The sequence below is a fragment of the Pigmentiphaga litoralis genome (genome assembly GCF_013408655.1).
GTDB classification, from domain to species: Bacteria; Pseudomonadota; Gammaproteobacteria; order Burkholderiales; family Burkholderiaceae_B; genus Pigmentiphaga; species Pigmentiphaga litoralis_A.
The window spans coordinates 461,374-519,044 of the sequence record NZ_JACCBP010000001.1 but is presented as its reverse complement, the minus strand read 5'-3'; the positions used below and the strand labels follow the sequence as shown (position 1 = coordinate 519,044).

50 protein-coding genes and 1 pseudogene (2 of these 51 only partly in view) are annotated in these 57,671 nt (G+C 64.2%); 21 read left to right on the top strand and 30 right to left on the bottom strand.

Annotation, left to right across the window (positions count from 1 at the left end; translation table 11 throughout):
* Positions 1-666 carry the 5' portion of a chromosome segregation protein SMC gene (smc, locus tag HD883_RS02170; RefSeq protein WP_179588039.1) on the bottom strand. It extends 2,862 nt beyond the left edge of the window, so only the first 666 of its 3,528 coding nucleotides appear in the window; the start codon lies at positions 664-666; the stop codon falls past the left edge of the window.
* A gap of 200 nt (positions 667-866) precedes the next feature.
* Here smc and queF point away from each other — a divergent pair, with 200 nt between their 5' ends.
* Together queF and lplT are read left to right on the top strand one after the other, a co-directional pair.
* Complete coding sequence (gene queF / locus HD883_RS02165) at positions 867-1,286, top strand: preQ(1) synthase (RefSeq protein WP_179588040.1); 420 nt, start codon at positions 867-869, stop codon at positions 1,284-1,286.
* 184 nt (positions 1,287-1,470) lie between these two features.
* Positions 1,471-2,796 carry a lysophospholipid transporter LplT gene (gene lplT, locus HD883_RS02160; protein WP_179588041.1) on the top strand — a complete coding sequence of 442 codons (1,326 nt, stop codon included), beginning with the start codon at positions 1,471-1,473 and terminating at the stop codon, positions 2,794-2,796.
* Positions 2,797-2,896: 100 nt separating this feature from the next.
* Here the strand turns inward: lplT and HD883_RS02155 are convergent, their stop codons facing one another.
* From HD883_RS02155 to HD883_RS02145, 4 genes are read right to left on the bottom strand one after another with little or no spacing between them, the layout of a single operon-like run.
* Positions 2,897-3,850, bottom strand: coding sequence for a uracil-DNA glycosylase (locus HD883_RS02155; RefSeq protein ID WP_257021956.1), 954 nt, complete (start codon positions 3,848-3,850; stop codon positions 2,897-2,899).
* 41 nt (positions 3,851-3,891) lie between these two features.
* On the bottom strand, positions 3,892-4,419 hold the full coding sequence (rimI, locus tag HD883_RS27525; RefSeq protein ID WP_257021955.1) for a ribosomal protein S18-alanine N-acetyltransferase: 528 nt from the start codon (positions 4,417-4,419) through the stop codon (positions 3,892-3,894).
* The gene (gene tsaB, locus HD883_RS27520; protein ID WP_257021954.1) at positions 4,416-5,207 is read right to left on the bottom strand and encodes a tRNA (adenosine(37)-N6)-threonylcarbamoyltransferase complex dimerization subunit type 1 TsaB; all 792 of its coding nucleotides are present in this window, start codon (positions 5,205-5,207) and stop codon (positions 4,416-4,418) included. The genes rimI and tsaB overlap by 4 nt, the downstream gene beginning before the upstream one ends.
* A gap of 31 nt (positions 5,208-5,238) precedes the next feature.
* Positions 5,239-5,673 (bottom strand): hypothetical protein, encoded by a 435-nt coding sequence (locus tag HD883_RS02145; RefSeq protein ID WP_179588043.1) that lies wholly within the window; start codon positions 5,671-5,673, stop codon positions 5,239-5,241.
* Positions 5,674-5,794: 121 nt separating this feature from the next.
* Here HD883_RS02145 and ompR point away from each other — a divergent pair, with 121 nt between their 5' ends.
* The 4 genes from ompR to HD883_RS02125 all read left to right on the top strand — a co-directional run bounded on the left by ompR (position 5,795) and on the right by HD883_RS02125 (position 9,123).
* A complete protein-coding gene (gene ompR / locus HD883_RS02140; RefSeq protein ID WP_179588044.1) occupies positions 5,795-6,523 on the top strand; it encodes an osmolarity response regulator transcription factor OmpR in 729 nt (242 codons plus the stop codon).
* A 16-nt stretch (positions 6,524-6,539) separates the two neighbouring features.
* Positions 6,540-7,901: a sensor histidine kinase gene (locus HD883_RS02135; protein WP_179588045.1), complete on the top strand. Its 1,362-nt coding sequence runs from the start codon at positions 6,540-6,542 to the stop codon at positions 7,899-7,901.
* A 25-nt stretch (positions 7,902-7,926) separates the two neighbouring features.
* Positions 7,927-8,475, top strand: coding sequence for a peroxiredoxin (locus HD883_RS02130; RefSeq protein ID WP_179588046.1), 549 nt, complete (start codon positions 7,927-7,929; stop codon positions 8,473-8,475).
* Positions 8,476-8,604: 129 nt separating this feature from the next.
* The gene (locus HD883_RS02125) at positions 8,605-9,123 is read left to right on the top strand and encodes a carboxymuconolactone decarboxylase family protein (protein WP_179588047.1); all 519 of its coding nucleotides are present in this window, start codon (positions 8,605-8,607) and stop codon (positions 9,121-9,123) included.
* A gap of 114 nt (positions 9,124-9,237) precedes the next feature.
* Here the strand turns inward: HD883_RS02125 and HD883_RS02120 are convergent.
* From HD883_RS02120 to HD883_RS02110, 3 genes and pseudogenes are all read right to left on the bottom strand, one after another.
* A pseudogene (locus HD883_RS02120) lies at positions 9,238-9,590 on the bottom strand (antibiotic biosynthesis monooxygenase family protein).
* A gap of 37 nt (positions 9,591-9,627) precedes the next feature.
* A complete protein-coding gene (ispF, locus tag HD883_RS02115; RefSeq protein WP_179588048.1) occupies positions 9,628-10,185 on the bottom strand; it encodes a 2-C-methyl-D-erythritol 2,4-cyclodiphosphate synthase in 558 nt (185 codons plus the stop codon).
* The gene (locus HD883_RS02110; protein ID WP_179588049.1) at positions 10,172-10,939 is read right to left on the bottom strand and encodes an IspD/TarI family cytidylyltransferase; all 768 of its coding nucleotides are present in this window, start codon (positions 10,937-10,939) and stop codon (positions 10,172-10,174) included. The genes ispF and HD883_RS02110 overlap by 14 nt, the downstream gene beginning before the upstream one ends.
* A gap of 71 nt (positions 10,940-11,010) precedes the next feature.
* Here HD883_RS02110 and mfd point away from each other — a divergent pair, with 71 nt between their 5' ends.
* Both mfd and serB read left to right on the top strand, forming a co-directional pair.
* A complete protein-coding gene (mfd, locus tag HD883_RS02105; RefSeq protein ID WP_179588050.1) occupies positions 11,011-14,502 on the top strand; it encodes a transcription-repair coupling factor in 3,492 nt (1,163 codons plus the stop codon).
* A 147-nt stretch (positions 14,503-14,649) separates the two neighbouring features.
* The gene (gene serB, locus HD883_RS02100) at positions 14,650-15,516 is read left to right on the top strand and encodes a phosphoserine phosphatase SerB (protein WP_179588051.1); all 867 of its coding nucleotides are present in this window, start codon (positions 14,650-14,652) and stop codon (positions 15,514-15,516) included.
* A gap of 144 nt (positions 15,517-15,660) precedes the next feature.
* Here the strand turns inward: serB and HD883_RS02095 are convergent, their stop codons facing one another.
* The 3 genes from HD883_RS02095 to HD883_RS27515 form a co-directional block, all read right to left on the bottom strand.
* Positions 15,661-16,485, bottom strand: coding sequence for a DUF4286 family protein (locus HD883_RS02095; protein ID WP_179588052.1), 825 nt, complete (start codon positions 16,483-16,485; stop codon positions 15,661-15,663).
* 3 nt (positions 16,486-16,488) lie between these two features.
* Complete coding sequence (locus tag HD883_RS02090; RefSeq protein ID WP_179588053.1) at positions 16,489-17,457, bottom strand: tripartite tricarboxylate transporter substrate binding protein; 969 nt, start codon at positions 17,455-17,457, stop codon at positions 16,489-16,491.
* A gap of 262 nt (positions 17,458-17,719) precedes the next feature.
* On the bottom strand, positions 17,720-18,847 hold the full coding sequence (locus HD883_RS27515; RefSeq protein WP_257021953.1) for an SMP-30/gluconolactonase/LRE family protein: 1,128 nt from the start codon (positions 18,845-18,847) through the stop codon (positions 17,720-17,722).
* A gap of 111 nt (positions 18,848-18,958) precedes the next feature.
* Between HD883_RS27515 and HD883_RS02080 the strand changes: the two genes are divergently transcribed.
* A complete protein-coding gene (locus HD883_RS02080; RefSeq protein WP_179588054.1) occupies positions 18,959-19,951 on the top strand; it encodes a LysR family transcriptional regulator in 993 nt (330 codons plus the stop codon).
* Positions 19,952-19,963: 12 nt separating this feature from the next.
* On the opposite strand, the gene rimO is transcribed toward HD883_RS02080, so the two are convergent.
* The 5 genes from rimO to phaC form a co-directional block, all read right to left on the bottom strand.
* Positions 19,964-21,298: a 30S ribosomal protein S12 methylthiotransferase RimO gene (gene rimO, locus HD883_RS02075; RefSeq protein WP_373563415.1), complete on the bottom strand. Its 1,335-nt coding sequence runs from the start codon at positions 21,296-21,298 to the stop codon at positions 19,964-19,966.
* Between the two features lie 410 nt (positions 21,299-21,708).
* Complete coding sequence (locus HD883_RS02070) at positions 21,709-22,695, bottom strand: tRNA dihydrouridine synthase (RefSeq protein ID WP_179588056.1); 987 nt, start codon at positions 22,693-22,695, stop codon at positions 21,709-21,711.
* A gap of 325 nt (positions 22,696-23,020) precedes the next feature.
* Entirely contained in the window at positions 23,021-23,593 is a 573-nt protein-coding gene (phaR, locus tag HD883_RS02065) for a polyhydroxyalkanoate synthesis repressor PhaR (RefSeq protein WP_179588057.1), read from the bottom strand.
* A gap of 111 nt (positions 23,594-23,704) precedes the next feature.
* A complete protein-coding gene (gene phbB / locus HD883_RS02060; protein WP_179588058.1) occupies positions 23,705-24,442 on the bottom strand; it encodes an acetoacetyl-CoA reductase in 738 nt (245 codons plus the stop codon).
* A gap of 63 nt (positions 24,443-24,505) precedes the next feature.
* Positions 24,506-26,251 carry a class I poly(R)-hydroxyalkanoic acid synthase gene (gene phaC / locus HD883_RS02055; protein WP_179588059.1) on the bottom strand — a complete coding sequence of 582 codons (1,746 nt, stop codon included), beginning with the start codon at positions 26,249-26,251 and terminating at the stop codon, positions 24,506-24,508.
* A gap of 197 nt (positions 26,252-26,448) precedes the next feature.
* Between phaC and HD883_RS02050 the strand changes: the two genes are divergently transcribed.
* A complete protein-coding gene (locus HD883_RS02050) occupies positions 26,449-26,709 on the top strand; it encodes a hypothetical protein (protein WP_179588060.1) in 261 nt (86 codons plus the stop codon).
* A gap of 86 nt (positions 26,710-26,795) precedes the next feature.
* Here the strand turns inward: HD883_RS02050 and pgeF are convergent, their stop codons facing one another.
* Both pgeF and HD883_RS02040 read right to left on the bottom strand, forming a co-directional pair.
* Positions 26,796-27,713 carry a peptidoglycan editing factor PgeF gene (pgeF, locus tag HD883_RS02045; RefSeq protein ID WP_179588061.1) on the bottom strand — a complete coding sequence of 306 codons (918 nt, stop codon included), beginning with the start codon at positions 27,711-27,713 and terminating at the stop codon, positions 26,796-26,798.
* A gap of 221 nt (positions 27,714-27,934) precedes the next feature.
* A complete protein-coding gene (locus tag HD883_RS02040; protein WP_179588062.1) occupies positions 27,935-28,981 on the bottom strand; it encodes an RluA family pseudouridine synthase in 1,047 nt (348 codons plus the stop codon).
* 140 nt (positions 28,982-29,121) lie between these two features.
* Here HD883_RS02040 and HD883_RS02035 point away from each other — a divergent pair, with 140 nt between their 5' ends.
* Positions 29,122-29,925 carry an outer membrane protein assembly factor BamD gene (locus HD883_RS02035; protein WP_373563414.1) on the top strand — a complete coding sequence of 268 codons (804 nt, stop codon included), beginning with the start codon at positions 29,122-29,124 and terminating at the stop codon, positions 29,923-29,925.
* 94 nt (positions 29,926-30,019) lie between these two features.
* Here HD883_RS02035 and HD883_RS02030 read toward each other — a convergent pair whose 3' ends face one another.
* From HD883_RS02030 to HD883_RS02020, 3 genes are read right to left on the bottom strand one after another with little or no spacing between them, the layout of a single operon-like run.
* Positions 30,020-32,158, bottom strand: coding sequence for an ATP-dependent DNA helicase (locus HD883_RS02030; RefSeq protein WP_179588063.1), 2,139 nt, complete (start codon positions 32,156-32,158; stop codon positions 30,020-30,022).
* Positions 32,155-32,358, bottom strand: coding sequence for a YdcH family protein (locus HD883_RS02025; RefSeq protein WP_179588064.1), 204 nt, complete (start codon positions 32,356-32,358; stop codon positions 32,155-32,157). Before HD883_RS02025 ends, HD883_RS02030 begins: the two co-directional genes overlap by 4 nt.
* Positions 32,355-33,191 (bottom strand): hypothetical protein, encoded by an 837-nt coding sequence (locus HD883_RS02020; RefSeq protein WP_179588065.1) that lies wholly within the window; start codon positions 33,189-33,191, stop codon positions 32,355-32,357. The genes HD883_RS02025 and HD883_RS02020 overlap by 4 nt, the downstream gene beginning before the upstream one ends.
* A gap of 236 nt (positions 33,192-33,427) precedes the next feature.
* Here HD883_RS02020 and HD883_RS02015 point away from each other — a divergent pair, with 236 nt between their 5' ends.
* From HD883_RS02015 to HD883_RS02005, 3 genes are all read left to right on the top strand, one after another.
* The gene (locus HD883_RS02015; protein WP_179588066.1) at positions 33,428-35,800 is read left to right on the top strand and encodes a Tex family protein; all 2,373 of its coding nucleotides are present in this window, start codon (positions 33,428-33,430) and stop codon (positions 35,798-35,800) included.
* Positions 35,801-36,046: 246 nt separating this feature from the next.
* Positions 36,047-37,048, top strand: coding sequence for a Bug family tripartite tricarboxylate transporter substrate binding protein (locus HD883_RS02010; protein WP_179588067.1), 1,002 nt, complete (start codon positions 36,047-36,049; stop codon positions 37,046-37,048).
* Positions 37,049-37,055: 7 nt separating this feature from the next.
* On the top strand, positions 37,056-37,733 hold the full coding sequence (locus tag HD883_RS02005) for a flavin reductase family protein (RefSeq protein ID WP_179588068.1): 678 nt from the start codon (positions 37,056-37,058) through the stop codon (positions 37,731-37,733).
* A gap of 11 nt (positions 37,734-37,744) precedes the next feature.
* Here HD883_RS02005 and HD883_RS02000 read toward each other — a convergent pair whose 3' ends face one another.
* From HD883_RS02000 to HD883_RS01960, 9 genes are all read right to left on the bottom strand, one after another.
* A complete protein-coding gene (locus HD883_RS02000) occupies positions 37,745-38,449 on the bottom strand; it encodes a DUF3053 family protein (protein ID WP_179588069.1) in 705 nt (234 codons plus the stop codon).
* 148 nt (positions 38,450-38,597) lie between these two features.
* A complete protein-coding gene (gene zapE / locus HD883_RS01995) occupies positions 38,598-39,689 on the bottom strand; it encodes a cell division protein ZapE (RefSeq protein ID WP_179588070.1) in 1,092 nt (363 codons plus the stop codon).
* Between the two features lie 352 nt (positions 39,690-40,041).
* The gene (locus HD883_RS01990; protein WP_179588071.1) at positions 40,042-41,061 is read right to left on the bottom strand and encodes an aromatic ring-hydroxylating dioxygenase subunit alpha; all 1,020 of its coding nucleotides are present in this window, start codon (positions 41,059-41,061) and stop codon (positions 40,042-40,044) included.
* A 443-nt stretch (positions 41,062-41,504) separates the two neighbouring features.
* The gene (locus tag HD883_RS01985; RefSeq protein WP_257021952.1) at positions 41,505-41,861 is read right to left on the bottom strand and encodes a copper-binding protein; all 357 of its coding nucleotides are present in this window, start codon (positions 41,859-41,861) and stop codon (positions 41,505-41,507) included.
* Between the two features lie 126 nt (positions 41,862-41,987).
* Positions 41,988-42,500, bottom strand: a complete 513-nt coding sequence (locus HD883_RS01980) for a cupredoxin domain-containing protein (RefSeq protein ID WP_257022377.1) — start codon at positions 42,498-42,500, stop codon at positions 41,988-41,990.
* A gap of 73 nt (positions 42,501-42,573) precedes the next feature.
* Positions 42,574-43,995 (bottom strand): multicopper oxidase family protein, encoded by a 1,422-nt coding sequence (locus HD883_RS01975; protein ID WP_179588073.1) that lies wholly within the window; start codon positions 43,993-43,995, stop codon positions 42,574-42,576.
* 122 nt (positions 43,996-44,117) lie between these two features.
* Entirely contained in the window at positions 44,118-45,611 is a 1,494-nt protein-coding gene (locus tag HD883_RS01970; RefSeq protein WP_179588074.1) for a TolC family protein, read from the bottom strand.
* A gap of 661 nt (positions 45,612-46,272) precedes the next feature.
* The gene (locus HD883_RS01965; protein ID WP_179588075.1) at positions 46,273-46,443 is read right to left on the bottom strand and encodes a hypothetical protein; all 171 of its coding nucleotides are present in this window, start codon (positions 46,441-46,443) and stop codon (positions 46,273-46,275) included.
* Between the two features lie 296 nt (positions 46,444-46,739).
* On the bottom strand, positions 46,740-49,049 hold the full coding sequence (locus HD883_RS01960) for a putative bifunctional diguanylate cyclase/phosphodiesterase (protein ID WP_179588076.1): 2,310 nt from the start codon (positions 49,047-49,049) through the stop codon (positions 46,740-46,742).
* Between the two features lie 395 nt (positions 49,050-49,444).
* Between HD883_RS01960 and HD883_RS01955 the strand changes: the two genes are divergently transcribed.
* The 7 genes from HD883_RS01955 to HD883_RS01925 form a co-directional block, all read left to right on the top strand.
* Entirely contained in the window at positions 49,445-50,050 is a 606-nt protein-coding gene (locus tag HD883_RS01955) for a fimbrial protein (protein WP_179588077.1), read from the top strand.
* A gap of 151 nt (positions 50,051-50,201) precedes the next feature.
* Positions 50,202-50,960 carry a fimbrial biogenesis chaperone gene (locus tag HD883_RS01950; RefSeq protein WP_179588078.1) on the top strand — a complete coding sequence of 253 codons (759 nt, stop codon included), beginning with the start codon at positions 50,202-50,204 and terminating at the stop codon, positions 50,958-50,960.
* Between the two features lie 61 nt (positions 50,961-51,021).
* Complete coding sequence (locus tag HD883_RS01945) at positions 51,022-53,559, top strand: fimbria/pilus outer membrane usher protein (protein ID WP_179588079.1); 2,538 nt, start codon at positions 51,022-51,024, stop codon at positions 53,557-53,559.
* A gap of 53 nt (positions 53,560-53,612) precedes the next feature.
* Positions 53,613-54,803, top strand: coding sequence for a hypothetical protein (locus HD883_RS01940; RefSeq protein WP_179588080.1), 1,191 nt, complete (start codon positions 53,613-53,615; stop codon positions 54,801-54,803).
* Between the two features lie 11 nt (positions 54,804-54,814).
* Positions 54,815-56,026 carry a hypothetical protein gene (locus HD883_RS01935; RefSeq protein ID WP_179588081.1) on the top strand — a complete coding sequence of 404 codons (1,212 nt, stop codon included), beginning with the start codon at positions 54,815-54,817 and terminating at the stop codon, positions 56,024-56,026.
* Positions 56,007-56,804, top strand: coding sequence for a response regulator (locus HD883_RS01930; RefSeq protein ID WP_179588082.1), 798 nt, complete (start codon positions 56,007-56,009; stop codon positions 56,802-56,804). Before HD883_RS01935 ends, HD883_RS01930 begins: the two co-directional genes overlap by 20 nt.
* Before the next feature lie 59 nt (positions 56,805-56,863).
* Positions 56,864-57,671, top strand: the 5' portion of a protein-coding gene (locus tag HD883_RS01925) for a hypothetical protein (RefSeq protein ID WP_179588083.1). The gene runs 392 nt beyond the window's last position; the window shows 808 of its 1,200 coding nt (coding positions 1-808); the start codon lies at positions 56,864-56,866; the stop codon falls past the right edge of the window.

Genomic DNA, 57,671 nt, shown 5'->3' with positions numbered 1-57,671 from the left:
CTGCATGGTCTGGTACTTTTGCGCAACCTCGGCCTGCGCTTCCAGCTTTTCCAGCTGCGTGGTCAGTTCGCGGACGATGTCTTCGACCCGCGTCATGTTCTCCCGCGTGTCGGACAGCCGGTTCTCGGTTTCGCGGCGGCGTTCCTTGTAGCGCGACACCCCGGCCGCTTCTTCCAGGAACACCCGCAGTTCTTCGGGGCGGGCCTCGATGATCCGCGAAATCATGCCCTGCCCGATGATGGCGTAGCCCCGCGCGCCCAGCCCGGTTCCCAGGAAGATGTCGTGGATGTCGCGCCGGCGGACCTGCTGGTTATTGACGTAGTAGCTGCTGGTGCCGTCGCGGGTCAGGACCCGCTTGACCGCGATTTCGCCATACTGGCTCCACTGCCCCGCCGCGCGGCCTTCGGAGTTGTCGAACACCAGTTCGACCGACGAGCGCGCCGACGGCTTGCGGTTGATGGAACCATTGAAGATGACGTCCTGCATGGACTCACCACGCAGTTCGGACGCCTTGGATTCGCCCAACACCCAACGCACCGCGTCGATGATGTTCGACTTGCCGCAGCCGTTCGGACCCACGACCCCGACCAGCTGGCTGGGGACGAGGATCGACGTCGGATCGACAAAGGACTTGAATCCTGCGAGTTTGATCTGGGTAAGTCTCACCGGAACCGCGCTTCCTGAAGGGGGATGGAACTACGAACCACGGACTGAGGGCAGGAGTGCGGCGCAACCGAAAACGCATACAGTACCCGGGCGCTCCGTATAATACCAAAGGGCCACACGCAGGGCCGCGAGTCGCGCCCTGCCTGCTGCACCGTGCAGCCGCCCATCGTAACCATTCCGTCAGGTCCCCATTCAGCATCATGCCTTCGCAACCCTCCAAGACCCTCGATACCTTCCCCAATCCCAGCCAGAAGCGGGATTTCCAGATCCATATCGAGGTGCCCGAATTCACCTGCCTGTGCCCGTTGACCGGCCAGCCGGATTTCGCGGTGCTGATTATCGACTACATCCCCGACCAACTTTGTGTCGAACTGAAAAGCCTGAAGCTCTATACCTGGAGCTTCCGCAACGACGGCGCCTTCCATGAAGCCGTCACCAATCAGATCGTCGACGACATCGTGGGCGCCATCTCGCCGCGCTTCCTGCGCCTGACCGCCAAGTGGTACGTGCGCGGTGGCATCTTTACCAACGTCGTGGTCGAGCATCGCCAGCCGGGTTGGGAACCTCTCCCGGCCGTGAACCTCCAACAGTTCGATACGGGCAGCAATACGCGCGGTTGAGCTTGCGGCAAAACGCGCTGACATTCCCTTGCTGCCTCACACAACTGAAAAGGCAAATATCGGTGCACGCGTGCTATAAATCGTCCGCCATGGTGCCCTGTTGGTGCCGTGGCGGAGTGCCGTCTCGATGACCGCGCTCGTTTCCTCCCATTCAACGCAGGCGCCCGAGTCAGACCGACAACCGATGAGACGTGGCTTTTACTTGATCATGGCGGCGCAGTTTTTTTCGTCGCTCGCCGACAATGCCTTGTTCATCGCAGCGATTGCGCTGATCCAGCAACTGGACGGTCCGGCGTGGATGACGCCGATGATCAAGTGGTCGTTCGCCCTGTCGTATGTGGTCCTGGCCGCCTTCGTCGGCGCGCTGGCGGACAGCTTCCCCAAGGGCCGCGTCATGTTCGCGACCAACACCATCAAGGTGTGCGGCTGTCTGCTCATGTTCATGTATGCCAACCTTGGCATGGCCGAGGGGCACCAGGTGTATGTGGTGGCGATGGCCTATGCACTGGTCGGCATCGGCGCCGCGGCCTACTCCCCTGCCAAGTACGGCATCATCACCGAACTCCTTCCGCCCGAGCAGCTCGTCAAGGGCAACAGCTGGATCGAAGGCCTGACGGTGGTGTCGATCATCCTTGGCGTCGTCGTGGGCGGCGCGCTGATCAGCCCCAAGATTTCCACGTGGTTGCTGGGGATCGACCCGATCCCGTCGATCACGCTGGGCGTCGACACGCCGGCCGAAGCGGCCATCCTGGTGATTGCCCTGGTCTATCTGGTGGCGGCATTCTTCAATCTGCTGATTCCGCGAACGGGTGTGGCCTACCCGCGCCAGCAGCGCAATCCGGTCCGGCTGGTGGTCGAGTTCGGCTGTTTCGTCCGCACCTTGTGGCGCGACAAGCTGGGCCAGATTTCGTTGGCCGTCACGACACTGTTCTGGGGCGCAGGCGCCACCTTGCAGCTGATCGTGATCGAGTGGGGCCGCGTCCAGCTTGGCTTGCCGCTGAACAAGGCATCCATATTGATGGGCGTCGCGTCGTTCGGCACCGTGGCCGGCGCCATGCTGGCCGGGCGCATTCCGCTGCACAAGGCGCTGAGCGTGCTGCCGGTGGGCGTGGGCATGGGCCTCGTGGTCATGCTGATGCCGTTTGCCTACGAAAAGTGGTTTGTCTATACGCTGCTGATCGTGATCGGTGGCCTGGGCGGCTTCTTTGTGGTGCCGATGAACGCGCTGCTGCAGCATCGCGGCCATGTGCTGCTGTCGGCCGGCCACTCCATTGCCGTGCAGAACTTCAATGAACAGTTGAACATTCTGCTGATGGTGGCGGTGTATTCGCTGATGCTGGCGCTGAAGCTGCCGATCAACACCATCATCGTGATCTTCGGTTCGCTGGTGGCGGGGTTGATGGTGCTCATCATGCTGTGGAACAAGCGCAATCACCAGTTGCACCCGGACCTGGATCAGGTGATCGGCAGCCGGGCGCACGGCACGGCGCTGCGGTGTGATCACGGCTAAGCGCAAAACACGACGATCAGGGGCGTTGTAGCCAGGGTTAGTACGCCCTGCTTTGGTCGCTCATGCAAAAACGGGATGCTTCTGAAAGCATCCCGTTTTTTTATTGCGCCGGCGCCTTTTCGAGCGACGCCGCCAGCTGCAGGTCCTGCCAGGCGCGGCTCTTTTCCTGCGGGCTGCGCAGCAGATACGCCGGGTGGTAGCTCACCACCACGGGCACCGGCTTGCCTTCCACATCGATCTCATGGGCACGGCCGCGCAAGGCGGAGATGGCCGCCGTGCTGCCCAGCAAGGCCTGCGCGGCGAACCGCCCCAGCACCAGGATCAATTCGGGCTGCACCGACGCGATCTGGCGCATCAGATAGGGGCTGCAGGTGGCGACCTCTTCGGGCAACGGATCGCGATTGCCGGGCGGCCGGCATTTGATGACGTTGGCGATGAACACGTCGCGGTCGCGGGAATGGCCGACGGACGCCAGCATGCTGTCCAGCAGCTTGCCGGACTTGCCGACAAACGGTTTGCCCTGCTTGTCTTCCTGCTCGCCGGGCGCTTCGCCGATCACCATCCAGCGGGCCCGCCGCACCCCGCCCCCGAACACGGTTTGCGTGCGCGTCTTGCAGAGTCCACAGGCGACACAGCCGCGCACTTCCTGCTGCAGCAGCATCCAGGCTTCTTTTGGCGACAGGTCGGAGGTCGGCGCCAGGGCCGGCACGACGCGGATGACTTCCTGCGCGACTTCCGGCAGGTCAGCCCTGTGCTTCGCGACGAGTTCAGCCTGCGGCTGCAGCACCGTGACTGCGCCGGCCGCTTCCGCGTTCAGCTCCCGGCCCTCCTGGCGGATACTTGCGACTTCCAGAGCGGCAGGTTCGACCTGCGCCCCGTCGTCATCCCGCGGCGCAGGCGGCTCCGCCGTCGCGGGATCCACTGCCGTCACCGGTTCCGCTGCCGACACGCCAGCCGCGTTGGCGTGCGCCACGGCGACGCCGGGCGCGCTGCCCGCCGCCCACACCCGCTCGATTCCCAGTTCGCGCAGCCATGCCTTGCGTACCGCGTTCATGGGCACGCTGCTTTGCCGGGGATCCTGAGGCTTTGCGTCGCTCATAGCGCTCCCCGCCCGGCCTGCCGCGCCGACCCGTTGACCTGGTGTTCACCGGCCAGGAAGGTCTTGCGCATCACGATTGCGTCTTCGCGGCCATCGGGCGCCGGATAGTAGTTGCGCCGCACGCCGATCCGTTCGTACCGGTGCCGCTCGTAGAAACCTTGCGCCACCGGATTGGACGGCCGCACTTCCAGCAGCACCGTGCGTGCGCCCAACGACACCGCCACCTTTTCGGTCCAGTCCAGCAGATGGCGCCCGACGCCTCTGCCCTGCGCGTCCTTGGCCACGCTGATGTTCAGCAGATGGCCTTCATCCAGCACCATCATCAGCACGCAGTACCCCAGCATGGCGCCCGCGTCCCGCACCACCCAGGCGCTGTAGCCCGAGCTGATCGAGTCGGCGAAATTCTTGCGGGTCCACGGAAAGGCATACACCGCTTTTTCGATGCGTTCGACGTCGTCAAGATCCGCGGGCGACATTGCCTGGGGCCGCGCGAACGCGGCGGAAACGGGGGCCGTCGACGTCATGCGCCCTCTCCTGCCAGCGCCGCTGGCGCGACCTTGGGATTGCCGCCGGCACCCAGCAGACGTTCCGCCGTCGTAAAGGCGACCTTGTCGCGCACATACAGCGGCATGGCCAATTCCGGCGCGATCGCCTCACCCCGCAGCCAGGCGCGCCAGGCCAGCGTCGCCACGGCGGAAGCGGTCGGGCGCACCGCCTCGGGCAAGCGCCGGGCCTCCGGCACGCCCGAAAAGGCATCCGGATACGCGGCGGCGGCATCGCCTGCCAGCCACCCGCCCATTCCTCCCCCTTCCACGCCGAACGTCGCCCGCAACCACATCTCCAGCCCCTCCAGCGCCATCAGTTGGGGCTCCAGCAGCACCTGCTGTTCCCCTTCAGTGGGATGCGCATAGGCGGCCACATACACTTCCTGCATGCGGGCATCCATGGCGACCACGACGGGCTGCCCGGACGTGGGCCGGGCCTGAACGGCCACCGCGGCATGGGACACCACCGGCAGCACCGGGCGGTCCAGCGCAAAGCCCAGTCCCTGGGCGACACCACAGGCGACCCGCAGTCCGGTAAATCCCCCCGGCCCCTGGCCAAACGCAATGGCGTCGATGGCCGACCGGGCAATGCCCGCTTCAGCCAGGACCTCGTCGATCATGGGCAACAGGCGTGCGGAATGTTCCTGCACACCTTGGTGTTCGCGGGAAATGAGGCCGGGAGGGGACAACATGTCGGCCGGCGTGCGCAGCAGGGCCACGCCGCACCAGGCGGAAGACGTTTCTAGAGAAAGGATATGCAGCGACATAGGCTGCGATTGTAAGACGTCGGCGGCCGAATCAGCGCTTCTTGTCGCGGTACGGCTGGTAGACTTCCTGGCTGGCGTTGCGGATTTCCTGGCGCAACTGATTGCGCTCTTCCGACGTCAACTTGCGCGGCACCTGCTGGCGCTCGTCTTGCGTGACCGGGCCGGCCCAACCGTCCATACCGGCCGACACCATACCCACCGGGCCGTCCGCCAGCACGGCCGTGCGGCCGTCGGCAGCCCTGGCTTCCAACGTGCGCGACAGGGCGCGGTCGATCCGCCCTTCCATGTCGGCCTGCATCCCATCCCGCGACGCTCCCGCCACCCGCGCCTGCTGGCGCGCGTCACGCGTCTGCGCAATTACCACACCTGCCGACGCAGCGGCTACCACCACTGCCAGACCGGCGATGGCAAGCGGACCGCGAGTCCACCGTTTGCGCAAGGAAATGGGAAGGATGACTTTGTTCACGACTCCATCATACGACGGTGAAATCGGGGGCTCACGCACTCAGCCGTGACCAAGTCCCCATTTCTGTAACAACCAATGTCCCTTGCTGGATTGATACAACTGGCTCCGTTACATTTGCCGCATGTCTCTAGCCAACGCCCCCAAAAAAATCCTCGTCGTCGATGACGACGTGCGTCTGCGCGACCTTCTGCGCCGCTACCTTGCCGAGCAGGGCTTCTCTGTCTGGGTCGCGGAAAACGCCCAGACCATGAACAAGCTCTGGCAACGCGAGCGTTTCGATCTGCTTGTCCTGGACCTGATGCTGCCCGGCGAAGATGGCCTGTCCATCTGCCGCCGTCTGCGCGGCGCGCGGGACAGCACCCCGATCATCATGTTGACGGCCAAGGCCGAGGACGTGGACCGTATCGTCGGCCTGGAAATGGGCGCCGACGACTACCTGCCCAAGCCTTTCAACCCGCGCGAACTGCTGGCCCGTGTCAACGCCGTGCTGCGCCGCCGGGGTCCGGAAGAACATCCGGGCGCACCGAGCCAGGACAACGAATCCGTATCGTTCGGCCCGTATGTGCTGAACCTGGCCACCCGTACCCTGACGCGCGACAACGAGCCGGTCGCCCTGACCACCGGCGAATTCTCGGTGCTGAAGGTATTCGCCCGCCATCCCAAGATCCCGCTTTCGCGCGACAAGTTGATGGAATTGGCGCGTGGCCGTGAGTACGAAGCGTTCGACCGCAGCCTGGACGTGCAGATCTCGCGTCTGCGCAAGCTGATCGAACCCGATCCCGCGAAGCCCGTGTTCATCCAGACCGTCTGGGGCCTGGGCTACGTGTTCGTTCCCGATGGCGGCAGCTGACGGCACCTGATTTTTCATGTCCGTCGCCCTGCGTGTGGCGTCTCGCTTAGGCCTGTTCAGCCGCACCTTTCTATTATTGACCGTCCTGATGACGGCCAGTCTGGCCGCGTGGCTCCAGGCTTTCCGAAGCATGGAAGTGGAGCCGCGCGCGCAGCAGGTCGCGCAGCAGATCGTCACCGTCGTCAACATCACCCGCGCCGCACTGGTGCACTCGGCACCCCGAGAGCGACGCTATCTTCTTCTGGACCTCGCTACGAACGAGGGCATCCAGGTCTACCCCCGCGAATCCGGCGACAACACCGTGCCCATCCCGAATCGGCAGGTGTTGCAGCGCGTGGAAGAACAGGTGGTGGATCGCCTGGGTCCCGACACCATCGTCGCCTGGGAGGTCAACCGCATCCCCGGCCTGTGGGTCAGTTTTTCGATCGACGACGATGCCTACTGGATGGTCGTCGAGCGCGATCGTGCCGAGCGGGTGCCAGGCGTCGAGTGGCTGGGCTGGGGCGCGGCAGCCCTGCTGCTGTCGTTATTAGGCGCCGCGGTGATCGTGGGCTTCGTCAACCGGCCCTTGTCCCGGTTGTCGCGGGCCACGCAGGCGCTGTCGCGTGGCGAGACGCCCTCCCCCCTGCCCGAAAGCGGTCCGGAAGAAATCCGCCGCGTGAACACCAGCTTCAACCGCATGGTGGAAGAGCTGGACCGTGCCGAGGCGGATCGAGCGTTGATGCTGGCCGGGATCTCGCACGACCTGCGCACACCGCTGGCGCGGCTGCGGCTCGAGATCGAAATGAGTGGCGCATCCGAAGCGTCGCGCAACGCGATCGATGAGGACGTCGAGCAGATCAACCGCACCATCGGTCAGTTCATGGAATACGCCCGTCCGGCGTCGTCGACCGACTCGACCCACAACGTGTCGGAACTGGTGTCCGATCTGATCGAACGCGAACGCAGCCATACGGAAGCCCTGGGCGGCTCGCTGTCGGCCGACGTCCGTCCCGATCTGTGGGCGCGCATTGCCGCGCCGGATCTGCAGCGCGCGGTGGGCAATCTGATCGAGAACGCCCGACGCTATGGTCATGGGCCGGATGTCCCGCTGCGGATCGATGTCAGCGTAAAGCCCCAAGGGGCCAACGTCGTGATCGAAGTCGCGGACCGTGGGCCGGGTATCAAGGCCGAAGACGTGCCGCGTCTGCTGCGCCCATTCACGCGGGGGTCGGACGCGCGGACGGACGCGGGCGGAGCCGGTCTGGGATTGGCGATCGTGCGTCGCCTGCTGCAACGCGCGGGTGGTACGCTGACTCTGGTGCCGCGTGACGGGGGTGGATTGGTGGCCCGAATCGTGCTGGCAGCTTCGTCTGTCCGATCCGCGGACGGAAAGTGACTTTTCACGGAATCCTGGAGAGAACATGAAAACTGTCGGCGAAAAACTCGAAGCATTCAGGGTCAATGGCGTCAAGCCCGGCTTCAATGCGCATGAAGAAAACGGCGCTTCGGCGTTCGAGACCATCACGGAAAGCTCGTTCCCTGGCAAGTGGAAGATCATCTACTTCTACCCGAAGGACTTTACGTTCGTGTGCCCGACCGAGATCGTCGGGTTCGCGAAGCTGGCCAAGGATTTCGAAGATCGCGATGCCGTCCTGATGGGCGGCTCGGTCGACAACGAATTCGTGAAGCTGGCGTGGCGCCGGGAACATCCGGACCTGTCCAGGCTGAACCACTACCAGTTTGGCGACGTGCGCGGTGAACTGGTGGATCAGCTGGGCATCCGCGACAAGACGGAAGGCGTGGCGCTGCGTGCCACATTCATCGTGGACCCTGACAACACCATTCAGCACGTCTCGGTCAACAATCTGAACGTCGGCCGCAACCCTGAAGAAGTACTGCGCTTGCTGGACGGCCTGCAAACCGACGAGCTGTGCGCGTGCGGCCGTGATGTCGGCGGCTCGACGCTGTGACGCGTCATGGCACGGACGACGCCTGACAGGGTCATGCGCGTTGTCCACGCCGCAGCCGGTGCTGCGGCCGCCACCCACAAAGCCCGGTAGCCCCGGGCTTTCATTGACATCGAATCATAGGAAAACGCTATGGAATTCCTTGCATCAATCAAAGAAAGCATTCCCGACTATGCCAAAGACATCCGCCTGAATCTGGATGCCGTCATCAGCCGATCGTCCTTGTCGCCCGAAGACGCGGTGGGTTCGGCCCTGGCGGCGGCCTACGCGGCCAAGAGCAAGTTCCTGATCGACGCTTTCAAAAGCGGGCTGTCGGATACCGATGCGAACGCGGCGCTGACGGCGGCGGCGCTGATGGGCATGAACAACGTCTGGTATCCCTACCCGGAAATGTCTGACGACGCGCAATTAAGGACGCTCGCCCCGCAACTACGCATGAATGCGTATGCGACGCACGGCGGCGTCGACAAGAAGCGCTTCGAGCTGTTTGCGCTGGTGGCGTCCATCATTGGCAAATGCCATTTCTGCGTCAAGTCGCACTACGCGACGCTGAAGCAGGAAGGCCTGTCGACGGAACAACTGCGCGACGCCGGCCGGATCGCGGCCGTGGTGAACGCGGCCGCGCAAGTGCTGGCGGCCGAAGGCAAGTAAAAGAGAGGCGTTCGAGGACGCCTGATCATCAAGGTGCTGGCCTGTTCATGGGGCGTGAGCAAGTCTGTCAACAACACGTCCGTCGACTGTGAGGCCAGACGGACGTTTTGCCGTTCACGAATTCGGATTGGGCCGGACCATTGGACGATGGTGGCCCTGAAGCGGATGGGCGATCCCCTTGTCGCCGTAGACGCCAATCACTTGCGCGATCACTACCTGAAAGCCGTTGAGCCATTGTGCTTGCTGACGCTTGGCGGCAATGTGGGCCGGATGGGCCATCAGGGTTTCCAATCGTGCATGGAATCCCAGTAGTACACGTTGGAGACCAGGCCGGTCGCTGGATTTTCCCAAGTTTCTTCACCCAGGTAGCCCTCGATTTCCTTCGCAGCGCCGGCAATCACCTTGTCGAGTGCGTGGAAAGCGTCGTCGTAGCGCCCTGCGGCAAACGTGAATGTCGACGAATACAGAGCGGGTGCCTCCGCAGGAGGAACGTCGTTGACCACGCTAGGCTCCGCCTTCGCCGTCGTACAGATCCTTGAACACGACCGGTTCGGGCTTGCGCGCCAGCATCGCCACCACCGTGGCGGCGATGCCTTCCTTGCGGCCCAGATAGCCCAGGGACTCGTTGGTCTTGGCCTTGATGTTGACGCAGTTGACCGGAATGCGCAGGTCGTCGGCAATATTGCGCACCATGGCCGGCGCATGCGGCCCGATCTTGGGGGCCTGTGCATGCACGGTGGCATCGACGTTCACCACCTGCCAGCCGGCGTCGTCCACGCGCTGCATGGCGGTACGCAGCAGCACGCGGCTGTCCGCGCCGGCATAGGCGGCATCGGTGTCGGGAAACAGGCGGCCAATGTCGCCCAGCGCCGCGGCGCCCAGCACCGCGTCGGTGATCGCATGCAGCAGCACGTCGGCGTCCGAATGTCCCAGCAAACCGTGGGTATGCGGAATCGTCACGCCACCGATGATCAGCGGCCGATCGGGCACCAGGGCATGCACATCGAACCCCTGGCCGATGCGAAAGGGGAAGTAGCTGGGGGGGGCATCATGCGTGGTCATCGATCCATCTTTCCATCAAGTCAAAATCTTCGGGCCAGGTCAGCTTGAAATTCTTCAATGAGCCCGGAACTAAGCAGGGTGCGTAGCCTAGCGCTTCCATGGCGCTGGCTTCGTCGGTCACGACGGTGCCTTGCCGGACGGCAGTATCAAGCGCCGCGCGCAGCAGGCCGGCGGGAAACATCTGCGGCGTCTGCGCCTGCCACAAGTGGTCTCGCGGCACGGTGGCCGCCACGCGCGGTGGCTGGGCGCGGTCCGGATCTTGCGACTTGATCGTGTCGGCAACGCGCATGGCGACCAGGCCGCCGGTGGTTTCGCCTGGGTTGCCCCCGGCCTGATTCAGGCAGGTGTCAATCAGATCGGCAAGAATGGCTGCCGACAATCCCGGACGCGCCGCATCATGGACCAGCGCCCAGGCGTCATCGGGCAGGTCCAGCGCTGCCAGGGTGTTGCGGACAGTGTCGGCCCGGGTGGCGCCACCGCAAGGCAGGATGTCGACACGGTCCATGCCCTGCAAGGCCTCAGGGGCCCAGGGGTCGCCCTCGGTCACGGCGACCACGACACGGGTGATGCGGGCGTCCTGCAGCAAGGCGTGCACCGCGCGGCGCAGCATCGGCTGGCCCGCCAGCAGGCGGTACTGTTTGGGCGTGACGGATCTGGACGTCGCTGCGTGGTTAGTATCGGCTTGGCGCGGGGCAGCCCGCGCACCGACGCCGGCCGCAGGGACGATTGCGATTAACTGAGGGGGTGCGTGCATGCCTCCTATAATACGGAATTGCCGTGACGCTCGCGCTGGCCCCCGGCGCGGATCACTCAACCTTGACACTGATGTCCGCTCCCACCTCCGCTATCAAGCCGTCTGCCTCCCCCTCCCGTCCCGTGACCGACGGCCTTCCTGCGCCGTCTGCCTTGACGCGTGCGCTGCTCGCAGCGCTCAAGACGGGGGAACGTTATGGCCAGCCACGTCCTCCGGGCGCGGGCGATGCCTGGCTGCTGGCGGATCTGGCCCGGCAGGCAAAACGCCCCCTGGCCATCCTGACGGCCGACCCGCTCGATGCGCAGCGCCTGGCTGAAGAAATCCGCCAGTTCGCGCCCGAACTGCGGGTGAATCAATTCCCTGACTGGGAAACGCTGCCTTACGACGCGTTTTCGCCGCATGAAGACCTGATCTCGGAACGCCTGAAGGCGCTCCATGGCCTGTCGAGCGGCACGGTGGACGTGTTGACGGTGCCGGTCACGACCGCCATGTACCGGCTCGCGCCGCCGTCGTTCCTGGCGGCCTACACGTTCTCGTTCAAGCAGGGCGACCGGCTGGACGAATCGGCGCTGCGCGCGCAGCTGACGCTTGCCAACTACTCGCACGTCACGCAAGTGACGGCGCCGGGCGAGTTCTGCATTCGTGGCGGACTGATCGACCTGTTCCCGATGGGGTCGGCCCTGCCCTACCGGATCGACCTGTTCGATGACACCATCGAATCGATCCGCAGCTTCGACATCGACACGCAGCGCAGCGTCTATCCGGTCAAGGAAGTGCAGATGCTGCCGGGCCGTGAGTTCCCGATGGACGAGGCCGCGCGCAACGACTTTCGCGCCCGCTTCCGGGAATTCTTTGAAGGCGACCCGTCACGGGCCATGCCGTACAAGGACATCGGCAGCGGCATCGCCTTTCCGGGTGTCGAGTACTACCTGCCGCTGTTCTTTGACGACACCGCCACGCTGTTCGACTACCTGCCCAAGGACGCGATCACGGTCACGTTGGGCGATACCGAAGACGCGATCCGCCGCTTTGAAGCCGACACGGCCAGCCGGTATGGCTTCCTGAAAAGCGACCGCGAACGGCCGATTCTGGCGCCCGCCCGCATCTTCCTGGACACTGAAGGCCTGTTCGGCCACCTGCGGCAGTTTCCCCGGCTGGCGCTGACCGCCGATCGCAATCACCCGTCTTTCATCACGCCGCCCGACGTGGCCGTGCAGCGCAAGGCCGACGACCCGGTGGCGCGCCTGCGGGCACAGGTTTCGGCCGCCGACACCCATGTGTTGCTGTGCGCCGAATCGGCGGGCCGGCGCGAGACCATCGTGCAGATGCTGGGGGACTTCGGCCTGCATCCGCAACCGGTGGAATCGGTGCAGGATTTCCTGGCGCGGCCCAGCGGCTTTGCCATCGGCATTGCACCGTTGTCGTCGGGCTTTGGCCTGGCCGACAGCAAGCTGCTGTTCCTGACCGAAAGCGACCTGTTCACGGGTCACACGGTCCGCCGCGGCAAGCGCAATCAGGAACGGGCCAGCAACGTCGAATCGATGGTGCGCGACCTGTCCGAACTGCGGGTGGGGGATCCGGTCGTCCATACGCAGCACGGCATCGGGCGCTACCAGGGCCTGATCGTGATGGACATCGGCGAAGGGGACATGGAATTTCTGCACCTGGAGTACAACGGCGGCAGCACGCTGTATGTTCCCGTGTCGCAGCTCCATGTGATCTCGCGCTACAGCGGGTCGGACCCCGAAACGGCGCCCTTGCATCAACTGGGTTCGGGCCAGTGGGACAAGGCGCGGCGCAAGGCCGCATCCCAGGCACGCGATGCCGCGGCCGAACTGCTGAACATCTACGCCCGCCGCGCCTTGCGCGAAGGCTTTGCATTCAAGCTGCCGCTGTCCGACTACGAAGCGTTTGCGGAATCCTTCGGCTTTGAAGAAACCGTGGACCAGTCGCTGGCGATCAAAGCCGTGATTCAGGACATGACGTCCGGCAAACCGATGGATAGGCTGGTGTGCGGCGACGTTGGCTTTGGCAAGACCGAAGTTGCGCTGCGTGCCGCCTTCCTGTCGGTGATGAACAGCAAGCAGGTGGCCATTCTTTGCCCCACCACCCTGCTTGCCGAACAGCATGCGCAAAACTTTGCTGACCGGTTTGCGGACTGGCCGGTGCGCGTGGCGGAGCTGTCCCGTTTCAAGTCGGCCAAGGAAATGGCTGTCTCGATCGACCTGATCAACGAAGGCAAGATCGACATCGTGATCGGTACCCACAAGCTGCTGTCCGACAAGGTCAAGTTCAAGAACCTGGGCCTGGTCATCATCGACGAGGAACACCGTTTTGGCGTGCGCCAGAAGGAAGCCCTGAAGGCGCTGCGCGCCGAGGTGGACGTGCTGACGCTGACCGCTACGCCGATTCCACGCACGCTGGGGCTGTCCCTGGAAGGCATCCGCGACTTTTCCGTGATTGCCACGGCGCCGCAGAAGCGGCTGGCGATCAAGACCTTCGTGCGCCGGGAAGACAACAGCACCGTGCGCGAAGCGTTGTTGCGCGAATTGAAGCGCGGCGGGCAGGTCTACTTCCTGCACAATGAAGTGGACACCATCCACAATCGGCGCGCCAAGCTGGAAGAACTGGTGCCCGAAGCGCGTATTGCCGTGGCCCATGGCCAGATGCCCGAACGGGAACTGGAACAGGTCATGAAGGGCTTCTATCAACAGAAGTTCAACGTGCTGCTGTGCACGACCATCATTGAAACCGGCATTGACGTGCCGAGCGCCAACACCATCGTCATCCACCGTGCCGATCGTTTTGGCCTGGCCCAGTTGCACCAGTTGCGCGGCCGCGTCGGGCGCTCGCACCACCAGGCCTATGCCTATCTGATGACCCCGGGCGAAGACGCCATCACCAGCAACGCCAAGAAGCGGCTCGAAGCCATTCAGGCCATGGAAGAACTCGGTTCCGGTTTCTACCTGGCCATGCACGATCTGGAAATCCGCGGCGTGGGCGAAGTGCTGGGCGAGAACCAGTCGGGCAACATCCAGGAAGTCGGCTTCCAGATGTACAACGACATGCTCAATGAAGCCGTCCGTGCACTGAAGGACGGCCGCGAGCCCGACCTGAATGCGCCACTGTCGGCCACCACCGAAATCAATCTGCACGTGCCTGCCCTGCTGCCCAACGATTACTGCGGCGACGTGCATGCGCGCCTGGCCGTGTACAAGCGGTTGGCCAATTGCGAGGATGCCGACGCGGTCGACATCATTCAGGAAGAACTGATCGACCGATTCGGCAAGCTGCCCGAACCGGCGCGCGCGCTGATCGACATTCATCGTTTGCGGCTGCAGGCCAAGGGCGTGGGCGTGATCAAGATCGACGCCAGCGAAGCTGCCGCCGTGATGCAATTCGTGCCGAATCCGCCGATCGACCCGATGCGCATCATCACGCTGGTGCAGAAGAACAAGCACATCAAAATTGCCGGGCCGGACAAGCTGCGCATCGAGATCAAGGCGCCCGACCTGAAGTCGCGGGTCGAAGCCGTCCGGACGACCTTGCGGTCGCTGGTCTGACGCGGTGCCGATGCACGCGGTAAGTGAACCCGGCGCGCCTTCCCGCGTGGCGGACCTTGGGCCGGCGTGGATCCGGGCGGTCTGCGTCCCTGCGGGCTGCGGCCGCGCGCTCCTTATTCTTACCTCTCTACGTATTTACCTTCGATCATGACCCATCTCGTTGTCCAGGCGCCGGTGCTTGCCGATGCCGATCTTTCCCACCTCCAGACGCTGGTGCAGGCCAGGCGCGACATCGACCTCGCGCCGCATGCGCTGCGCATGACGGACGTGCGCGACGACGCCGAGACGCGTGCCGCGGTCAAGACCTACTGCACCGAGGCAGGCATTGACTGGGCGTTTGTCGAGCCGGGCGCGCGCCTGAAGGACTGGAAAGTGCTGGCGATGGACATGGACTCGACGCTGATCTCGATCGAATGCATCGACGAAATCGCGGACATGGCCGGGCTGAAAGCGCAGGTGTCCGCCATTACCGAAGCCGCCATGCGCGGCGAGATCACTGACTTCAAGGACAGCCTGCGCCGGCGCGTTGCGCTGCTGCGCGGCCTGCCACTGGACGCCTTGCAGCAGGTGTATATCGAACGATTGAAGCTGAACCCCGGCGCCGAACGGCTGGTCTCGACCGCGCGCGACATGGGGGTCAAGACGCTGCTGGTATCCGGCGGGTTTACCTGGTTCACGGGCCGGTTGAAAGAGCGGCTGAACCTGGATGCCGCCTACGCCAATACGTTGTCAGTCGACGCGCAGGGACGCCTGACCGGTGACGTGGACGGCGACATTCTGGATGCCCAGGCCAAGGCCGATCATCTGGTCGCGTTTGCCAAGCTGCATGGCGCCCTGCCCTCGCAGGCGATCGCGATGGGCGATGGCGCCAATGACCTGACGATGATGGGCGTAGCGGGCCTGAGCGTGGCCTACCATGCCAAGCCGGTGGTGCGCGATCAGGCCACGCGGTCGATCAATGTGTGCGGGCTGGACAGCGCCTTGAACTGGTTCGAAGACACCGCAGGCCGCTGAGCGGAGCACGCACTTTCGGTATCTGCATCGGGTCGGACGTGTTCTTGCGCCATGCGGGCAAGGTGCGTTTTGCTTTCGGACCGATCTGCCCTGCGGGCACGCGGCGGCTCAGCTATGTGAGCAGCCACGTGCCTGCCACCCGCATTACCTGTCCGTGCGCACGTACGGCGTGCCGATGGCGTGATACACGTTCTGCTGCACGTCCTGCACCTGGGCGTCCAGGGTCTGGCGTTCAGGCCGGCTCAACCACTCGGCCAGCGCGTCCTCATTGGAAGGCGTGGCCGACGTGAACTCCAGGATCTCGACATAACGCGCTTCGTCGTGCGTTTCCTGATAGATGCGGTAGCGTCGGCAGCCGGTCATCTCGCGCGTCGCGGTCGCTTCCTGCTGCGCCTGATCCAACGTCAGACCGAGTGGCCGCCGCGTGTGGCGCACCACCACGGACGATCCGGTGTGATGCGCCGGATCCGCATGGCGGGTGCCGGCAGGCGCCAGCGCCAGTTGCCGCAGATTCAGCCGGATGCGGTCTTTTCCAAAGAAGCTCCAGATCCGGCCCGACCACGGGCTGGGATGCGTCGTCACGTGCTGGAAGCCAGGGCTGGCTTCGACTGACTCATCGACGGTTTCGTACAAGGCCAGGAACTTGGGAAAGGCCTCGTCGCTGAAGTAGCGCGTGCCGCTGACGAAGCCATCCAGGTCGACGATTTGCGGAATGTGCTCGCGTTCGTACCAGGCATTGAATTCTTCTTCGCGTTCCGGGGCCACGTGCAGCCAGACGGCGATCATGCCGGAGGGAACCGCGCCGGCGGTGCGGGTCGCGGACCCTGATGCGGCGCTTGCTGCGGTCAGTGCTGCCGCGGTCGGTGCTGCTGCGGGCCGTGCGACAGTTCCTGCGGCCGTCGCTGTTGCGTTCGTTTCGCCGGTCGGTGCTGCAGGGACGCTGCCGTGCGTCGTCGTCATGTTCGTCATCGTTCACTCCATCTTGATATTGGCGTCAGCAATCACGCGCTTCCACAGCACGAGTTCGCTGGCGACCAGCTTGTCGAACGCCGCCGGCAAACCGGGCGACGGATCCGCGCCCGCTGCGGCCAGCTGCGCGCGCACGTCGGGCTTGTCCAGCGCGATCGTCAACTCGCGGTTCAACCGGTCCACGATCGCAGGCGGCGTGCCTGCGGGCGCGATCAGTCCGTACCAGGCAACCACCTCGGCGCCCGGCAAGCCCGCCTGCGCTACCGTCGGCACACCCGGCAGCGCGGCGGACGGCGACGGGCCCGCGATTGCGATTGGCCGCAATTGCCCTGCCTTGATGAACCCCAGCACGGGTGGCACACCACTGAACAGCATCTGCACCCGGTGCGCCAGCATGTCGGTCACGGCATCCTGATTGCCCTTGTACGGCACGTGCACGATGTTCACCTTGGCCAAGGAACGGAACAGCTCCCCGGCAAGGTGGTTCGTACTTCCGATGCCCGACGACGCAAAGTTCAATTGCCCCGGATGCGCCTTGGCGTAGGCCACCAGTTCGGGCAGCGTCTTGACTGGGATCGCGGGGTCGACCAGCAGCACGTTTGGGCTGCTGGCAATCAGCCCGATCATGGCCAGATCCTTTTGCGTATCGAAGGGCATCTTGTCGCCATACAGGGCCGGGTTGACCGTCATGGGTCCGGTCGTGCCGATGCCGATGGTGTAGCCGTCTTTCGGCGCCTTGGCGACCAGATCGACACCGATGTTGCCGCCCGCGCCGCCCCGGTTTTCCACGACCACGGTCTGCTTGAGTTGCTGCGACAACGGGATCGCCAGCGCGCGCGCCAGGATATCCACCGTGCTGCCCGCCGCGAACGGTGCGATCAACCGGATCGGCCGCGCCGGGTAATCCTGCGCCGCGGCGGGCAAGGCGGTGGCAAGCGCCAGCAGCCCCGCCGCCAGGATGGAAAGTTTCATGCTGTCTCCTGCATCGTGTTGTTGGTGTTCTTGTTGGTGATGTTGGTGATGTTGTTGTTGGTGTTGTTGGTGCTGGTGATGTTGTTGATGATCTTGTTGGTGTTGTTGGTGTTGTTGGTGTTGTTGGTGTTGTTGCCCTTTCTCTGGCGGATGTTATTGACGCCGGTGCCAACCTGGCGAAGCCCCAGGCGCCGTCGCGCGCCACATCCCGGATGTCTGACCAGGCATCCTTGCCGTCACGGCAATTAGTTGACTATGACAACTATTCTGCGCCTGTGGCGCGATCTTGCAACGGGGGTTCGCCCTGCTGCGAATACAGCGGCAACCCGGCGAACGGCATGCGCGCCTGCAGCACCACGCCTTCTTCCGCCTCGGTGATGAACAACGTTCGGTTATCCGGCCCGCCGTAGGCGACGTTGGTCGTGCGCCGCCCCGCGCACGACCGCACTCGCAACATCGGTTCGCCGTTGGCACTGAACAGCCAGACGGTGCCCGCGCCGGCGTGAACCACGGCCAGATTGCCTTCCACGTCCACGGCCAGCCCATCGGGGCCGGTCGGGCTGCCGGACAACTGGATGAAGCGGCTCAGTTTCCCGATCGCGCCGCCCGCGCCGTTGGCTACGCTGGCTCCACCGTCTCCGCTGATTCCACCGTCTCCGCTGGCTCCACCGTCCCCTCTGGCCCCACGGTCTCGGCTGGTTCCACCTTCTCCTCTGACTCCACCGTCTGCGCTGTATCCGCTGGCTGCACTTGCCGCATCGGCTCGGCTCCCGACACTGGCACCTATCCCAAGGCTGTAGATTGCGTTGTCCCGCGTGATGGCGATATACACCAGCCGCCCATCGGGACTGAACGCGATGCCGTTCGGGCCGGCAAGTCCGTCGATCACACACTCCAGCACGCCCGTGCCCGCCCTCAGCCGATAGACCCTGCCCGTCGGCCGTCGTAAGTCGCTGCCGCCCTGATCCGTGAACCACAGGTCCCCATCCGGCGCGAACGTCAGGTCGTTGACGCCCTGCAGCGCGACCGATTGGGGCGTGGCGCCCACGACGCCGTTGAAGCCGCCCTGGCCGTCCAGACACACGATGCCATGGCGCCGGTCCGCAACAAACACCCGGCCATCGCGGTGTAGCGCCAGGCCGTTGGGCTCGCCGTCGTAATCGGCCGCGACTGCAAAGTCGCCGGCTCGGGTCACGCTGAACACACGTCCATGGGCCAGGTCGGTGCAATACAGCGTGCCGTTGCGGTCAAACGCCGGGCCTTCAAGAAAGGAATGCAGGGGGCCCGCACCACGGGCCTCGACCCAGGGGGACGGGTAGTCCATGCGATGCCACGCGGCAGGCAGCACGGCGAATCGTTCGGTGGGCAGGTCTGGCGGCGCAGCGTACATGGCGGCTCCGAAGGCAAAAGGCCATCATGAACGCCTGACCGGCTGCCGGGATAACGGTTTATGCAGATTGCAGCCATCTGGTATCGAGATGGCCCGTATCATGGCGGAATCATGGACCTTCGCCGCCTTCGCTACTTCGTCGTCATCCTGGAAACCGGCAGCTTTTCCCAAGCCGCGGCCAAGCTGCATATCGTGCAGAGCGCGCTCAGCACGCAGATCCAGAAACTGGAAGCCTCGCTGGGCGTGCAGCTGTTCGTACGGGACGCACAAGGTGTGCGGCCGACGGCGGCAGGCACCCGCCTGCTCGTCCATGCACGCGACATTCTGGACCGGATTGCCGCAGCGGAACGGGACGTGAAAGTTCACGGACAGGCCGAAGGCGGAGTGGTGCGGATCGGTATCCCGAGCAGCATCAGCCGCATGCTGACGGTGCCGCTGCTCAAGGCCGTCGAAGCTGCCCTTCCCGGCCTGACGCTGCAGATCGTCGAAGCGCTGACGGCCGAACTCGAAGCCATGCTGATGCAGGACAAGCTCGACATAGCACTGCTGATGGTGGCGGGCGACGCGTCGGGCAGCTTTGAAACGCAGCACTTGCGCAACGAGCCGCTGTACCTGGTCGGCCATCCGGACGCCGCGCGTGACTGGCCGGCCACCGTGCCGATCGCGGCGTTGGACGGGATCGACCTTATCTTGCCGACCGCCCGTCACGGCGTGCGTCAGGCACTGACGCGCGAAGCCGCGCAGCAAGGCCTGCGGCTGCGGATCAAACATGAACTGGATTCGATCCCACGCACCGCGCAACTGATCGCCGGCGGCGCTGGGGCGTCGGTGATGCTGGTGTCGTCGTTCGTGGAAGAATGGCGCGCCGGACTGGTCGCCGCGCGGCTGCTGGTGGACCTGCGGACGCCGGTCACCTTGCAGCAGGCCACCGCAAGAGGTGCCACGCACCCGGCGGTGGCCGAACTGCGCCGGCTGATTCAGGAAACCGCGCAGCGCCTGACCGCCGATGGGACCTGGCCGGATGGGACCGACGGGCCGGGGTTGAACGCAGTCGGGCCGGACGGCCCTATGTTGGCGCCAACTCCCTCTGGAAGCCCGCGCTAGGGCACCCAGGCCTCAGGCGACGTCGCCCCACAGATCGTGCGCGTCGGACCCGGCGATCTTGACCGACACGATCTCGCCAGCCTTGAACCGCTTCCAGGGCTTGTCGGGCGTCGCAATGAACACGTTGCCGTCGATCCCAGGCGCGTCGGCCATGGACCGGGCCACGCCGCCGTCCTGGTTGACTTCGTCAACGATGCACTTGATCGTCTTGCCCACACGGCGGGCCAGGCGCTTGCGCGAAATCTCTTCCTGCACCTGCATGAAACGACCCTGGCGCTCGGCGCGCACGTCGTCCGGCACCGGATCCGGCAGGTCGTTGGCGGTGGCGCCATCGACCGGCGAATAGGCAAAACAGCCCACACGGTCCAGCTGCGCTTCCCGCAGGAAGTCCAGCATCTCTTCGAACTCGGCGTCGGTTTCACCCGGGAAGCCGGCGATGAAGGTGCTGCGGATCGTCAGGTCCGGACAGATATCACGCCATGCACGAATCCGATCCAGATTGCGTTCCGACGAGGCCGGGCGCTTCATCAGCTTCAGGATGCGCTGGCTGGAATGCTGGAACGGGATATCCAGGTACGGCAGGATCCGCCCGCCATTGGCGTGCGTCTCGTTCATGAAGGGCAGCACTTCGTCCACGCTGGGGTACGGGTAGACGTAATGCAGGCGGACCCACACGCCCAGCTGCGACAATTCACGCGTCAGCTCGGTCATGCGCGTACGTACGGGCTTGCCGTTGACGAAGCCCGTGCGGTACTTGACGTCCACGCCGTAGGCGCTGGTGTCTTGCGAGATGACGAGGATTTCTTTGACGCCGGCCTTGACCAGGTTTTCGGCTTCCTTCATCACCTCGTTGATCGGCCGCGACACCAGGTCGCCGCGCATCGACGGGATGATGCAGAAGCTGCAACGGTGATTGCAACCTTCGGAAATCTTCAGGTAGGCGTAGTGCTTGGGCGTCAGGCGCACGCCTTGCGGTGGCACCAGATCTGCGAACGGATCGTGGGGACGCGGCAGGTGCAGATGCACGGCCGACATGACTTCGTGCGTGGCATGCGGGCCGGTCACGGCCAGCACCTTGGGATGCACCTTGCGCACCACGTTCTCGCCCCCCTCTTCCTTGGCGCCCAGGCAACCCGTCACGATCACCTTGCCGTTGGCCTGCAGGGCCTCGCCGATGGCGTCCAGGCTTTCGCGGACGGCGTCATCGATGAATCCACAGGTGTTGACGATGACTAGGTCGGCGTCTTCGTAGGTCTTGGACGTGTCGTAGCCTTCCGACCGCAGCTGGGTCAAGATGCTTTCGGCGTCGGACCCGGCCTTGGGACAGCCCAGGCTGACAAAGCCGATCTTGGGCGACACGCCGCCCGGCAGCGCCGATGCCGGCAGGCCGTCGGTCGGCAGCAAGGACGAAGGCAGACCGGAAGCAGGCAGCCCGGCCGCCGTCTTGGAAGCATCAGGCAGCGAAGCGAGGTTTTCTTGCAGTACGAGGGACATCTGGCGTGCCGACAGGGTTTGTCCTGGCGGCCGATAAGAGGGGAACCCGGCATTTTACAGGTACTTACCGGGTTGGCGCATTTTGCCGGGCTGGATGTGGCGCGGTCGCCCCACCTGACCCGGCGAAACCTCGGGCGCCATGTCGGGAAGGCTCTGGCGCAAACGGCCTCGATCCATGCCGCTCTGATGCAGCGCCACCTCCCCGCAACGCCACCATAGGGCCAAGCCGCCCTGCGACATTGCCGACCTCAACCTGCGCCAATTTACTGCAGCGCAGCCTCGAACGCTTCCGCGCCGAACACGGCCCCAGCCTGTTCGATCCGGCTGCGGATTTCTTGCGCGTCATGCACCCGCCGCAGCGATTCATGCAGTTCGCCGGCCTGGGGCCACGTCCGCTTCAGGTGCGTCAGCCACATCTTGACCCGCCCATGTTCATGGCGCGATGCCACGCGCGTCTGCAGCTTGTTCAGGTACTCGAGCAACTGCCCCAGCACGATCGGCCATTCCGATGCCTGCGGCATCGGGTCGGCCTGCCCGCGAATGCGCAGGGCCAGGAACGGGTCGGCTACCGCCCCCCGCCCGATCATCACGTCGTCGCAGCCACTGACAGCACGGCAACGCGCCCAGTCTTCCACGGTCCACACATCGCCGTTGGCGGTGACCGGCACATCCACGGCGTCGTCGATGCGTGCAATCCATTCCCAGTGCGCAGGCGGCCGGTAGCCTTCATCACGCGTGCGCGCATGGACAACCAGCGACGCCGCGCCGCCTTCCGCCAGGGCCCGCGCGCAATCCAGCGCCAGCGCCTTGTCGGTCACGCCCAGCCGCATCTTGGCGGTGACGCGAATGCTTGCCGGGACGGCGGCGCGAACGCTCGACACGATGGCGTGCAACTGTTCAGGATGCGCCAGCAGCATGGCGCCGCCGCCGTGCCGGTTGACCACCTTGGCCGGGCAGCCGAAATTCAGGTCGATCCCGTGCGGTGACACCCGCGCGGCCTGCGCCGCGTTGATGCCCATCCATTCCGGATCGCTGCCCAGCAGCTGGATCACCATGGGCGTGCCGCTGGGGGTGAACGCGCCGTGCAGCACTTCCGGGGTGTCCCTTTCATACACACGCAGCGGCAGCAAGGACCCGACCACCCGCACGAATTCGGACACGCACCCGTCCAGCCCGCCCTGCCGCGTCAGCATGTCGCGCATGACGTAATCGGCCAGCCCTTCCATGGGCGCAAGCACGAGCCGGCTCATGGGCAGGCCTTGCCAGGGAGGCGGGGCGTGATAGGGGAAGTGATAGGGGACGTGACGTGGGACGTGACGTCGGGCGTGACGTGGGACGTAACGCCGTGCGGCATTGGCGCGCACCGCCCGCCCCGCGCCAATGCCGCACGGCGGCCAGGCCGCCGCAGCGGCCGGGAAACGTCAAAAGGGGGCAATGCAGACACGCGCGACATGATGTGCCGCAGCGTCGTGACGGCGGCCGGAAAGGATCAGGCCGCGAGTTTACCGGTTTTGCAGCGTGGCCCGCCGTCAGCCCACGTACGGCTGCCGCGCGTAGCCACCTACGACCGACTGATTACTTCCGGTCCTTGCCGTCCACCGGCGGTACCGTGAACGGAAACGCGGTGAACATCGACTTGGTCTGGTTCTGCATCTGATCCTGCATCTGCACGAACAGATTCTTGCTCTGGTCGATGTAGTTGCTCATCATGCTCTTGATCATTGGCGTCTGGACGTTCATGAACTGCGCCCAGGCTTCGGGGCCGAACTGATTGCCGTACAGACCCTTGGACTGCTCGCCGACCTTGTTCTGGATTTCCATGAAGGCCTGGATATTCTGTTCCAGGTACGAGCCCATGATGCCCTGCATGGCATGACCGTAGAAGCGAATGATCTGCGACAGCATGGTCGCCGTAAACATCGGCGCGCCGGCCGTCTCTTCTTCAAGAATGATCTGCAGCAAGATGCTGCGGGTCAGGTCGTCGTTCGACTTGGCGTCGATCACCTGGAATTCGGCGTTTTCGAGCACCAGCTGCTTCACATCGGCCAGCGTGATGTAGGTACTGGTCTGCGTGTCGTACAGTCGGCGGTTCGGGTACTTCTTGATCATCCGCAACGCCTTGCCAGTTCCTGCTTGCTGGTTCGCCATCTTGTCCCCACGCTCGTGCTGTTATGAAGGCCGGTACGGCGTGCTGCGCCGCACCGTCAACCCGGAGTGTAGTGCACCACCGATGCTCACCGGTGGTGCATACCTTGGGGCTTACCCCATGTGCAGGCCGCCATTCAGCGAGAAGTCCGCACCGGTGGCGAAACCGGCGTCTTCGGACGCGAGCCAGGTGATGATCGAACCGATCTCGTCAGCCGTCCCAAGTCGCTTGACCGGAATCGTCTCGACGATCTTTTCCAGCACTTCGGGGCGGATTGCCCGGACCATGTCGGTGCCGATATAGCCCGGCGACACGGTGTTGACCGTCACGCCCTTGGACGCCACTTCCTGCGCCAGCGCCATGGTGAAACCGTGGATGCCCGCCTTGGCCGTCGAGTAGTTGGTCTGCCCGAACTGTCCCTTCTGGCCATTGACCGAACTGATGTTGATGATGCGTCCGAACTTGCGCTCGACCATGTCTTCGATGACCTGCTTGGTCACGTTGAACAGGCTGTTCAGGTTGGTGTCCATGACCGCGCGCCAGTCGTCCAGCGACATCTTGCGGAACAGCCCGTCACGCGTGATGCCCGCGTTGTTGACCAGCACGTCGACGGGGCCGACTTCCTGCTTGACCTTCGCGAAGGCTTCGCGCGTCGAATCCCAGTCCGCGACGTTGCCGACCGATGCGTGGAAGGTGTAGCCGAGCGCGGCCTGTTCGTCGATCCACTGCTGGAAGTTCCGGCTGGGGCCGCAACCGGCCACCACAGTGAAGCCCGACTTGGCGAGGCGCTGGCAGATCACCGTACCGATTCCGCCCATGCCGCCAGTGACATATGCCACTCTGTTTTCCATACGGTGCTCCTCTCGATTGGCAAGGGGGTCATCCCCCTGCGCTTTTAGGTATGCGTCATCCACTTACATTGCGCGGGCCAGCACATAGCGGCCTGGCGCGGCTTCGATCACCGGATGCTGCTTGTTGCCCAACGCGGTTTTGGCCTTCACCTCCGCGCCGGAATGCGATTTGAGCCAGGTCGCCCAGTCGGGCCACCAGCTGCCGGCCACCGACCGCGCGGTGTCGATCCACACTTGCGGATCCGCGCCCGCGGCCGGCGCCGCGCCGTTGGCGACGACGTCGTTGACCCAATAATTGCGCCGATTCTTGACCGGCGAATTGATCACGCCGGCAATGTGGCCCGACGCGCCGAGCACGAAGCGCGTCGGCCCCTTCAGCAGCTGGGTCGATGCGAACGCCGAGGTCCAGGGCACGATGTGATCGTCGCGCGAACCGTACAGATAGGTCGGCACCGACAGCGTGGTCAGGTCGAGCGGCAGCCCGCACACGGTGGTTTTGCCCGGGATCTTCAGGTTGTTTTCAAGATAGGTGTTGCGCAGGTACCAGGCATAGAACGGGCCGGGCAGATTGGTGCCGTCGGCATTCCAGAACAGCAGGTCGAACGCCGATGGCGCTTCGCCCTTCAGGTAGTTGTTGACGACGTTGTTCCACACCAGATCGTTGGGGCGCAGGAACGCAAACGTATTGCCGAGTTCGCGCGCGGCCAGCAGCCCGCCCTGCGCAAACTGCGCTTCCCGCAGCTTGGCCTGCGCCTCGTTCACAAAGACCTTGAGCACGCCGGTGTCGTGGAAGTCGAGCAGCGTGGTCAGCAGCGTCATGGATGCCGCGGGCGATTCGCCGCGGGCTTCCAGCACGGCCAGCGCCGTCGCCAGCAAGGTGCCGCCGACACAGAAGCCCAGCGTGTTGACCTGGTCCTGTCCCGACACTTCCTGCGCGACCGTCAGCGCCTGGATCACACCATGGGCAATGTAGTCGTCCCACGTGGCCTGCTGGATGCCATCGGTATCGGTGGTCAGCGGATTGCGCCACGACACCAGGTAGACGCTGATGCCCTGCTCCAGCGCATACCGTACGAACGAGTTATTGGCCTGCAGATCAAGAATGTAGAACTTGTTGATGCACGGCGGCACGATCACCAGCGGACGCGTGTGAACGCGGGCCGTGATCGGCGTGTACTGGATCAGCTGGAACAAGGCGTTTTCAAACACCACGGCGCCTTCGGTCGTGGCGATCGACTTGCCGATCTCGAACGAGGTTTCGTCGGTGTTTGAGATGCGTCCTTTCTGCAGGTCATTCAGCAGATTGACGATGCCCTGCTGCAGGCTTTCGCCACCCGATGAAATGAACTTCTGTTGCGCATCCGGATTCAGGGCAAGGAAGTTCGACGGCGCCATCGCGTCGATCCACTGCATCATCGCAAAGCGGATCTGCTCACGCGCGGTGTCGGGCACTTCGACGTTGTCGGCCATCTGCAGCAGGGTACGTGCGGACAGCAGGTAGGCATGCGCCATGAAGGCGTGCGCCGGACTGTTGGCCCAGGCCTGACCGGCAAAGCGGGAGTCGGATACCGGGGCCAGCGCGCCGCGCGTGGCTTCACCACACAACGCGGCCCACTGCTGCGAGAACTGGTTCTGGATCTCGAGCATTTTTTCCGGCGCAACGGCAACGCCGGCGGGCGGAGCAAAGCCGGGGATGCCTGCCAGACCGGCGGCTTGCGGAGGGGACGCCTGGGCGGTGGACGACTGCGGGGCAGAGGCCTGCGGGGTCAGGGCTTGCTGCCAGGCTTGAAGCCAAGCCAGGGGATTCATGACATCTATCGGGGGCTGGCTCAAAACGTACACCTTGTTGTATCGATTGCGTCTACGACTGCATAGTGCATAGCGTACCGGAGCGTGTCAAATGGGAGTTGCCTCCTCATCCTCAACGAGATGAGGGTATGTACCCAGTCCCTGCGCCTGCCCGAAACTCGCGTAGATTAGCGGTCCGTGCTTCGAGGTCTACCTTCATGTATTTTGCTGGCCTGGTCGCCATCGGCTGGATGTATGTCACGCTGATGATGGCCATTACGCAACCCACCGTCATGGCCGGGATTGCCACCTTCTTTTTCTACGGGCTGCTGCCCGTGACGATCATCGTGTACGTGATGCTTGCGCCCGAGCGCGGGCGTCGCCGCAAGGCGCGCGAGGCCGCCGAACGCGAAGCCTTGCTGGCCGCCAAGGTGGCGGACAAGGAAGGTCAGGCGCCGGAGGCGCCGCCGCCTGGGTAGCGTGATGGGGTAGCGCGATGGGGCAGCGCGATGGGGTAGCGCGATGCGCTAGCGCATTGGCGCCCCCGGTGCGTGACGTGCAGCGGTTAGTTCGACCCGTTCAGCCAGGCCAGCGTCGCAAAGCGGCCGGTCTGACCATCGCGGCGGTATGAAAAGAAATGCTCGGCATCCGTGACGGTGCAATGGCCGCTCAAGGTGACATCCTGAACGCCGGCCCGATGCAGTTTGCGGCGGGCCAATCCGGGCAAATCGGCCAGCCATTTGTGCACTGCGACACCGGGCCGGAAGCAGGTGGCCGCGTCCGGGTCATCGGCCAGGAAAGCGGTGCGGACGTCCTCACCCACTTCGAATGCGGTGGGCCCGATGGCGGGTCCGATCCAGGCGCGCAGGGGCGCTTCGTTGTGCTGACTGCGCATCGCCTTCACCGTGCTTTCCAGCACGCCCGCCGCCAGGCCGCGCCAGCCCGCATGGGCCATCCCAAGGACACTGCCATCACAGGCCGCGAGCACGACGGGCAGGCAATCGGCGGTCATGATCGCCAGCACCTTTCCGGGCGTGCGGGTGATGGCCGCATCGCCGCAGGGCACGGGTTGAATCGAAGAGTCCGAGGCATCGGCGGCGGCGTCTGTACGAGCGTCCGCATCTGCGGTTGCTGTCGAGGTTGCTGTCGAGGTTGCGGTTGCGGTTGCGGTTGCGCGTACACCTGCACCTGCACCTGCGTCGGCATCCACCACGTCGGTGCCGTGCACCTGCTGCAGCCACAGCGGCGCGCCGGGCAACAACGCCGCCAAAAGCTGCCTGTTTTCGGCCACCCGCGCCGGATCGTCGCCCACGTGATCACCCAGATTCCATGACGTGAACGGTGCATCGCTGACCCCGCCCTGCCGGGTCGTCACGAAGCTGCTGACACCCGGCCACGTCGGGCCAGGAAGCGTCACGGGCGTTGACGACGATCGCGCTGCGCTGCCCGCTTGCGCATCGGGTAGGAAAGAAGTGCCTGACATAGTTGGGTTCCTGTTCGCGCGATTCGTGTCCGCGAGGTTTCGGTTCGCAAGTTTCGGTGCGCAAGGTCTCGGTGCGCAAAGTCGAGTTCGCAAGGCTATCGATGACTTCAAGCACGCTGCCGACACCGCGATATGCTGCATTGCAATGAGCGTGATGCACCGCTGACCTGCTTGCAGGATGATCCACCGCCGACCTCACCTGCCGGCGACTGCTGAAGCGACTACAGTCGCGGCAATTCCGGCCGCGTCGGCACCGGGTCCCAGTCAATCGCATCCATCACCGCCTGCATGTCGCTGGCAATCGGCGAACTGAATTGCACCAGCTTGCCGCTGACCGGGTCGTCGAACTGCAATTCGCGGGCGTGCAGCATCTGGCGCGTGGCGGGCGCCACCACCTTGCCGCCGTACAAGGCATCGGCCAGTAGGGGCAGCCCCAGGCTCGCCATATGCACGCGGATCTGGTGGGTGCGGCCGGTTTCGAGCTTGCACACCAGTTGCGAAACCACCGTCTTTTCGCCCAGCAGTCCTTGCCGGGTCGCCTGGTAATGGGTAATGGCAGGTTTGGGGGCGATGGGGCGGTCGACGCTCATGCGCACCGGCACCCGCACGTCGCGGCCGATGGGTTTGTCGACCGTGCCTCCCGCCGGCGCCGCGCCGACCGCCAGCGCGACGTACCGCCGGCCCACTGTCCGCGCCTGCAGCTGCCGCACCAGCGCTGTCTGCGCCGTGTCGGTGCGGGCCACCACCATCAGCCCGGACGTATCCTTGTCCAGCCGGTGTACGATGCCCGCACGCGGCACCAGCGCCAGCTCGGGATAGCGGTGCAGCAAACCGTTGAGCAGCGTGCCCTGCCAGTTGCCGGCGCCGGGGTGCACCACCAGGCCCACCGGTTTATCGACTACGATCCAGTCCGGGCTTTCGGCAATGACGGGAAAGTCGATGGGTTCGGGGCTGAACGCACGCGTTTCGGGCGCCGCCTCTTCCCAGACCGTCAGTTCATCTCCGGGGCCGACCAGCTGCCGTACGGTCGCGGCCTTGCCGTTGACCAGCACGCCGCCGCGTTCGATCCAGCCCTGCAGGCGACTGCGCGAATGTTCGGGAATCAGCTGGGCAAGAACCTTGTCGAGACGGCCGGCTCTAATCGAGGCCGGCACGTCGAGCTGCCGCGGTTCCGCTTCCTGGACTTCGGTCTGGGGGTCGGATAGCACGTCGGTCCGCAGGTCGGGCTCGGGCGTGTCGCTGTCGGGTTGTGACAAAGAATGTGGCATCTGCGCGCGGCCTGCATGCCAGGCCGAATATAATCAGGAATAGTCAATCGGTGAGGAACACCTCCATGCAGTTGAACACAATCGCGGCAGACGCCGGCATGTCCGTCGGCGTGAACCGCTACGCCCCCAGCTGGAAGCAGCTGGCCTCGCGTCTGGGGAGCATGCTGGCGTGCGTCCTGATGATCATGACGATCGCCGGGTGTTCCGGTCTGGGCAAGGAAATCGACCCGACCGTCGGCTGGACGGCGGAAAGATTGTACAAGGAGGCCAAGGAAGAGATCAGCGTCGGCAACTGGACGCAGGCCAGCAAGCTGCTCGAAAAGCTCGAGTCGCGCTACCCCTTCGGTGTGTATGCGCAGCAGGCCCAGGTCGACATCGCGTACGTGTACTGGAAAGACGGCAACAATGCGCAGGCCCTGGCCGCCATCGACCGTTTCCAGCGCCTGCACCCGAATCACCCCAGCCTGGACTACATGCTGTACCTGAAGGGCCTGATCAACTTCTATCAGGAAAGCGCCCTGCTCTCGAGCCTGACCAAACAGGACCCGAGCGAGCGTGACCCGAAAGGCGCCCGTGAATCGTTCGACGCCTTCAAGGATCTGCTGACCCGGTTCCCGAACAGCAGCTATGCGCCCGACGCCCAATTGCGCCTGAACTACCTGATCAACTCGATCGCGCTGAACGAAGTGCACGTGGCTCGCCTGTACTACCAGCGCGGCGCGTACGTGGCGGCCATCAACCGCGCACAGACGGCAGTACGTGACTTCCAGGGCGCCCCGGCGGTTGAAGAAGCGCTGTACATCATGGTCATGTCATACGAAAAGATGGGCCTGACCGACCTGCGCGACGATTCGGCGCGCGTGCTGGCCGCGAATTACCCGAACAGCCAGTTCGTTCGCAACGGCTTCGTGGAAAACCGCGGCCCGTGGTGGAAGATCTGGTAATTCCGGAAGTCCGGAGCCCGCTGCCGGGCTCCCACCCGGGCACCAAAAAAAACCGCATCGATTGATGCGGTTTTTTTTCGTCGGCCTTTTTCCGTCAGCCCACCGCCGCGGCGTCTTCCGCCGCGTCGGCCGCATCGGCGGCATTCTTCACGGCGCCCGCTACCGCCCCCTTGGCCAGCGCCCGCTCATCAAAGAACGCGACCACGTCGTCCAGGCTGCGGGTGCGGGTGAACGGCGGCAGCCCGCGCCACAGGCGCTTGCCGTACGGCTTTTCGACCAGACGGCGGTCGCCCACCATCAGCACGCCCCAGTCGGACTCGGTGCGGATCAGCCGGCCAGCGCCCTGCTTGAGGGCAATCGCTGCTTCGGGCAGCTGATATTCAAAGAAGGCGTTGCCGCCGCGTTCCTTGCAGGCCTTGATGCGGGCGTCGAGCACCGGGTCGTCGGGCGGCGCAAACGGCAGCTTGTCGATGGCGACCAGGGTCAGCGCATCGCCCGGCACGTCGATCCCTTCCCAGAAGCTGGCGCTCCCTACCAACACCGCATGCTTGCTCACGCGGAAACGGTCCAGCAGTTCGCGCCGTGACCGGTCGCCCTGCTTGAACAGCGGCCAATCCCAGCCGCGCGCGCGAAATTCCTTGTCCAGCATCTCGGCCACCTTGTCGACCGCGCGCAGTGTGGTGCACAGCACCAGCGCCGAGCCTTTGCTGGCCGCCAGCACCGGAATCAGGGCCTCGACAAAACCTTCGGTGTACTTGGGGTCCTGCGGCGCGGGAATGCCGTGCGGCACGAACAGCCGGCCCTGGCTCGCGTAATCGAAGGGCGATTCCCACAAGCCAGTGGTGACATTGCGCAGCCCCAGCTGGCGGATGAAGTGCGAAAAATCGCCATGCACCGACAGCGTTGCCGAGGTCAGGATCCAGGCCTGGCCACCCGGGCGATATTGCGAAAAGGCTTCCGCCACCGACAGCGGCGCGGTGTGCAGGCGAATGTGATTGTTGTTCGTTTCGATCCAACGGACCCAGCCGTCGCCCTTGCGCGCTTCGGCGGCCTTGGCGGCCTCATCCACGGCGGGCTCTTCCCAGGCCGACGCCGGGCCGTCAGACAGCTTGACCTGCCGGTCATCCACGGGCGCAGCAGGCACCTGGCCTTCCCGCCACCGGCCCAGCAAGGCAATCAGTTCCGGACCGCGTTTGCCCGCCATATCCAGGTCGGGGTGGCGCACGCCCACGGCCATCAGGCACTGGCCGAGCTTGTGCACGGCGTCGATCACTTCCTTCAGCGCGGCATTGAACGCGTCGATGGAAGGCAGCGCGTCAAAGGTGCTGCGCTGGCCCGGCATCTTTTCGATGGCGGCGCACGACAGGCGCAGTTCCCGGGTGGCCTGTTCGACGGCGGACGCCATCATGGGCCAGTCGGCGCTTTCGCGGGCATGCGACAGGCCTGCCACGGTGGCGTCGCGCGCAAAGTCCAGCAATTGGTGCGACGACACCGACTCGCCCAGGAAACGGGTGGCCGCCGCCGGCAATTGGTGCGCTTCGTCGAACACCACGGTATCGGCCGCGGGCAGCAGGTCGGTGATGCCCTCGTCTTTCAGGGCCAGATCGGCCAGGAACAGGGCATGGTTGACCACCACGACATCCGCTTCGGCGGCGGCCTTGCGGGCCTGCATCACGAAGCATTCGCGATAGGACGGGCACTCGGACCCCAGGCAGTTGTCGCGGGTGGACGTGACCTTGTTCCAGACCTCGGCATTTTCCGGCACGTCGGCCAGTTCGGCCTTGTCACCCGACCGCGTCTGCTTGGCGAAGACTTCGATCTTGCGCAGCTGCGCCACTTCAAAACGCGACGCCAGCCGGCCATCGTGCACCGTGCGTTCCAGGTGGTAATGGCACAGATAGTTGGAGCGGCCCTTGAGCAGCGCCGCCGTGACCGGCAAGGCCAGCGCGGTGCGCACCGCCGGCAGGTCGCGGGCAAACAACTGGTCCTGCAGGGTCTTGGTGCCGGTCGAGATCAGCACCTTGCCGCCGTGCACGAGCACCGGCACCAGGTAGGCAAACGTCTTGCCCGTGCCGGTGCCCGCTTCGGCCACCAGGGTTCCCTGGTCGGCGATGGTCTGGGCGATGGTGTTGGCCAGCTCGGTCTGTTGCGTGCGGGGCCGGTAGCCCTTCAGCTTCTTGGCGAGCGGACCGTCGGCAGCGAACAGCGCGCTGACGTCATGGGTTTCAGTCAAGCTGGTATATCCGGTACGAGTTGCATCTGCAGGGCCACGATGTGGTCCTTGATGTGCAGTTTGCGTTTTTTCAGGCGGCGCAACAGGATCTCGTCGATCGACAAATCGGCCGCAAGCCGGTCGATGGCCGCGTCGAGGTCACGGTGTTCCGTCTGCAGCTCGATGATGCGGCTGGCGACGGCTTGAGCGTCGAGATTCATTGCTTGCCCTGGGTGGGAGGGGTTGCCGGGGTCGCGGCAGGTGCATTGAATTTTGCCGCATCGGCTTCCCGTGCGGCGCGGCGGCGCTCACGTTTGTCCTCGTTCTCTTTGCGTTCCTCGGCCCGTTTGTCGGCATAGGCCTTGGCCTCGGCCTGCTTTTTTTCGAACGCAGCGCGGTTTTCAGCCTGTTCGGCGGCGCTGAGCGACGCGCCCGGCGCCGTGCCGCGGCTGGTGGCGCCGGTGGAGGGGGCGGCAGGGGCGGCACGCGATGGCGCGGTTGCGGCAGGTGCCTCGGAGGCAGGCGCCGACGCCGCTGGCGACGATGCGGCTGACGACGATGCGGCTGGCGACGCGGACGGTGCCGACGTGCCCGCGGACGGCGTCGCAGCACCCGCCTGCCCCCTGCCCGCCTGTCCCCTGCCCGCTGCACCCGAGCCCGTTCCTGGGCCAGCCGGTCGCGCCGGCGGCTGGGCCGCCCGGGCGGCTTCCGCCTGGCGGGCCGCCGTGGCTTCGGCGTCGCGCGCATCGCGGCGCGCATTTTCCGCCGCCAGCCCTTCGCGGTGGACGCGTGCCTTTTCCTGGCGCACGAACAGCTCGGCCTGCTGGCGGGTCACGTCGGCGCGCTCGGTAATCGTGTTGCGCTGCTCGCGCGCCTTGTCGGCACAGCTCGTGGCAAAAAAGGTGTGCATGCACTCGCGGACCCGCGCCGTGTAGGCATCGACAGCCGCAGCCCGTTCGGCCCGGGCGGCATCGGCAATGGCCTGGGCCGCTTCGGCCGAGGCATAGGTGGGCGCAGGCGCGGCCACCTTGGGCTCCACCGGGGGCGGCGCCATGACCGAGTCCACCGCGGCGCAGCCCGGCAGTCCCACGATCACGGCCGCAGCCAGCAGGGCAGCGGCCCAGCCGCCCTGCCTGCCCGGGCGCGGGCGGTGCGCGCCGGAGGCAAATGACGCATGAACCTGGACAGAAATGTCACATGGCGCAAAGGCAGAACGGGAGGAGATTCGGGGCATAGGGATAGGTTGTGGCAAAATCCGCGGCTTCATTGTTGCAAGGTAGGACAGACTCGATGTCGATGGTCACCGACCGAGGCGGCGTGCTCGATGCGCAAGCCCAATCCCGCATTATCGCCCAGCTGACGGAAGAACTTGGCGCGCGCGCCACACAAATCAGCGCGGCGATCGAACTGATGGATAGCGGCGCGACCGTTCCCTTCATCGCCCGGTACCGCAAAGAGGTCACCGGCGGCCTGGACGATACCGTCCTGCGCAACCTGGAGGTCCGCCTGGAATACCTGCGCGACATGGAAACCCGCCGCGCGGCCATCCTGTCGTCCATCGATTCCCAGGGCAAGCTGACCCCCGAGCTGCAGCAGGCGATTTCCACCGCCGACACCAAGCAACGCCTGGAAGACCTGTACGCGCCGTACAAGCCCAAACGCCGCACCCGGGCGCAAATCGCCCGCGAAGCCGGCCTGGAGCCGCTGGCAGACGCCTTGCTGGCCGATGCGTCGGCTGACCCGGCCGCGCTGGCAGCCGGCTACGTGACTGCCGAAGTTGCCGACGTCAAGGCCGCGCTGGACGGCGCGCGCGACATCCTGACAGAACGGTTTGCCGAAGACGCCGACCTGCTCGAAAACCTGCGGACCTTCTTGTGGAACACCGGCCTGGTGTACTCCAAGGTGGCGGACGGCAAGGAAACCGAAGGCGCGAACTTCCGCGACTGGTTCGATTTCAATGAGCCGCTGCGCACCCTGCCCTCGCACCGCGTGCTGGCGCTGATGCGCGGCCGCCAGCAAGGCGTGCTGGAACTGCGCCTGGGTCTGGACCCCGAATTGGACACGCAAGTTCCCCATCCGTGCGTCGCCCGCATCGCCGCCGTGCTGAAGCTGAAGGGCCTGTTCGGCCTGGACGCCAGCCCGCGCGACAAGTGGCTGGGCGAGGTCTGCCGCTGGACGTGGCGCGTCAAGCTGTTGCCGGGCTTCGAGACGGAATTGTTCTCGCGTCTGCGTGACGAAGCTGAAGCCGAGGCGATCCGCGTCTTCGCCATGAACCTGAAAGACCTGCTGCTGGCTGCGCCCGCCGGCCCGAAATCGGTGCTGGGCCTGGATCCGGGCATCCGCACCGGCGTCAAGGTGGCGGCGATCGACCGGACCGGCAAGCTGCTGGACACGTCCACCGTGTACCCGCATGAACCCCGCCGCGACTGGGAAGGTTCGCTGGAAACGCTGGCGCGCATCGTGCGCAAGCACCAGATCGAACTCATCGCCATCGGCAACGGCACGGCATCGCGCGAAACCGAAAAGCTGGCGGCCGACCTGATGAAGCGCTATCCGGAATTCAAGCTGACCAAGATCGTGGTGTCGGAAGCTGGCGCGTCGGTGTATTCGGCGTCGGAATTGGCCGCCAACGAATTCCCGGACCTGGACGTAAGCCTGCGCGGTGCGGTGTCGATCGCCCGCCGACTGCAGGATCCACTGGCCGAACTCGTCAAGATCGACCCGAAATCGATCGGTGTCGGCCAATACCAGCACGACTTGAATCAGCGCGAACTGGCCAAGATGCTCGACAGCATTGTCGAAGATTGCGTGAACGCGGTCGGTGTGGACGTCAACACGGCGTCGGCGCCGCTGCTGGCCCGCGTGTCCGGCCTGAACGCGACGCTGGCCAAGAACATCGTCACCTGGCGCGACGCGAACGGCGCCTTCCGCTCGCGCGCCAAGCTCAAGGACGTGCCGCGTTTTGGCGAAAAAGCCTTCGAGCAGGCCGCCGGCTTCCTGCGCGTGGCGAACGGCGACAATCCCCTCGATTGCTCGTCGGTGCACCCCGAGGCCTACCCGGTCGTCGAACGCATCCTGGCGCGCATCCAGGGCGATATCCGGACGGTGATCGGCAACAAGGAAGCGCTGAAGGGCGTGTCCCCCACCCAGTTCACCGATGACCGCTTCGGCCTGCCGACCGTCAAGGACATTTTCAGCGAACTGGAAAAGCCCGGCCGCGATCCGCGTCCGGAATTCAAGACCGCCACGTTCATGGACGGCGTCGAAACCCTGAAGGATCTGACGGTGGGCATGGTGCTGGAAGGCGTCGTGACCAACGTGGCGAACTTTGGCGCCTTCGTGGACATCGGGGTCCACCAGGATGGTCTGGTGCACATTTCGGCCCTGGCCGAAAAGTTCGTGAAGGATCCGCGCGACGTAGTTCGTGTGGGCCAGACGGTGACCGTCAAGGTCCAGGAAGTCGACCTGCAGCGCCAGCGCGTGGCGCTGACCATGCGCCTGAACGACGATGCCCCCGTGGCGCGCCGCAGTGGCGACGATGCGGGCGCGGGCCGCTCGGGTGGGGGCGGCGGCCGCGGGCGTGATCGCAATGCGGGCGGCGGCTCGGCGCCTGCGCCGGCAGGTGGCGCAATGGCGGCGGCGTTCGCCAAGCTGAAGCGGTAAGCGCGGCGGTAAAGGCGGCGGTAAAGGCGGCACGCCCTTCGGGGCGTACACCTGCACGCTGACTCCAGCCTGTATCCATGGCGGCACTCCGGTGCCGCCATTTTTTTCGCCTGACATGTCCCGTTTCGCATATCGGAATTGCTCCGCAGCGCATTCACGCCGCGGGGTGGCGGCCTGTATTCTGACGTGACGCCGCCTTGGCCCCCCAGGCAAGGACGAGCGATCAAGACAATAACGGAGACACGCATGGCCGCCCTTCCCGCATCCCGACACCTGCTCGCCCTTGCACTCGCCACCCTCTGTGCGCTGCCCGCCACGCAGGCGCTGGCGCAAGGCAGCGGCGCGGCCGACGGCTACCCGAACCACGCGATTACCCTCGTCAATCCTTACGCCGCCGGCGGTCCGGCCGACATCCTGGCGCGCGCGCTGGCGCGGCAACTCGAAACCCGTCTGAAGCAGACCATCGTCGTCGAAAACAAGCCAGGCGGCGGCGCCACCGTGGGCGGCAGCGTCGTCGCGCGGGCCAAGCCCGATGGCTACACCCTGCTGCTGGGCACGTCCGCCACGCATGTGGTGACACCGCTGATGGAAAAAATCGCCTACGACGGTATCGGCGACTTTACCTTCGTCAGCGTGGTCGCCAACCAGCCCATCATCATGGTCGCCAGCCCGGCGTTGCCCGCGAACACCCTGAAAGAAGTGATCGCGGCCGCCAAGGCGTCGCCGGGCAAGCTGAACTTCGGGTCGGCCGGCGCGGGCGGCGCGACGCACCTTGCCGGCGAACTGCTCAAGCAACGGGCCGGCATCAACCTGACCCACATCCCCTACCCTGGCGCCGTCCCGGCACTGAAAGACGTGATCGGCGGACAGGTCCAGCTGGCCATGCTGAATCTGTCGGCCACCCAGGCATTCCTGAAAGAGGGCCGCATCAAGGCGATTGCCTACGCCGCGGCCCAGCGCTCCCCCCTGTTCCCGGACGTGCCGACCTTTGCCGAAGCCGGCGTGACCGGGGCGGAATCGTCCACCTGGTACACCCTGGCCGCGCCCAAAGGCACGCCACCGGCGATCATCGACACCCTGAACAAGGCAGTCGCCGCAGTCAATGCGGACCCGGAATACCAGAAATTCATGGCCACCCAGGGCGTCGAACTGATGACCAAGACGCCCGCCGAAACGCTGACCTTCGTGCAGCACGACCTGGACACCATGAAGCCCTTGCTCAAATCCCTGAACCTGACGGCGCCGTGATCAAAGCATGACACCCAGCAACGACTCACCGCGCGACGATTTCATCCTGGTCGACGGCGAAGGCCTCGATACCGCCCAGGCCTACCGGCTGCTGATCGGGTGCACCGCGCCCCGGCCGATCGCCTGGATCACGTCACTGGGCCCCGACGGCCGCGTCAACGCCGCGCCGTTCAGCTCGTACAACTATGTGGCGACCAGCCCGCCAATGCTCGCGATCAACATCGCCGCACGCGAGGGCGAGATCAAGGACACCGCGCGCAACATCCGCGAAACGGGTGAATTCGTGGTCAACGTGGCAACCGAAAGCACGATGGAAACCATGCACGCCAGCGCGGCGAACTACCCGCCTGACGTCAGCGAATGTGAAGCGTTGGGCATTGACCTGCTGCCGAGCCACCGCGTCAAGGTGCCGCGCATTGCCATGACGCCAGTGCAGATGGAATGCAAGCTGGACCAGATCATCGTGCTGGGTCGTGGGGTGAACACGCTGTTCATCGGCGAAGTCGTCGCCTTCCACCTGTCGCCCGAAATCTACGACGGCAGCCGGGTGGACAGCGTCAAGATGCGGCCCATCGCCCGGTTGGGCGGACCGTATTACGCAGGGCTTGGAGAAATCTTCCACCGGCCCATGTTGCAGCGGCCGCCGGGTGGCGAAGGATGGGTCGGGGACGAGCCCAAGTCGTAGCCACCGGCGCGCTACTCGCCGTGCACGACTTCCTGCATGGCGCGCTGCGCGGCATTGACCTTCTCGCTGTCGGCAGTCAACTGATCCAGCAGCGCGCCCAGTTCCTTCTTGGTCGCCGGATCGGCCACCCGCAAGGTGGTCCCGTCCACGTCGATCAGATTGCGATGCGTCTGCACGTAATCCGAAACTTTCAGTGAACTGCCGAACATCTTGTCGATCGCCGGGAAAACGGCGCGATAGGCCTCGGCCGGCACCGTCACAAGCTTGGCATACGCGGCATCAAACACCGGCTTGACGTCTTCCGGGTGCTTGAGCTTTTCATGTACCGCATCGGCCTTGCGTTGCTCGGCATCCAGCGCGGCGCTCAGCTTGGCCATCTGCGCCTTGGCGTCGGCAATCTGCTTGCGTTGTTCAACGATCTCGCCCACGGTCCGCAGCGCCGAAATCTTGGCCAGCTCATTGTTCGGGCGGGTCACGTTAGCGTTCATCCCGGCATGAAATTGCGTGATGATCGCGTAGTCATTGGCGTACGGCCCGAACTTCGCCTTTTCTTCCGGCGTCAGTTCGGGCACACGGGTGCCGGTCACGTCGAGTACGCGCGTCTGCAAGAAAGCGATGAAGGCCTGCCGCTGCGAGGGCTCCTTCCCGCCACATGCGGCCATCACCAGCAGAACGATCGCCGAGGCCAATGCCGCGCGCACCCATACCTGGAACAATGCCGTGTCTTCCTTTGTTCAAAACTTGCACTTGGGGGCACAGACTACTTGCTATCCATGATTCAAGGATTGCGAAGTCTGTGCCATCCGGCAAATTCAGTAAGCACCCGTGGCAGACCGGGCGACGAAGGCAGGCGCGGCGGTCTGGCTACAGCGCGACGGTCGCGCGGCGTTCGGACTCCAGATATTCGCGGGACTGCATTTCCAGCAGGCGCGACACCGTGCGATGGAACTCGTTGGCCAAGGCCCCTTCGGTATAGAGCGCCTCGGGCTCGCACGCTGCCGAAATGATCAGCTTGACCTTATGGTCGTACAGCACGTCGATCAGCCAGGTGAACCGGCGCGCTTCCGATGACTGGCGCGGCCCCATCTGCGGCACGCCCGACAAAATCACCGTATGGAACTGGCTGGCCAGTTCCAGATAATCGTTCTGCGATCGGGGTCCGCCGCACAAGGTAGCAAAGTCAAACCACACCACGCCACCCGCGCGCATCTTGGCGTGGACTTCGCGGTGTTCGATCCGCAGCACCGGCGTGTCCAGCGACGTTTCGGCAATGTCCGAAAACGCCTTCTGCAACGCCGCATCAGCCGCAGCATCAAGGGGCGTGTGATACAGGCTGACCTGTTCAAGAATGCGGCGGCGATAGTCCGTGCCTGAATCCACATTCAACACGTCCATCTTTTCCTGGATCAGCTTGATCGCCGGAAAGATGCGGTCGCGGTGCAGGCCGTCGGGGTACAGGGTGCTGGGTTCGTAGTTCGACGTCATGACGAACGACGTGCCGTTGGCAAACAGCCCGACCAGCAACCGATACAGGATCATCGCGTCCGCCACGTCCGAGACATGGAATTCGTCAAAACAGATCAGGCGATAGCGCCGCGAAATGCGCTTGGCCACTTCGTCCAGCGGATCGGACATGCCCTTCACGTCATCCAGCTGGCGATGCACGCTGCGCATGAATTCGTGGAAGTGCACGCGCGTCTTGCGCTTGACGGGCACCGTGGCATAGAAGGCATCCATCAGGAAGCTCTTGCCGCGCCCCACGCCACCCCACATATACACGCCGCGAGGAACGCCCGGACGTTTCAGCAACCGCTTCAGCGCCGTGGACCGCAACGCCTTGAAGCTGACCCATTCATCGAAATAGCGTTGCAGCCGGTCGATCGCCTTGCGCTGGGCAGGATCTTCGGCAAATCCGCGCTCGGCCAGCGCGTGTTCATAATATTCGCGGACATTCATTGGCTGATTGTACCCCCTAGGCGCTGCGCGCCTCCCCCAGGGGCGCCACCAGCGGACCGGCAAAGCCGGATCCGCGGTGTCCTGGATGGGCCGTGGCAACAAGTCGAATGGCTAGTGCGCTTTGCTGTGCCGATGTTCGAATAGCCACTCCATCCGGAATACCGCAGATCTGGCGTTGCCGCTCAGCGCAGAGTCCGCTTAAGCGTAGGCCCCCAAAAAGAGACGCCCCCATCGCGGGCACAGCGGATCTGGCTTTGCCAGTCCGCCAGTGCCGGCCCTGGGGGAGGCGCGCAGCGCCCAGGGGGGGATAAACCTACCGCCCCTGGGGGAGGCGCGCAGCGCCTAGGGGGGGTCACCGCCTATAAACCTCTTCCTCGCCGTGGGCGTGCAGCAGGCCCAGGAGCATTTTCCGCATCAGCAGGCCGGGCTTGTCGGATTCCATGTGCTGTTCGACGCGGCGGCTGGTGTCGACGCAGGCGTCGTAGTCAGTCGCTTCAAGAATGTCGCGGTCTTCGTCGACGATGGCCTGGTCCCACGCGATCAGTTCTTCGGTGGAGCAGTCCGCCTCGGAATCGTTGCGGTACAGCCATTGCACCAGCACCATCGTGCCGTCATCGATCGGCGTGGCGCAGTTGTAGATGATGTGATGGCGGCCGGTCTGGGCGTAGATGCAGCCGAAGCGGCGCACCGACGGCATGTGCCATTGGTTGTACAGATGGCGTTCCGTGAAGGGCTCGCTGCTGCCTGTCACGCGGAACCCGTTTTCCGGATTGCGGATCGGCACGATCGTATGGGCCTCGAAGCCCCACTCCGATTCCTTGATCTCGAACACCTGCGGCTTGGGTTGTTCGTAGATACCGAAGTTGGCGCGGTGCACGTAACTGAAGTGAGCCGCGTCAAAGGAATTTTCCATGAAACGCAGCGGGCTGGACTTCCACTTTTCATAGAACTGAAAGATGCGGCGGTAGGCCGGGTCGGCGTCTTCCGGAAAGTCGGGAATGGGTTGCAGCGGGTCGTCCAGCGCGACCCACACGTAGCCGTATTTCCCCTGGCAGCGAAACGACTTTACCTGGCAGCTCTTGGGGATCGGACGGTCGGCAGCTTGTGGAATGCGCACACAGGCGCCGGCATCGTTGAAGGTCCAGCCGTGGTAACCGCAGACGATATTTCCTTCTTCGACAAATCCCTTGGACAGCTTGGCAGTGCGATGGCAGCAGCGATCTTCGAGCGCGACAGGTTCGCCCTCGGCGTTCTTCCACAAGACCAGGGGCTGGCCAAGCAAGGTGAAGGGCTTGGGACCGTCATCGAGATCAGTCAGGGGCACAAGGGCGTACCAAAAGCGGCGCAAAACGGGTTGCTGGGTAACGAGCATGGGATTCCATCCAAATGAAAGCTGAGAGCTCAAAGCTGATCAACGCATCGCTGGCCGGACGTATCCGGTACGCGAGCGCTCCCCGCCGGTGGCTGGATGGAAAGCGGATGCAAGGGGAATCGGGAAGACGGTCTGCTGACCGGAAGACATCACGAAGCCCTGTTGCACACGATCGCTGTCGCACACAACCGCCATGGCGGCGCACGGCGCGTGCTGGAGTTCCAACCTGGGCCGTGAGAGCAATGTCCCGTACAAGCCGGGTGCGGGGCGATGCCCGCGGTGGCTCGTGCTAACTGCTTCTACTCTGATGGCAAACTAAGCAAACGATATGCCAGCGTGTGCTGCCACTGGGGAACGGCCAAAGTCAGGGCAGGCAAGGGGTTTCGTTCAGTGAACGCCGCACCGGATCGGGGCCGAAGGGCACCAGATCCGTGCGCGGCGGATCAGTTTGCGGACTGAAGCTGCGTCAGCACGACCTGGCCGTTGTCGCTCATTGCCGTGAAACGTACCTTGTCGCCGACCTTGACGTTATCCAGCGCCACGCCGTCCAGGACACGGAACACCATCGTCATGCCAGGCATGTCGAGGTTGCGGATTTCGGCATGGCGCAGCGTGAGCTTGCGGGTATCCGCGTCGATGCGGCGCACCTCGCCTTCGACCCAGCTGGGGGTTTCGGCCGGCACGTGGTTCATCGCCAGCTGTTCGGGCGACATGCGCGGTTGCTGGGCAAAGGTCGATGCAGCGGCGGTGGCAAGCACGGCGCCGAGCAGGCATTGCACGAGACGTCGTTGTTGAAACATGATGGTCTTCATCCTTCGATAGCCAAAAGAAATAAACAGGGGTTCAGAAATAATCAGTCCACGGCGTACCTGTTCGGAACGCCGCCGAAATCGTCAGGGGCTAGAGCGCCGTCCAGCGCTCCAGGTTCAATGCCGGTGCGCAGCCCCGGCCGGGCGCGCGGGGGGCGTGCTGTTCTTGCGGGCATCGCCCGCTCCGCCCGCTACCGCGACCTGCCCGACCATGCCGGCTTCGAAATGCCCGGGTTGAAGGCACGCGAAGTCTACCGTTCCCGCTTCGGTAAATTTCCACACAATCTCACCGATTTGTCCCGGCGCAACACTCACCATGGAGGGATCCTCGTGCTCCATGCCAGGAAAGCGCTTCATTTGCTCGTAGTGCGCCTTCAGCTCGGCCTGGGTGCCCAGCACCAGCTCATGTTTGATCTGCCCGGCGTTCCTGACCCGCAACCGCAGCGTCTCTCCTTGCCTGACGTCCAGTCGCGCCGGGTGGAAACGCATCGCGTCAGTCATATCGACGTCAACAGTGCGGGATGCCTGTGCCGCGACGCCGGGCTGCCCGATGAGCGACTCCGCATGGCCGCCCCCATGCTCGCCAGCGGCCCACGCCGTCGACATCGGAGTCGTTGTAAAGATCCACATAGCCAACGCCAGCTTGATGGCGGTAGGTGTGCAGCCACGAACGGAAAAGTGCGTCATGATCGGTTTTCCTTGGTCAGTGGCCATGATGGCCTTGAGGTTTGCGGATCTGGATATCGATGCTCGCAGCGCCGCCAGCACCGCCAGTGATTGCCGCCCCGGCCGGCGGCGCCGCGGCCCGCGCACGGGTCGGCTCGGGCACGACGCCCGTGTATTCATAGGCGACCGTGCCTGCCGGGTGCTTGAACCAGCCTGGATCCCGATAGTCATTGCGCGGCTGGTCCTTCCGGACCTTCAGTACGCTGAACATGCCGCCCATTTCCAGCGATCCGAACGGCCCGACACCCGACATCATCGGCAGGGTGTTATCGGGCAGCGGCATTTCCATCTCGGCCATGTCGGCCATGCCGCGTTCGCCCATCACCATGTAGTCGGGAATCAAGCCGGTAATCTGCCGCGCCACATCCCGATGATCAACACCGATCATCGTAGGCACGTCATGCCCCATGGCGTTCATGGTGTGATGGCTCTTGTGGCAATGCAGCGCCCAATCACCCTCCTCGTCCGCCACAAATTCCATCTGCCGCATCTGGCCCACAGCAATATCGATGCTGACTTCGGGCCAGCGCCCCGCCCGCGGCGTCGGCCCGCCATCCGTGCCCGTCACCACGAACTCGTGGCCGTGCACGTGGATGGGGTGATTGGTCATGGTCAGGTTCCCCACGCGTAGGCGCACCTTGTCGTTCTGCCGCACGTTCAACGAATCGATGCCCGGGAACACGCGGCTGTTCCAGGTCCACAGATTGAAGTCCAGCATCGTCATGATCTTTGGGGTGTAGGACCCTGGATCGATGTCGTAGGCATTAAGCAGGAAGACGAAGTCGCGATCCACCTCGTCGATCAACGGATGCGGCGCTTTGGGATGTGTGATCCAGGTCCCCATCATGCCCATCGCCATCTGCACCATTTCGTCGGCATGCGGGTGATACATGAAGGTGCCGGGCCGGCGGGCGACGAACTCGTACACAAAGGTCTTGCCCGACGGAATGCTGGGCTGCGTCAGCCCCGACACGCCATCCATGCCGTTCGGCAGACGCTGCCCATGCCAATGCACGCTGGTGTGTTCCGGCAGGCGATTGGTCACGAACATGCGCACCCGATCGCCTTCCACCACCTCGATCGTCGGCCCCGGCGACTGCCCGTTGTAGCCCCACAGGTGCGCCTTCATGCCGGGCGCCATCTCGCGCACCACGGGTTCGGCCACCAGATGGAATTCCTTGACGCCGTCATTCATGCGCCAAGGCAGGCTCCAGCCATTCAGCGTCACCACCGGACGGTAAGGCCGGCCGGTGTCTGGCACCAAAGGCGCGGCGGTCGCGGCGGACGTCTGCGTGACCAGCTCGGGCAGGCCCGCAAGCGCCACCTGGTTCACGCCACCCGCCGCGACCGCGCCGCCCGCCAGACCGGCGGATTTCAAAAAAGCTCTGCGAGAGGTCATGACGCCGCCCTCCTGGATACTCCACCGCCAGCCAGGCCGGCGGATCTGAAAAAAGTTCTGCTGGCAGTCATGATTCCGCCCTCCTTGATAGGTTGACGGAGACCGGTGCTTTCGTTGTGCAATCAATGTCCGGCATCGCCGCCTCCTTGTGCCGCCAACATGGGGCCGCCTGCCGATCCCGCCACGCCTGCCGGCAACGCCGGGTTCGCCGCCACCGGCACGCCCACAATGGCGGCCTGCAACGCCGCATCGGCCAGCCAATAGTTGCGTTCCGCATCGATCGCGGCGATCACGCTGTTGACCTGCGCGCGCATGTCCGCCAGCAGTTCGAACACGCTGATGAACATGCCGTTGTACCGAAGCACGTTTTCTTCGGCGATGAGCTTGCGCAGCGGCACGACCTCGTCGCGATAGTGGCGCGACACGTCGTACGCCGTCCGGTACGCGCCATACGACTCGCGCAACTGGCTGCCCGCCGCGCGCAGCGTAGCTTCGAGCTGATGCGTCAGCGCCAGCGTCTGCGCGCCGATTGCGTCGCGGCGCAAGCTGCCATCGTCGAACAGGGGCAAGCGAACGCTCACCTCGTAGCCATTGCGGCGGGTCGATCCACCCTCCGCGCGGTCGAACATCGTGTCGTGCCGGACGCCCAGCTCGATGTCGGTCAGGCTGGTGATGCGTGTCAGCCCCTGCGCCCTGGCCGCCGCTTCGTACGACGCCTGCGCCAGTCGCACGTCCAGCCGCGCGGCACTGGCGGTGCGGGCGGCCCGATCGGGCGGCATCGGCGCCTTGGGCAGATCCGGCAGGCGCGGCGGCAGCCGCAGCCGCTCCGCCTGCGCCTCGGTCAGGCCCAGCAAGCGTTCCAGCTGCGCGCGGGTGGCCGTGACGGCCTGGCGCGCAGACGCCCACTGCGTGGCCGCGTCGGCATAAAACGCCTGCTGACGCGCCCGCTCCAGCCGGCTGAAATTGCCCGCCGCCTGCATGCGCCGCCCCAATTCGGCGCTGGCCTGCGCCGCATCATTGACCTGCCTGGCATAGGCCACGGACTGCTCCGCCGCCACCGCGCGGACCCAGGCCTGCCGCACCTGCGTCACATGCGCCACCACATCCCGCGTCAGACGGATATTGGCTTGCGCCGTCCGCCGCTGCGCAATCCCGTAGCGCTGCGGCAAGGTGATCAGGTCCAGCAGACCGAAGGCCAGCAGCCGGCCGAACTCCAGTTCGTCCACCGTGCGCATGCGCTCGAAGTCGAACACCGGATTTGGCAGCCGGCCAATCTGCGCCCCATTGGCCGCGTCGGCCCACGACTGGGCCAGCAAGGCCTGCAACTGCGGACTGTTCTGCAATGCCAGTCGGACTGCGGCGTTCTGGTCCAGCGGCTGGGCCAGCAAGGCGTCGGCCGCGGCTTCGCGGTCGCGCTGCTGTTCGGGTGTGCGGGCCAACTGCAGCGCGCCTTGCGTGAAGTCGGCCGCGTCGTCATTGCTGGTGGCGACCGCCCGGTCGATGTCGACGGACGCGCAGCCGGCCATGGCAAATGCCAGGCCAATGGCCAACGCAGTACGTGGGAAGGTGCGCGGTAAGGTGGGTGCGGGCTTGCGGGATCCCTGCACTGCGGTCATGGAAGACTCCCAGCCTGGGGAGCCGTGTGTCCGGCATGCCCTGCATGGGGGGAATCGCCGGCATGGCTCCCGGCTTGGTGGCTACTGTGGCCAGAGTCAGGGAGCGTTGCGGGCGCATTGCCTTGAAGATGGGCTGGCGCTAAACCGCCGTTATTAGCCGGCGCACGCGCCGCCTTGGCATAGGCCCGCCAACCGCCGATATCGGCTGCATCGCGGTTGGCCGCCGGCCAGGCACCGACGGGCTGGTCGGCAAAACCGCGATACCCATCGAATGCTGACTCGTAGGCAGGCGCGGGCGCCTGGGCCCACGACGAGCCCGCGGCCGCCATGGCAAGCGTCATCGTCCACCTGTGCGTGGATGATCGAATGAAATGAAACATGAAGTCCTCACGGAACGTCGTGGGAACCCGTCATCAGTCAGACGGGAACGAACGCAACGAACGCGGGATGACTCGACCAACGCCAAGGCGCGATGCGCCAACGGCCTTCAGAAAGGAGTCAATCCGCTACGCGAGGAAAGATTGGGGAGGTCGCTCGGGATGCGCCAGGTCGGCTGACGTAGGCGCAACAAGCAGCGCGGGGACGACACGCGCTGACTGGAAGGTGGACGAGACGGGAACAACGCAGGTCAACGCCGCGCCCGGGCTGCAAGGCGTGCAACTCATGCAACTCGTGCCGTGGGAAGCGTGGCTTGCGCCCGGACCGCCGTCATGGGCAAGGCCTTGGGAAGCGTCATGCCCACCACCCAGCGAAGCATCGTGCCCGCCAACGTGCGATGCAACATGAGCGCCGTGGTGTGACGCGTCATGAGCGCCGTAGTGCGAAGCTTCATGCTCGCCAACGCGTGACGCGCCATGCTGCATCCCACCACCGTGCAAGCCGGTGACCTGCACAGCGCCATGCTGCACGTCCGCCAGCGCCCCCGCCAACACCGCGTCGCACGACGCCATGCGCGCAGCGGCATACCCTTGCATCGGCAAGGTCAGCAGCAGCGACAGGGTGAGCAAAAAGCGCCAGAGTTGGACACGCATCATCCGGCCAGTTTACCGCAACCCATCTTTCCAGCGGCACCGGGAAATGCCGTAAGCCCAACTGCCGTCCGTCCCCGCCCTGCCCTGACACGGCACATCAGAACAACAACGGCGACACCGGCGCCACCAGATCGTCCGACGCCTGAAGCCAATCCGACGCCGGGGCCGGACGATGAAACAGGTACCCCTGACAAACGATCTCTGGCACCCGTTCACGAAGAAACTGCGCCTGCTCGACCGTCTCCACGCCCTCGGCCACCACACGCAGCCCGTAGCTGTGCGCGACCCGCAAAATGCTTTCCAGCAGGGACGCGCTGGCGGCGTCGACCGGCGCATCCTGCACAAAGTAGCGATCGATCTTGATCTCGTGGATCGGCATGCGCTTCAGGTAAGACAGGGACGAAAACCCCGTACCAAAATCGTCCAGCGCGAATTCGATGCCAAGGGCAGACAGTCGATGAATCTTCGCCAGCACGTCATCGGGGTCCGCCACCAGCACGTTCTCGTTCAATTCCAGCGTCAGCAGTCCGGGATCGGCGCCGGTCCGATCCAGCAGATCAATGATCGTCTCGGCAAAGTCGCTTTGCTGAAAATGCCGTGCACTGACATTGACGGACAGCCGCATGCGCCGCCCTTCGGCCTTGAGCCGCAACTGCAGCAGACATGATTGGGCAAGCACCCAGCGATCCAGCACCAGGATCAGGTCGGACGCCTCCGCCACCGGCAGAAACGCGGCAGGCGATAGCAGCCCTTTCTGCGGATGGTCCCAGCGCACCAGCACCTCGGCGCCTGCCACATCGCCCTGAGGACCCACCTGCAATTGCAGGTACAGCTGAAGTTCGCCTGCCTGGATGCCTCGGCGCAGCTCATCTTCCAGGCGCGATCGGTGCACGGCGGTTTCAGCCATCGCCGGCTCGAACATGGCCAACCGGCCATCGCCCGCCAGACGTGCGCGGCGCAATGCGGTACTCGCGCGGCCCAGCGCCGCTTCCGCGGTATCGTGCGGCCCGCCCGGAAAGCGGGTCGCGCCCATGCTGACGGTCAAGTTCAGCCCAAGCGGGTTGCCATCCAGCGCGATGGGCCGCTGGACTTCAATCAGGAACGCCGCGGCCATGGACCGCGCTTCGCGATCGCCGCGCAACGGATCGGCATCCACATCGGCCAGCAGCACGGCGAACTCGTCGGCCGCGATCCTCGCCACGGCGCCGTTGTCACCGGCCAAGCGGCGCAGGCGTGTGGCCACCGCGCGAAGCAACCGATCGCCCATGTCGATACCGTACAGCTCGTTAAAGTTGGTGAATCGATCGATATCCAGCAGCAGCAACACACGTGGCCGCGACGTGTCACCACTGCTGGCCGCGTGTTCCGCATAGAGCCGCTCCAGCAGCCATTGACGATTCGGCAGGCCCGTCAGCGGATCGAAACGGCTCAGCCGGCGCATTTCTTCCGTGGCGCGCCGCAGTTCAGTCACATCCTGCTTGTATTCCACATAGTGCGTGGCGTCGCCACTCAGGCTGCGCAGCGGCACGACCATGACGGACTCCACTACAAGTTCCCCGCCACGCCGTTGGTTGACGACCTCATCCTTCCAGCGTTCACCGCGGGCAAGCGCCACTTCCATCGACGTGCGCTGCGCCATGGTCAACCCATTGTTGGAACGCACCGCCGACAGGTGTCCGACGGCTTCATCCCGCCGCCAACCGGCGCGCATCAGGTAGGCATCGTTGACGTACTCGATGCGGCCAAGCCGGTCCGTGATCACGATGCTGTCAGGATGTTTTTCGACGGCCCGCCGCAAGGTCTGCAGCTCGTCGTCGCGCGCCTGCAATTCTTCCAGCCGATGCTGCAGCCCTTCCACCTCGCGGCGGTAGGCAAGTCGCCCCCGCAGCACGGCCCACGCCACCAGCGCCGTCAGGGTCGCACCGTACGGAACGGTCAGGCGCGCAGCGTCGGGCATGGGATCGGCCAACGTCCCGGTGGCATGCAGGCCCGCAAGCAGGAACACGACGACGGCAGACGCCCACCCGACGGTTCTGGCCGCGGAAGCGCCCATCAGCCAGCCCGACAGCGCCATCACCAGCGGATAGAGCAACAGCGCGTTCGACGCCAGCCCGCCGGTCAGCGGAATGCGCATGCTGCATGCGCCCCACACGCTCCATACCAGCAAGGTGCCCGCCACACGCTCGTGGCCGGCGCGTGTGCAGTACAGCGCCCCCACCGCCATGCCGGCGACGACCAGGTCAGGCGCAATCAACAGGTTGGAGACGCCCGCCTCGAAAACCAGCATGGCCACCAACAGACTGCAGGCCATCAGCGCCAGGCTGCTTCCATAGAGCGCACGCCGCAAGGCATTCGCTTGGACCTGGAAAGGCGCGGCCAGGCCGCCAAAGGAATCGTTTAGAAGCACGTTCGGTCTCGGGGTGCACGCGCGACCACCAGAGCTGGCAGGAGCAGGTCGGAACGGGAAGCGTCCGATTCAGCCAGTACCAGGGGTGAGCTTGCCGGCCGCACAACAATCGATGCGGCACGCGAAGCACGAGGCGCGTACCGCGAGTATTCGACCTGGCCGTTGCTGTGGGAATCGTAATTCGTCCAAACCGCTACCAGGCTGCACGCTGCCCATCGACGCATCGGACAACGCTGTCTTTTGGATTTTTTACGATGTTCCGAAAGTGCGGCCGGCGAGAAGATCTCTCCATCGATGCAGACGACAAAACGACGACGCGGCACCACGAAGCCTGGCGACGACGCGGCAGTCCCTGTACCGAAGCTTCCCCCTTACCTACTCACTCGGTGCCCACCATGAAAAACCTGACCCTCATCGCTTCCCTCATCGCTGCTTCGGCCCTGCCCTTCGCCGCTTCGGCACAAACCGCCAACACCATCAACTTCAAGGGCGAGATCATTGCGTCGGCATGCTCGGCATCCAGCGCAACGGTCGCAGGTGGAACGTCGGCCGCGGCCAGCAACGCCAGCGGCATTGAAGTGAACCTGGGCAAGGTCTCGGTCAATGAAATCGGCACGTCAGGCGCAGCGTTCAGCGCGTCGTCCAGCCTGACCGATGGCGCCGGCGCCAATGTGGCCATCGAATTCAACTGCCCCAGCGCGCCAGCGGGTGGGTCTTCGCCAACGAAGTTCACCGTGTCGTTCAACCCACGGCCTGGCGACATCGCCAACGCGTCCGTGGGAACCCTTGCAGTCACCGGCGGCGCGACGGGCGTGGCCATCGCACTGGTCCAGGACAACAAGGTCATCAACATCCAGAACAGCTCGCCTGCGGTTGCGGGCACCATCAACGGCACCAAGGGCGTGCTGAACCTTCGCGCCATGTACGTGCGTAACGGCGCCGCAGCGCCTACGCCAGGGATGGCCAACGCATCGCTGCCGTTCACGCTGCGCTACGAATAAGCGCTTCCAGCTTGAGTGAGCATTTGGCGGGACCCTTGGCGGTCCCGTCAATGCGTTGTAGTCCGCATGTCGCTGCCCCTGGGCGCGCCGTCATTTCATCAAGTTCCCCTTCACTTTTTTCTGGAGACCTCACGTGTCTTGCAAACGGTTTGTGACGACTGCTCTTCGTGCACTGGCTTTCAGCGCCGTTGTCCTGCCGCTCGCACCTGGCGCGCAGGCTGCCATCGTGCTCCAGGCGACGCGGGTCATTTTCGACGCGTCCAACAAGGAAGCGACGATGGTCGTTCGCAACGACGGCCAGGAAGAAGCCCTGATCCAGTCCTGGATGGCGTCCGCCAACGAAGACGAAGATCCCCCTTTCGCTCTGGTGCCGCCGCTTGCCCGCATTCCGCAGCAAAGCGCCCAGGTGCTGCGCATCCTGTTCGAGGGCAGCGGCTTGCCCGAAGACCGCGAATCGGTCGCGTGGCTGCATGTTCAGGACATCCCCCGCAACCCGGGTGGCGACAACGTGCTGCAGCTGGCCATCCGCCACGCCGTCAAGGTCTTCTACCGGCCCAAGGGACTGAAAGGAAATGTCGCGGACGCGCCGCGCGAACTGGCGTGGCGGCTGGTCAAGGACGCACAAGGCGCGGCGATCGAGGTCAGCAATCCAAGTTCGTATCACGTGTCTATGGTCGCGATCCGGCTCGGCGAAGGCGATTCCGGCCCTGCCTTGGCGGACGGACAGATGGTCGCCCCCCAGGCGTCGCACCGTTTTCCGATTGATGCCGTGCTGGCGGATGGTGCGGTGAATCTGCGCTTCGTCAGCATCAACGACTATGGCGGCGACGACCTGTTCCAGGTAAACCTGCGCGCCAATGCCGTCGCGCACGCAACGCCTGCCGCGCCTGTCGCCCCCAAGGCTCCATGACATGATCCGCTACGCCACTGCACCGCAGTCAGCACGGCGCGCCGCGCTCGCAGCCTGCGCCATGGCTGCCAGCACAACCCTGGCGCAAACGCCTCCGGTCACTATCGAGCCGACGCCCCCTGCCACCGCCGGCAGTGCGCCGGCCGGCTTCAATACGCAATTTCTGATGGGAAAGATTCCGGCAGCCGATCTTGCCGACTTCCTGAAAGGCGAAGGCGTCCTGCCCCGCAATTACTGGCTCGACGTCGCGGTAAACCGCAATCCGGCGGGCCGGCACAACGTCCGCTTCGTTCGCAGCGACACGCTGGGCAAGCTCGTGCCTTGCCTGACCATGACCGCACTGGACGACTTTGGCGTGGATGTCGGCCAGCTGCGCACTCGCGGGGTCGAACAAGGCCTTGAAGCGACCGCGCCCTGCGTGGACCTGCCCCGCCTGGTTCCCGAATACACCTTTGACTATCAACCCAACCGGCTGCGCCTGTTGATCAGCATTCCTCAAGCGTTGATGCGCCCTGCCACCCGCCGCCGTATCGATCCGTCCACCTGGAATGCCGGGGCCACGGTTGCATTCACCAACTACAGCGCCAACACCCGGCGTGACTGGCGCGACGGCAGTACGCCCACCAACAGTTCCTACCTGGGCCTGCGCAACGGCTTGAACGTTGGCGGCTGGCGGCTGCGCAACGATTCGAACGTGATCAGCAATAGCTACGGCGGCACGCGCTTTACCAGCAATCGCACCTTTCTCCAACGCGACATCGATGCGGTCAATGGACAGTTGACCCTGGGCCAGCTCTACACCGACGGCCAGGTTTTCGATGGCGTGCGCATCCGCGGCGTGTCGCTGAACTTTGATGAATCGATGCTGCCTGCCAACGAACGCGGCTACACCCCCGTCGTGCGCGGCATTGCGGACACCAATGCCACGGTCGAGATCCGTCAGAACGGCTATCTGCTGAGCAGCACGCCTGTGTCGCCCGGCCCCTTCGTGATCGACGACCTTTACCCTTCCGGATCGAACGGTGAACTCGAGATCACGATCATCGAGGCCGACGGACGCCGCCGCATCACCCGGCAACCTTTTGGCGCTCTGCCGATGATGGTGCGCGCGGGCGCGCTTCGGTACAACGCTGCAATGGGGTACTACGACAGCACCTATGGTGAGCTGCCCGAACCCGCCGTTTTTACCGGCACGGCTGCCTGGGGCGCCCGCGAAAACCTGACGACCTTCGGCGGGTTGCAGGCCAGCCGCGGCTTTCAGGGCCTCAACCTGGGCGGCGCCATCAACACCTTCTGGGGTGCGCTGTCTGCCGACCTGACCCACTCGCGCAGCACGACGCGAGGCGCGAGCCTGAGCGGCCAGAGTCTTCGGCTGCTCTACAACAAGACCTTTACCCGCACCAGCACAAACTTCACGCTGGCGGGCTACCGGTATTCGTCAGAAGGGTATCGCACCCTGCAGAACCATATCGACGACCAGGGCCAACTCAGCTCGGCCTATCCGACGTCCTACGCCGCGACCCGCATGCGTACCAGTTTCAACATCAGCGTCTACCAAAGTCTGGGCGAACGGTATGGCAGCGTCTACGTCAGCGCGAACGACCAGACCTACTGGAACGCCGAAGGCAACCGCCGGACCCTGCAGACCGGCTACGGCAACACCTACGGCCGCATCTCGTACAACCTGTCGGTATCGCACACCAGCGACATGTCGACATCCAGCTACAACAGCATGGCCTACCGCACCGGGTCGGACACGCGGGCCATGTTGACGGTTTCCGCGCCGTTGGGATCGGGACGCCTTGCGCCCACGGCCACCAGTACATTCAGCGGCGGCAACAACGAGACCAGTTCCATAGGCATCGGACTGAACGGCGTGTTACCGGGCGATCGCGAACTGTATTACTCGGTCTATGCCAACAAGTACGACACCGTGTCGACGTCCGCCAGTCTGTCCGGGCGTTTGCCCTCGACCTCGTTCAGCGTTTCCGCCAGCCAGGGCAAGGGCTACGAAAGCGCCAACCTGACGGCCAATGGCGTGGCGGTATTGCATGGTGGCGGTGTCAACTTTGGCCAATCCGTCGGCGAGACTTTCGGCCTGGTCCATATTGCCGACACCCGCGGCGTCGGCCTGCAAGGCGGCGGGCGAACGGGGTCCAACGGCTATGGCATCGTGACCTATCTGTCGCCCTATGCACGCAACCAGGTCAGCGTCGATACACGCAAGACCGACAGCGACATCGAAATCGAGCAGACCACCCTGCATGTCGTTCCGCGTCGCGGCGCCGTGCCCTTGATCGCCTTCAAGGGCGCAACCGGACGGCGCATCCAGTTTGAAATCGTCGCGTCCAATGGACTCCCGTTGCCGCTGGCTGCCACTGTCGAAGATGCCGAGGGGCAACAACTGGGCGTGACCGATGTGAAAGGCCGTGCCATGGTGTTCCTGCAGCAGGAAAAAGGCACGCTGCGCGCGAAGTGGGGCCGCAATGAATGCGTCGGGGAATACGCATTGCCCAGGCGGGATGCGGCAAAGGCGTATCAGCGCGTGAAGATCGTTTGCCTGTTGCAAGGTGGAACGCGTCAACAGGCCACACGATGACGGGATCAGCCCATTTCGACCCACCTGGGGAACCCACCGTGCGGACACGCGAAATGGTGTTACTGCGTCGGACAGGATTCCCCTGGCGAGTATGGGTTGCGCTCGCCTTGATGTGCCTTGCCGCGCTTTTGCAGACAGCCCGCGCGGCCGACTGCAAGCGGGCGTACGTCGTCAACAACAAGACGGACACCTATGAGACCCATCCGTGGGACGTGAGCCCGTGGTTCGAGGTCAACGAGATGGTGCGAAGCAAGGTGCCCGATCCGGCAGCGTCGCAATGGTTGACGCCGGGGACGGATGTCATTGTCGACTACATCGCGGACCGCGTCGTGTGCTTTCAGACCGTCAACAAGACCACCCCGATATTCTTGAAGGTGGTTCCCACCCAGGCTTACCTTGATGCGTTGAAGGCTAACGGGCTCGACCTGAGAATAGACAGTACCCACGCTTCCGAGATCATGCTGTTACGTGACAGGGTCGCCGCCAACGTCGGCTTGTTACGTCCGATGAGAGATTTTTACGCGTCACAGGTCGACCGCCCCGTCGATTACGAACGGCCATGGAGACCCTTGGGAGCCGTCTACGAAAAATCGGTTCCGTGGGTAGAAATATTCATGACGTTTGTCGTGACGGATACGGTGACCAACAGAAGCAACGCTCAGCGTGCGCTCATGACACCTGACCCGACGCAACTCTCGATACAGATATTGGACCGGGACGACGAGGCCGGCGCCATGATTATCCAACCTCAACCCAGTACCGCCGTGGCCTTTCCCATTTGCGCGCCGCCGATCATCAGGATTGACCGAAGCGGTACCGACAGTGCAGACATTCACTTCGGAAAGGTTCCGCTGGACGCGCTCAAGCAGGAAAGCAACGCCGTGTTTGAAGAGTCGTTTTCCATTGAACTCAGGCACGCCGCACACTTGGCCGAGTGCAGTGTCGGAACTCGGCAACCCAAGATGCGATTCATCGCAGCAGGCCGGTTTCTGAACGGCCGGTTCGAAGGTGAGCTATCCAACGCGGCCTACCCAGGAAACGCAATGGTTGGAGTCGAGTTGAGGGAGGGCGCAGCGGTAGTCCGGGGTGCCAACCGCGGCGAGACGGACCCCGCAACGTTCCTCGTTTTCGACGGATCAAGATCCACACGGACCTTTACGGCCAGGCTCAGGCACACGGTCTGGTCCACCGATCGCATAGGCCCGTTCCTCATACCGGTCACGCTAGACGCTTTCTATCATTGAAGTCAGCCGCCATGACACAGACATCATCGAATCCATGCCATACACGCGTCAAATTCACATGTCTTGCGCTCACCCTGATCCTTTGCGGAACAGCAGGTCAAGCGATTGCCGCAGGCCCGGTAAAGTGCGTATTTATTAAAGAACGACAATTTCCTGAAGGCTTACGCTTCGATATTTCCCCCCCGACAACGCGAAGTTTCTCTCGTTCACGAAACCCTTCGCCCGTTGATCATCAATGGGTGACCCCTGGCTTCGAGTTGTCGCTGGACTCCCTTGAGGGGCGCGTCATGTGTTACGAGACTGCCGGGGTCAGCTCGAAGACGCAGATTGTATTGAAGATCATTCCAACCGCGGAATACCTGCAAGCGCTTAAAGAAGACGGCCTGGACGTCGCCATCTGGGGCGAAGGTCAGGTCACGGTCGACGAAATCGGGTTGCTGCGCGACCATGTTGCGCCAGGCATTGGGCGAACAGTCGCCCTTCCCGGTGTGCGGTCCGTCATGCACCCTCCCCCGAGCCACAGCATCTTCGCTCCAAGGGCCGAAAGTCTGGAGAAAGACTTTCCTGCGCTCAATCTGAAAATGCAGGTACGCGTCGTCGATATGGCCAAGGGCAATCCCCCCAAGCTGTCCGCCAGGCACCCGCCGCCGACAGGGCTTGTGTTCAAGATCATGGCTGCAGATCAAGAGAACGGCGCAGAAATACTGACCTCTCTGAACTACACCAAACTTCATGAATTCTCGACCTGCCCGCCGCCTACCATTAAGGTGGCCAATACGATGCAAGATCGAGCCATCATCGACTTCGGTGTCGTGGCGCTGAAAGAGTTGAAGTCCGGCATTGGCGCCCCGCACGCCAGACCTTTCTTGATCGAACTGGTTGAACCGCGACCTGCGCTCTTTTGCCATCTCGCAAGGTTGGGAAAACGCATTCCCAAATTACGTTTCACTTCTGAAGGGCACTATCGGAACGGCATGTTCGAAGGGCCTCAGGATGATGCGAGCCACCCTGGCAACAGCGCAGTGGCCATCCAGCTGAGCGACGGATCGTCGCCTGTCCGTGGAGGAAATCGGGGCGATGCCGATGCAAGCGCATTTCTGCCATTTCCAAAGGCCAACCTGAAAAGGACGTTTGTGGCGACGTTGAAATACAAGCCGGGCGCAGCGGTGGATCGCCCCGGCCCCTTCCTGATTCCGGTGACCCTTGAAGCTTTCTATCATTGATATTCCACCGGCCACGCAAGCTGCCCATCGCAACCCGTCTTCCAACGTCACCGTGCTGCTTGCCGACGCGAGCTGGTTCGGACGCATGCGCGGCGCGGCAGCATTGCGGCGCGCCGGTGCACACGTGGTGACCGCCACGCGACTCGCGCAAGCGCGGCATCATCTCGAGCTGGACCGGGTAGACATCGCACTGCTGGACCTTGACGGCCACGGCAACGGATCCAGCGACATTCTGAAGCTGCTTCAGTCAGACCGACCCGAGGTCTACACCGTGGCGCTAAGCGCTGCGGTAAATGACGTGGAACTGGAAGCATTATTCGCCAAGGGCTTCGATGATTTTCTTGCGAAGCCGCTGGACGTCGATCGGCTGCGCGTTCTGATTGATACGGCGATCGATGCACGCCGCGATGACGTGGGGCGACGCTTCGTGTCGCTCGGCAGCGACAGCGATTTTCATTCGCCCGATTTGCTACCGCAACTGCTTGCGCACCTGCGCGACGAAACCGACACGTTGTACACCCTGCTAAGCGCGTCCACCCTCACGCGGAGGCAACTCGGCCGCCGCATGCACCGTGTTCGCAGCGGCCTGCTGCTGGTCGGCTTGCGGGCGCTTGCGGACGAGTGCCTGGATCTGGAACGTGATTGCGAGCTTGCCCACGTTGAAGACACCGTCTTGCATCGCCGCGGATGGCGGATTGCTCGCCAGATGCGAGCGCTGAGTGCCGTACAGAAGCAGTCACACGCCTCGTCTATCGTTGAAAGTCCTTACGCACGATAAGCGTTCATAGCTGGCCTGCCCTGGGATAATTTCCCATTGCAAAAACGCCAGGCGCCATCATGAAGACCCATTGTTGCGCGCGACGCACCGGCACGTGTGCTTTCGCGACGCTCCTATTCACCCTCCTGGCCAGCGGCATCGTCTTTACACCGCTGGCCATGGCCCAAGCCCCGGTCCGCTGCGCTCAGGTGACGTCAGGTTCGGGTGGGGCGACGATCGTGGACAAGTCATTTGGTCCCATCCCCATACCGAACAGGTTAGTGACCCCAGGCAGCGTTCCTTTTCTGACACCCAGCATGTCGGTGGCGTCGGAATGGACACCAACGATTGGCGTGATGTGTTTCGGGTCCAACACCACGCCGAAGCAGCAGGTACGCCTGCACGTCCGACCGAGTCAGGAATTCATTGATGAATTGAAGGCCCGAAACCTCGACGTCCGCGTGCAGAGCTGGTTCGAAGGGCAATCCGATGAAATCGTGGTGATGCGAGACAGGGTGAGTGCCGCAGTCGGGCGTACGGTGCCACTTCAAAACATCTATTCCGTTCAGTGGAACTACTTTGCCGACCAACCCAGGTACCCTTTCAAATCCGGTGAAACCGCCCCCACGGTCGCTCCCTCCATGGTCATTCGGCTGGACTACATGGTGGCGGACGTCAGCCGACCGGTCGATGGCACCATTCCATCCGGAAAGGGCCTGTCGATCAAGATTCTGGCGACGGGTCACGAGAGCACAGCGCTGGAAATCAGGCCTTTTGAAGGCAACACCAACATCCGTGTGGGAACATGCCCGGCACCTGCCATACGGGTCGACCGGCCTGGAAGCGGAACGTCTGCGCACGTCGACTTTGGCTACGTCTCCCTCGACG

Coding starts and splice junctions, on each gene's coding strand:
- HD883_RS02070 (WP_179588056.1), bottom strand. CDS start 22,695: ATGAGCCGGCTCGTGCTTGCGCCCATGGAAGGGCTGGCCGATTACGTC.
- rimI (WP_257021955.1), bottom strand. CDS start 4,419: ATGACGTCGACGGCCCCCGTTTCCGCCGCGTTCGCGCGGCCCCAGGCA.
- tsaB (WP_257021954.1), bottom strand. CDS start 5,207: ATGTCGCTGCATATCCTTTCTCTAGAAACGTCTTCCGCCTGGTGCGGC.
- HD883_RS01985 (WP_257021952.1), bottom strand. CDS start 41,861: ATGTTTCAACAACGACGTCTCGTGCAATGCCTGCTCGGCGCCGTGCTT.
- HD883_RS02135 (WP_179588045.1), top strand. CDS start 6,540: ATGTCCGTCGCCCTGCGTGTGGCGTCTCGCTTAGGCCTGTTCAGCCGC.
- HD883_RS01970 (WP_179588074.1), bottom strand. CDS start 45,611: ATGACCGCAGTGCAGGGATCCCGCAAGCCCGCACCCACCTTACCGCGC.
- serB (WP_179588051.1), top strand. CDS start 14,650: ATGACCCATCTCGTTGTCCAGGCGCCGGTGCTTGCCGATGCCGATCTT.
- zapE (WP_179588070.1), bottom strand. CDS start 39,689: ATGAATGTCCGCGAATATTATGAACACGCGCTGGCCGAGCGCGGATTT.
- lplT (WP_179588041.1), top strand. CDS start 1,471: ATGAGACGTGGCTTTTACTTGATCATGGCGGCGCAGTTTTTTTCGTCG.
- HD883_RS02050 (WP_179588060.1), top strand. CDS start 26,449: ATGTATTTTGCTGGCCTGGTCGCCATCGGCTGGATGTATGTCACGCTG.
- HD883_RS02005 (WP_179588068.1), top strand. CDS start 37,056: ATGACACCCAGCAACGACTCACCGCGCGACGATTTCATCCTGGTCGAC.
- HD883_RS02095 (WP_179588052.1), bottom strand. CDS start 16,485: ATGACGAACATGACGACGACGCACGGCAGCGTCCCTGCAGCACCGACC.
- HD883_RS01955 (WP_179588077.1), top strand. CDS start 49,445: ATGAAAAACCTGACCCTCATCGCTTCCCTCATCGCTGCTTCGGCCCTG.
- HD883_RS02020 (WP_179588065.1), bottom strand. CDS start 33,191: ATGGCGCCGCCCCCGGTGGAGCCCAAGGTGGCCGCGCCTGCGCCCACC.
- HD883_RS02015 (WP_179588066.1), top strand. CDS start 33,428: ATGTCGATGGTCACCGACCGAGGCGGCGTGCTCGATGCGCAAGCCCAA.
- HD883_RS02080 (WP_179588054.1), top strand. CDS start 18,959: ATGGACCTTCGCCGCCTTCGCTACTTCGTCGTCATCCTGGAAACCGGC.
- HD883_RS01940 (WP_179588080.1), top strand. CDS start 53,613: ATGGTGTTACTGCGTCGGACAGGATTCCCCTGGCGAGTATGGGTTGCG.
- HD883_RS02125 (WP_179588047.1), top strand. CDS start 8,605: ATGGAATTCCTTGCATCAATCAAAGAAAGCATTCCCGACTATGCCAAA.
- HD883_RS01975 (WP_179588073.1), bottom strand. CDS start 43,995: ATGACCTCTCGCAGAGCTTTTTTGAAATCCGCCGGTCTGGCGGGCGGC.
- HD883_RS02110 (WP_179588049.1), bottom strand. CDS start 10,939: ATGCACGCACCCCCTCAGTTAATCGCAATCGTCCCTGCGGCCGGCGTC.
- ispF (WP_179588048.1), bottom strand. CDS start 10,185: ATGACCACGCATGATGCCCCCCCCAGCTACTTCCCCTTTCGCATCGGC.
- phbB (WP_179588058.1), bottom strand. CDS start 24,442: ATGGAAAACAGAGTGGCATATGTCACTGGCGGCATGGGCGGAATCGGT.
- HD883_RS02010 (WP_179588067.1), top strand. CDS start 36,047: ATGGCCGCCCTTCCCGCATCCCGACACCTGCTCGCCCTTGCACTCGCC.
- HD883_RS02025 (WP_179588064.1), bottom strand. CDS start 32,358: ATGAATCTCGACGCTCAAGCCGTCGCCAGCCGCATCATCGAGCTGCAG.
- mfd (WP_179588050.1), top strand. CDS start 11,011: ATGTCCGCTCCCACCTCCGCTATCAAGCCGTCTGCCTCCCCCTCCCGT.
- HD883_RS27515 (WP_257021953.1), bottom strand. CDS start 18,847: ATGTACGCTGCGCCGCCAGACCTGCCCACCGAACGATTCGCCGTGCTG.
- HD883_RS01990 (WP_179588071.1), bottom strand. CDS start 41,061: ATGCTCGTTACCCAGCAACCCGTTTTGCGCCGCTTTTGGTACGCCCTT.
- queF (WP_179588040.1), top strand. CDS start 867: ATGCCTTCGCAACCCTCCAAGACCCTCGATACCTTCCCCAATCCCAGC.
- HD883_RS01945 (WP_179588079.1), top strand. CDS start 51,022: ATGGCTGCCAGCACAACCCTGGCGCAAACGCCTCCGGTCACTATCGAG.
- phaC (WP_179588059.1), bottom strand. CDS start 26,251: ATGAATCCCCTGGCTTGGCTTCAAGCCTGGCAGCAAGCCCTGACCCCG.
- HD883_RS02155 (WP_257021956.1), bottom strand. CDS start 3,850: ATGAACGCGGTACGCAAGGCATGGCTGCGCGAACTGGGAATCGAGCGG.
- pgeF (WP_179588061.1), bottom strand. CDS start 27,713: ATGTCAGGCACTTCTTTCCTACCCGATGCGCAAGCGGGCAGCGCAGCG.
- HD883_RS01935 (WP_179588081.1), top strand. CDS start 54,815: ATGACACAGACATCATCGAATCCATGCCATACACGCGTCAAATTCACA.
- ompR (WP_179588044.1), top strand. CDS start 5,795: ATGTCTCTAGCCAACGCCCCCAAAAAAATCCTCGTCGTCGATGACGAC.
- HD883_RS02040 (WP_179588062.1), bottom strand. CDS start 28,981: ATGCCACATTCTTTGTCACAACCCGACAGCGACACGCCCGAGCCCGAC.
- HD883_RS02130 (WP_179588046.1), top strand. CDS start 7,927: ATGAAAACTGTCGGCGAAAAACTCGAAGCATTCAGGGTCAATGGCGTC.
- HD883_RS01965 (WP_179588075.1), bottom strand. CDS start 46,443: ATGAAGCTTCGCACTACGGCGCTCATGACGCGTCACACCACGGCGCTC.
- HD883_RS01980 (WP_257022377.1), bottom strand. CDS start 42,500: ATGTGGATCTTTACAACGACTCCGATGTCGACGGCGTGGGCCGCTGGC.
- HD883_RS02090 (WP_179588053.1), bottom strand. CDS start 17,457: ATGAAACTTTCCATCCTGGCGGCGGGGCTGCTGGCGCTTGCCACCGCC.
- phaR (WP_179588057.1), bottom strand. CDS start 23,593: ATGGCGAACCAGCAAGCAGGAACTGGCAAGGCGTTGCGGATGATCAAG.